Annotated in this window: 36 protein-coding genes and 1 pseudogene (1 of these 37 running past the window's edge); 15 read left to right on the top strand and 22 right to left on the bottom strand. The window is 61.7% G+C overall.

Going from position 1 to position 43,505, the window contains the following annotated elements:
* The 11 genes and pseudogenes from AC07OG_RS22260 to AC07OG_RS22210 form a co-directional block, all read right to left on the bottom strand.
* Nucleotides 1–464: pseudogene (locus AC07OG_RS22260) on the bottom strand (hypothetical protein); the annotation flags it as partial.
* Between the two features lie 210 nt (nt 465–674).
* A complete protein-coding gene (locus AC07OG_RS22255) occupies nt 675–3,077 on the bottom strand; it encodes a type VI secretion system Vgr family protein (protein ID WP_495068113.1) in 2,403 nt (800 codons plus the stop codon).
* Nucleotides 3,074–5,716 (bottom strand): type VI secretion system ATPase TssH, encoded by a 2,643-nt coding sequence (tssH, locus tag AC07OG_RS22250; RefSeq protein ID WP_495068112.1) that lies wholly within the window; start codon nt 5,714–5,716, stop codon nt 3,074–3,076. The genes AC07OG_RS22255 and tssH overlap by 4 nt, the downstream gene beginning before the upstream one ends.
* A 147-nt stretch (nt 5,717–5,863) precedes the next feature.
* A complete protein-coding gene (locus AC07OG_RS22245) occupies nt 5,864–6,355 on the bottom strand; it encodes an Hcp family type VI secretion system effector (RefSeq protein ID WP_060541691.1) in 492 nt (163 codons plus the stop codon).
* Between the two features lie 15 nt (nt 6,356–6,370).
* Nucleotides 6,371–8,110 carry an OmpA family protein gene (locus tag AC07OG_RS22240; RefSeq protein ID WP_495068111.1) on the bottom strand — a complete coding sequence of 580 codons (1,740 nt, stop codon included), beginning with the start codon at nt 8,108–8,110 and terminating at the stop codon, nt 6,371–6,373.
* Between the two features lie 10 nt (nt 8,111–8,120).
* Entirely contained in the window at nt 8,121–8,804 is a 684-nt protein-coding gene (gene tssL / locus AC07OG_RS22235; RefSeq protein WP_495068110.1) for a type VI secretion system protein TssL, short form, read from the bottom strand.
* Nucleotides 8,801–10,153, bottom strand: coding sequence for a type VI secretion system baseplate subunit TssK (gene tssK / locus AC07OG_RS22230; protein ID WP_060541694.1), 1,353 nt, complete (start codon nt 10,151–10,153; stop codon nt 8,801–8,803). The genes tssL and tssK overlap by 4 nt, the downstream gene beginning before the upstream one ends.
* Before the next feature lie 40 nt (nt 10,154–10,193).
* Nucleotides 10,194–11,732, bottom strand: coding sequence for a type VI secretion system contractile sheath large subunit (gene tssC, locus AC07OG_RS22225; RefSeq protein WP_495068109.1), 1,539 nt, complete (start codon nt 11,730–11,732; stop codon nt 10,194–10,196).
* A 33-nt stretch (nt 11,733–11,765) separates the two neighbouring features.
* Nucleotides 11,766–12,269: a type VI secretion system contractile sheath small subunit gene (gene tssB / locus AC07OG_RS22220; protein WP_060541696.1), complete on the bottom strand. Its 504-nt coding sequence runs from the start codon at nt 12,267–12,269 to the stop codon at nt 11,766–11,768.
* A 461-nt stretch (nt 12,270–12,730) separates the two neighbouring features.
* Nucleotides 12,731–13,549: a polyphosphate kinase 2 gene (gene ppk2 / locus AC07OG_RS22215; protein WP_060541697.1), complete on the bottom strand. Its 819-nt coding sequence runs from the start codon at nt 13,547–13,549 to the stop codon at nt 12,731–12,733.
* Nucleotides 13,550–13,606: 57 nt separating this feature from the next.
* Nucleotides 13,607–15,328, bottom strand: a complete 1,722-nt coding sequence (locus AC07OG_RS22210; protein ID WP_495068108.1) for a SulP family inorganic anion transporter — start codon at nt 15,326–15,328, stop codon at nt 13,607–13,609.
* Nucleotides 15,329–15,922: 594 nt separating this feature from the next.
* On the opposite strand from AC07OG_RS22210, the gene AC07OG_RS22205 reads away from it, so the two are divergent.
* A complete protein-coding gene (locus AC07OG_RS22205; protein WP_495068107.1) occupies nt 15,923–16,918 on the top strand; it encodes a helix-turn-helix transcriptional regulator in 996 nt (331 codons plus the stop codon).
* Between the two features lie 201 nt (nt 16,919–17,119).
* On the opposite strand, the gene AC07OG_RS22200 is transcribed toward AC07OG_RS22205, so the two are convergent.
* On the bottom strand, nt 17,120–19,039 hold the full coding sequence (locus tag AC07OG_RS22200; RefSeq protein WP_495068106.1) for a tyrosine-protein phosphatase: 1,920 nt from the start codon (nt 19,037–19,039) through the stop codon (nt 17,120–17,122).
* Between the two features lie 286 nt (nt 19,040–19,325).
* Between AC07OG_RS22200 and AC07OG_RS22195 the strand changes: the two genes are divergently transcribed.
* Nucleotides 19,326–20,234, top strand: a complete 909-nt coding sequence (locus AC07OG_RS22195) for an alpha/beta fold hydrolase (protein WP_495068105.1) — start codon at nt 19,326–19,328, stop codon at nt 20,232–20,234.
* 76 nt (nt 20,235–20,310) lie between these two features.
* Nucleotides 20,311–20,526 carry a PLDc N-terminal domain-containing protein gene (locus AC07OG_RS22190; RefSeq protein ID WP_218423844.1) on the top strand — a complete coding sequence of 72 codons (216 nt, stop codon included), beginning with the start codon at nt 20,311–20,313 and terminating at the stop codon, nt 20,524–20,526.
* A gap of 152 nt (nt 20,527–20,678) precedes the next feature.
* Here AC07OG_RS22190 and AC07OG_RS22185 read toward each other — a convergent pair whose 3' ends face one another.
* The 5 genes from AC07OG_RS22185 to AC07OG_RS22165 form a co-directional block, all read right to left on the bottom strand.
* Nucleotides 20,679–20,960 carry a hypothetical protein gene (locus AC07OG_RS22185; RefSeq protein ID WP_495068104.1) on the bottom strand — a complete coding sequence of 94 codons (282 nt, stop codon included), beginning with the start codon at nt 20,958–20,960 and terminating at the stop codon, nt 20,679–20,681.
* A gap of 93 nt (nt 20,961–21,053) precedes the next feature.
* Nucleotides 21,054–21,602 carry a cupin domain-containing protein gene (locus tag AC07OG_RS22180; protein WP_495068103.1) on the bottom strand — a complete coding sequence of 183 codons (549 nt, stop codon included), beginning with the start codon at nt 21,600–21,602 and terminating at the stop codon, nt 21,054–21,056.
* A 344-nt stretch (nt 21,603–21,946) separates the two neighbouring features.
* A complete protein-coding gene (locus AC07OG_RS22175; RefSeq protein ID WP_218423843.1) occupies nt 21,947–23,230 on the bottom strand; it encodes an NAD(P)/FAD-dependent oxidoreductase in 1,284 nt (427 codons plus the stop codon).
* A 53-nt stretch (nt 23,231–23,283) separates the two neighbouring features.
* Nucleotides 23,284–24,774: an aldehyde dehydrogenase gene (locus AC07OG_RS22170; protein ID WP_495068102.1), complete on the bottom strand. Its 1,491-nt coding sequence runs from the start codon at nt 24,772–24,774 to the stop codon at nt 23,284–23,286.
* Nucleotides 24,775–25,168: 394 nt separating this feature from the next.
* Nucleotides 25,169–26,545 (bottom strand): glutamine synthetase family protein, encoded by a 1,377-nt coding sequence (locus tag AC07OG_RS22165; protein WP_060541706.1) that lies wholly within the window; start codon nt 26,543–26,545, stop codon nt 25,169–25,171.
* Nucleotides 26,546–26,828: 283 nt separating this feature from the next.
* Between AC07OG_RS22165 and AC07OG_RS22160 the strand changes: the two genes are divergently transcribed.
* The 5 genes from AC07OG_RS22160 (at nt 26,829) to AC07OG_RS22140 (ending at nt 32,246) form a co-directional block, all read left to right on the top strand.
* Complete coding sequence (locus AC07OG_RS22160) at nt 26,829–27,590, top strand: gamma-glutamyl-gamma-aminobutyrate hydrolase family protein (protein WP_495068101.1); 762 nt, start codon at nt 26,829–26,831, stop codon at nt 27,588–27,590.
* A 346-nt stretch (nt 27,591–27,936) separates the two neighbouring features.
* The gene (locus AC07OG_RS22155) at nt 27,937–29,079 is read left to right on the top strand and encodes an ABC transporter ATP-binding protein (RefSeq protein WP_218423840.1); all 1,143 of its coding nucleotides are present in this window, start codon (nt 27,937–27,939) and stop codon (nt 29,077–29,079) included.
* Entirely contained in the window at nt 29,076–29,990 is a 915-nt protein-coding gene (locus AC07OG_RS22150; protein ID WP_060541709.1) for an ABC transporter permease subunit, read from the top strand. Before AC07OG_RS22155 ends, AC07OG_RS22150 begins: the two co-directional genes overlap by 4 nt.
* Nucleotides 29,987–30,871, top strand: a complete 885-nt coding sequence (locus AC07OG_RS22145) for an ABC transporter permease subunit (RefSeq protein WP_060541710.1) — start codon at nt 29,987–29,989, stop codon at nt 30,869–30,871. Before AC07OG_RS22150 ends, AC07OG_RS22145 begins: the two co-directional genes overlap by 4 nt.
* A gap of 277 nt (nt 30,872–31,148) precedes the next feature.
* The gene (locus tag AC07OG_RS22140; RefSeq protein ID WP_060541711.1) at nt 31,149–32,246 is read left to right on the top strand and encodes a polyamine ABC transporter substrate-binding protein; all 1,098 of its coding nucleotides are present in this window, start codon (nt 31,149–31,151) and stop codon (nt 32,244–32,246) included.
* 411 nt (nt 32,247–32,657) lie between these two features.
* Here AC07OG_RS22140 and thpR read toward each other — a convergent pair whose 3' ends face one another.
* Entirely contained in the window at nt 32,658–33,197 is a 540-nt protein-coding gene (thpR, locus tag AC07OG_RS22135) for an RNA 2',3'-cyclic phosphodiesterase (RefSeq protein WP_495068100.1), read from the bottom strand.
* Between the two features lie 121 nt (nt 33,198–33,318).
* Here thpR and AC07OG_RS22130 point away from each other — a divergent pair, with 121 nt between their 5' ends.
* Nucleotides 33,319–33,513 (top strand): hypothetical protein, encoded by a 195-nt coding sequence (locus tag AC07OG_RS22130; protein WP_495068099.1) that lies wholly within the window; start codon nt 33,319–33,321, stop codon nt 33,511–33,513.
* 12 nt (nt 33,514–33,525) lie between these two features.
* Here the strand turns inward: AC07OG_RS22130 and AC07OG_RS22125 are convergent, their stop codons facing one another.
* The 3 genes from AC07OG_RS22125 to AC07OG_RS22115 form a co-directional block, all read right to left on the bottom strand.
* A complete protein-coding gene (locus tag AC07OG_RS22125; protein ID WP_060541714.1) occupies nt 33,526–33,879 on the bottom strand; it encodes a DUF1428 domain-containing protein in 354 nt (117 codons plus the stop codon).
* Between the two features lie 16 nt (nt 33,880–33,895).
* The gene (locus AC07OG_RS22120) at nt 33,896–34,963 is read right to left on the bottom strand and encodes a hypothetical protein (protein WP_218423836.1); all 1,068 of its coding nucleotides are present in this window, start codon (nt 34,961–34,963) and stop codon (nt 33,896–33,898) included.
* Nucleotides 34,964–35,146: 183 nt separating this feature from the next.
* On the bottom strand, nt 35,147–35,383 hold the full coding sequence (locus AC07OG_RS22115) for a hypothetical protein (RefSeq protein ID WP_060541716.1): 237 nt from the start codon (nt 35,381–35,383) through the stop codon (nt 35,147–35,149).
* Nucleotides 35,384–35,562: 179 nt separating this feature from the next.
* On the opposite strand from AC07OG_RS22115, the gene AC07OG_RS22110 reads away from it, so the two are divergent.
* The 6 genes from AC07OG_RS22110 to yghX all read left to right on the top strand — a co-directional run bounded on the left by AC07OG_RS22110 (nt 35,563) and on the right by yghX (nt 42,825).
* Nucleotides 35,563–37,326 carry an L-lactate permease gene (locus AC07OG_RS22110; RefSeq protein ID WP_495068098.1) on the top strand — a complete coding sequence of 588 codons (1,764 nt, stop codon included), beginning with the start codon at nt 35,563–35,565 and terminating at the stop codon, nt 37,324–37,326.
* A 167-nt stretch (nt 37,327–37,493) separates the two neighbouring features.
* Nucleotides 37,494–38,993: a glycolate oxidase subunit GlcD gene (glcD, locus tag AC07OG_RS22105; protein ID WP_495068097.1), complete on the top strand. Its 1,500-nt coding sequence runs from the start codon at nt 37,494–37,496 to the stop codon at nt 38,991–38,993.
* Entirely contained in the window at nt 38,993–40,057 is a 1,065-nt protein-coding gene (glcE, locus tag AC07OG_RS22100) for a glycolate oxidase subunit GlcE (RefSeq protein WP_495068096.1), read from the top strand. The genes glcD and glcE overlap by 1 nt, the downstream gene beginning before the upstream one ends.
* Before the next feature lie 3 nt (nt 40,058–40,060).
* Nucleotides 40,061–41,299, top strand: coding sequence for a glycolate oxidase subunit GlcF (gene glcF, locus AC07OG_RS22095; RefSeq protein WP_495068095.1), 1,239 nt, complete (start codon nt 40,061–40,063; stop codon nt 41,297–41,299).
* On the top strand, nt 41,299–41,700 hold the full coding sequence (locus AC07OG_RS22090) for a heme-binding protein (protein WP_060541721.1): 402 nt from the start codon (nt 41,299–41,301) through the stop codon (nt 41,698–41,700). Before glcF ends, AC07OG_RS22090 begins: the two co-directional genes overlap by 1 nt.
* 237 nt (nt 41,701–41,937) lie before the next feature.
* A complete protein-coding gene (gene yghX / locus AC07OG_RS22085; RefSeq protein WP_495068094.1) occupies nt 41,938–42,825 on the top strand; it encodes a YghX family hydrolase in 888 nt (295 codons plus the stop codon).
* 103 nt (nt 42,826–42,928) lie between these two features.
* Here the strand turns inward: yghX and AC07OG_RS22080 are convergent, their stop codons facing one another.
* Nucleotides 42,929–43,505: the 3' portion of a peroxiredoxin gene (locus AC07OG_RS22080; RefSeq protein WP_060541723.1), read on the bottom strand. The gene runs 77 nt beyond the window's last position; the window shows 577 of its 654 coding nt (coding positions 78–654); its start codon lies off the right edge, out of view; its stop codon occupies nt 42,929–42,931.

Here is a 43,505-nt window from a genome sequence, read left to right as displayed (position 1 = left end):
CGCACGTTCAGGCCGCGCTGTTCCAGCGGACCGGGGCGAACATCTTTGGCGGTTTGTGGTACCCGCAGGGTCGGACTCGCGGGCCAGAATCCCGGGCGCTCAATGGCATCATTTTGTTCGTACTTCGCCCAATCCTGCAGGTGCATGTACAGGCTGTAGAAGGTCAGGCTGGGCGGTATGTCCGCGCTGCCAATGATACTGGGCGGCTGCAGGCGATGGCGCACCAGGACGAAGTTGCGCGAGAACGGCTTGTCGATGGTCAGCTCGCCGATGAAGTAGCGCGTGGTCGGCGCGTGCGTGTCGATGCGGTACGCCACCACTTCGCCGTCGGCCAGGCATCGGACGCTGGATTGATCGAGGGTGCCGGCGGTGCCTGCGTCGAAATGGATGCCGCCGTGGAACAGGCCACTGCGACCGATCGGGTAGTAGCCGCCGGCGGCCTTGGCCAAGTGGGTCAGCTGCATCAGTGGGTTCAAGTTGCTCTTGAACGGATGGCACCAGTTTTTCAGTGGGGCCGGGCTCGCGGGCTGCGCGATGAGCCGGGTAACAGGTGTCGGCAGAATCGGTGCGCGGGGGGCCGCAGGCGTTACAGGCGGGGGCGGTTCGTGTAAGCCAAACAGTCGGGCAAGCAAACTGGCCATGTTGTATGTCGCTCCTTGTCATGCAAAAGAGAATCAGGCGGAAAAATCCGAAAGGTCCGAGGAGGTGGTTGGGTGTTCGCCCACTCGTGATTGCACCGGCATTTCAAGTGCTTGCGTGGCTGCACCGCTGTGTTTGAAATGCGCCGCCTTGACCTTGTGATCGCCCGCCGTGCCGGACTCGATGCTGCATTCGTCCAGGCTCAGGTAACTGCCGCCTCCATTGAGGACGATTTTCTTTTTTGCGGTGATGTGGATTTCGTCCTCGGTGCTGGTGATGGTCAGACCATGCCGGGCGATCAGCTCCAGTCGGCCGTTCTGTGCCTGCACGCTCACCGGGCCCTGGTTGGCGATGAGCTTGATACCGAGCTTGCGCACGAACAGGCTCACCCCCTGCCCGACGCCGATGAACAGGCGCTTGATCACGCTGAGGTCGGCTTCGCCACCGGCGTTGAGCATCAGGTTGTCCCTGGCCGCCAGTTGCAGGTGTTTTCCGCTGGTCAAGGCGATGCCTTGCGGGGCGCTGAGCAGCAGGACCTGGGATTTGAGCTGTTCCAGATCCTGACGCAGCAGGTTTATCTGCGCGGCCACGTCCGCCGGTTCGGCTTTGGCGGTCTGCGCATCTGTGGAGAGCTGTTGCAGCTGTTCGCCGGCCTGTTGCAGGCGGGCCACGGCGTCGTCCATGTCGAGCACCTGACCTTGCGCCTTGGCCTGCGCATCGGCGCTGATGAACACGCCCTTGCCCGCGCGCAAACTGCCCCAATCATCCGTACGAAGCTCAAACCCTTCCCCCCGCTTCTTCCGCTGCCCATCCACCAGATGCCCCAGATTGAGCTGGCTCTTGCCCCCATACTCAGTACTGAGCTTGATGTGCTCCTGCCCCCGCGTATCGTCCAGCCGCAACTTGTTGTTGGCCGGTGTACGCAACACATTGCGGTGGTCGTTGCGCTGGGTCACCAGGTCCGGGTGCTGGTCGTCATGCAAGGCGTGGGCGATGTAGGGTCTATCCGGGTCGCCCTGTTCGAAGGCGATCGCCACTTCGGTGCCGGCGATCAGCGGCAGGTGCAGGCCGTAGGTGTCGCCGGCGTAGGCGCGGGCCTGGCGCAGCCATTTGCTTTCGCGGCCGGCGGGCCAGGTGTCGCGGTCGAAGAGGAACTTGACCCGGTAGCGGCCTTGCTGGTCGATTTCGGTGTACAGGGGGTTGCTCTGGGGGTGGGTGATGCGTGCCGGGAGGGTGCCGGCGATTTGTGGTTTGGGTGGTATTTCGGGGCGGAAGCACAGGCGCAAGGCATAGGGCATGGCTTCGAAATCGCAGGTCAGGCTGCGGTCGCGGGCGGCGCGGATGGCGATCTTTTTAATCACCACGCGGGGGGCGAAGGCCTTGGGGGTGTCGCCGCTGATGGTCAGGACCTGGCCGGGGGCCAGGGTGGCGCTACTGCTGGTACCGCTGAGGTGGGTCTGGTTGTTGAGGTAGCGTTCATGGCGCAGGCGTGCGTAGAAAAAGCCGCTTTCGCTTTGCAGGTCTTCGTCGCGCAGGTGGGCCTTGCCGAGCACGCGGTAGGGTTCGGCGTAGTGGTAGGCCTCGCCGTAGGTGTTGTCGGCGCTGGGGCGTTCGACTTTGCCGTGGGCGGCCGGCTCGCCCTGGGTCTGGTCGACTTCGCCATCGAGGTAGGCGCGGCTGTCTTCGGGGTGGTAGGCGCGCACGTTGACCTGCTGCTCTACCACCTGGTGGCGGGTTTGCAGGGCCCAGACGCTGTCCTCGTCGCTGTTGCTGAAGCCTGAGGGCGAGCGCAGCGGCAATTCGACGTCGAACTGGTAGCAGCGCTGGTCGTCGCAAAACTCGACCATGTCGAAGTGGAGTTTTTCGTGTTGGGTGCAGCGGTACCAGATGCCGACTTCGGCGAGGATCCGGCTGATGAAGGCCAGGTCGCTTTCCTGGTACTGCATGACCTGTTCGCGGGACGGGTAGTCGCGCTTGAGGGTGAAGCGAAAATGCCCGGTGTCCAGACCGTGGCGGCTGCGCAGGATGCTTTTGACGATGTCCGGCACGGACTGGTGCTGGTAGATGCGCGTTTGCTGGCCGCGATCGAGCAAGGCCAGGCGCGGTTGCAGGGTGACTTCGTAGCGGGCTTCGTCGACCGACCCGGACAGGCGCTGGCAGCCGGTGATGCGGCCGTACAGGGTGCGCAGGGGTTTGGGTGGCTTGGGTTCGTCCCAGGACATCACCGGCCGCGTCGACGGGTGGGCGTACAGGCTGAACTCGGCGTATTGGCCGATGAGTTTTTCCGCGCCGATGTCGAGGTCGCTGGCGGTGAATTCGATGCGGTAGAGGTAGGGTTGGCTGAGGTACTCATGGCCTTCGAAGGCGAGGACGTCGAGGTGGGTGTCGAGTTGGTCGATCTTGAGTTTGTGGCGGCTGTGGTCGAAGAAGGTACTCATGCCTGGCCCTCCATCGCAACGGCTGAGGGCGCGTCGCTGAATTGCAGGGTGATGCCCTCCTCGTCGCTGTAGCCCAGGTTCACGCCAAGGGTTTTATGCCGGGCGGCCTGACGCTGCAGCAGCTGCTGGCTGAGGACCGGTAGAATCTGCTGGTTGAGCAGGCTGTCGATGTTGCGGGCGCCGCTGTCGGGCAGCAGGCAGGCGGCGACCAGTGCGTCGTGCAGGCCGTCGTCGATTTGGCAGGTCAGGCCGTAATGGCGGTGCAGGCGCTTGGCGACCTTGGCCAGTTTGAGCACGACGATGCGCTTGAGCGCGTCGGCCTGCAGCGGGCGGTAGATCAGGGTCTGGAAGCGGGCGAGCAAGGCGGGCTGGAAGTGCTCGCGCAGCAGCGGTCGCAGCCATTCGTGCAGCTCGCTGTCGCTGGCCTCGGGCTGGTCGCGCAGGCCGTTTTGCAGCGCATCGCTGCCGAGGTTGGAGGTCATCAGGATGACGGTGTTGCGGAAGTCGATTTCGCGCCCTTCGCCATCGCGCATGAAGCCGCGGTCGAACACCTGGTAAAACAGGTTGAGCACGTCGCGGTGGGCCTTCTCCACCTCATCCAGCAACACCACGCTGTAGGGCCGCTGGCGCACCGCTTCGGTGAGCACGCCGCCTTGGCCGTAACCGACGTAGCCCGGTGGCGAGCCCTTGAGCTGGCTGACGGTGTGGGCTTCCTGGTACTCGGAGAGGTTGAGGGTGATCAGCGATTTTTCGCCGCCGAACAGGCAGTCCGCCAGCGCCAGGGCGGTTTGTGTCTTGCCGACGCCGCTGGTGCCGACCAGCAGGAATACCCCCAGCGGCGCCTGTTCTTCGGTCAGGCCGGTCTTGGCCGCGCGCAGGCGCTGGGCCAGGGCGCCGAGGGCAGCATCCTGGCCAATCACCCGCTCGCCCAGTTGCTGTTCCAGGGCCAGCAGGCTGGCTTGTTCGTCCTTGAGCAAACTGCCCAGAGGCACGCCGGTCCAGTCGGCGATGACTTCGGCGACGCTGCGGGCATCGACGTCGAGGGACAGCATCGGCTGGCTACCCTGGGCGCGCTGCAGCTGCTCCTGCAGTTTCGCGCAGAGGTCGCTGCGGGCGGGTTCGGCCTGGCGCGCATCGAGCAATTGCCGGGTCAGGTCCAGCTCGTAGTGGTACTGGCGCAGCAGGTCGTCCTGCTGTTGCTGCAGCTCGACCTGTTGCCCGGCGATCAGGCTCAAACGCTCGCCCAAGTCGCTGCCGTTGAGTTGCACATCCTGCTCCAGCGCACGCCGCTCCAGCTCCAGCGCGGCATGCCGGGCCTTGAGCCGCACCAGTGCCTGGGGCTCGCAGTCGAGGCTCATGCGCACCCGCGCGCTGGCGGTGTCGAGCAGGTCGACGGCCTTGTCCGGCAGCTGCCGGCCCGTGAGGTAGCGCCGCGACAGGCTGACCGCCGCCTGCACCGCCGCGTCCTGGATGTGCACCCCGTGATGGCTGGCGTAACGCGCCTTGAGGCCGCGCAGCATCAAGCAGGCGCTGGCATCGTCCGGCTCGTCGACCTTGACCATCTGGAAGCGCCGCTCCAGTGCGGCATCGCGCTCGAAGTACTGCTTGTATTCGCTCCAGGTGGTCGCGGCGATGGTGCGCAATTCGCCACGGGCCAGGGCCGGCTTGAGCAGGTTTGCCGCATCCGCCCCGCCCGCCTGGTTGCCGGCACCGATCAGGGTGTGGGCTTCGTCGATGAACAGCAACACCGGGTTGGGCGACTGCTGCACCGCGTCGATGACGTTTTTCAGGCGTTGCTCGAACTCGCCCTTGACCCCGGCGCCTGCTTGCAGCAGGCCCAGATCCAGGGTGCGCACGCTGACCGCCTTGAGGCTGTCCGGCACGTTGCCGTCGGCAATGCGCAGGGCCAGGCCTTCGACCAGCGCGGTCTTGCCGACGCCGGGTTCGCCGACCAGGATCGGGTTGTTCTTGCGCCGGCGGCTGAGGATGTCGATGACCTGACGGATTTCATCGTCACGCCCGAACACCGGGTCGATCTGCCCGCCCCGCGCCTTGGCGGTGATGTCCTGGGTAAATTTGTCCAGTACTGCTTGCAAGGCATCGTGCACGGCAGCACCGGGGATGGGCAAAGCCGCGGGCTGGTCCAGTGCACTTTGCTGTTGGACCTGAGGGCGTTCCTCAGAGTGTTGATCGAGCAGCGTCGACAGCTGCTGCAGGTGCACTTCACCAAGGCTCAGCATGGGCCAGGCCGCATCGCAAGCCAGCAGCTGCGGACTGTCCTGCAACGCGCCCATCAGGTGCACCGAACGCAGGCTGTCATGCCCTTCCAGCGACGCGCGCAACCAGGCGCTCTCGATCAGTTTGTGCAACTTGCCGCACAACTGCGGCTTGCCTTGCACGCTGCGCGGCAGCGTATCGAGATGGTCAAGCAGACCGCGCCAAAGTGCGTCCATGTCCCATTCGTGACGACGGGCGATCAGGGTCAGGTCGCCCTCCCCCTGCTCCAGCAACTTGAGCAGCCAGTGTTCGATGCTGATCAACCCATGAGCTCGGCTTTGGCACAAGGAAGCCGCTGCACTGAGCGCCTGGGCGCAGTAGGGATTGAGTCGGCGAAGCAGGCGCGTGGAGTTATGGGGCATGGCGTTACGTCCTTGTGCTGAGGGCTCAGGGGGTGGTCGGTGGGGGCGATGGAAGTGGCGGGATGGGCTGGGTTGAACGTCCGCGAGCAGACGCTCAACCCAGCACACCGAACCGGCAGGCAAGCGCTGCCTGCCGGTTTTCCCGGGTTATGCGCTCGAGCGCTGGTTCCAGGAGTCGTCGTGCATGAGGTTGCCGTCCAGGTAGAGCCAGGTGATCTTCTCGTAGCGCAACTCAATCTCTTCCATGTGGTTGTGTTTGGACTTGGTCGGGTCCTTGATGTCATGCATTTCCGAAGCGACTCTCACTACCTTGACGTTTTCAAGGGTGGCGTTGAAATACTCGACCTCCTGGCCGTTGTTGTCGATGCGATACCATTTGAACTCGGCACTGGTGAGCGTCTGGCCGGTGGTTGCAGCCTGATAGAGGTATGGGCTGGCGGCATCGACCTCCTTGGTAAACACGTACGGGGCATGAGTCCGGGTACCGGTCAATTTTCCGGTGTTGTCGTCGGTGGCGATGTAAACGCTATGGGAGTGAGCGACCACCTCGATACTGCCTTCGCGCCCTACTACGTTCACTGAACCTTTGACGTCGTTTCCAGCGTCATTTTTCAGCCACAGGTAAATGGGAATTGCCATGTGATGCTCCTTTTCTCAGTACACAAATGCCGCGTTTGCGACAGGGGATTGAACGTCGGCCCCGGCCGTGGGTAGCGCGCAGGCCCCCACTTCCGGGACCAGACGGATATCGACGCGACGGTTGGCCTGGCGCCCCGCCTCGGTGTCATTGCTGGCGATCGGCTGGCTCTTGCCAAAGCCCTGCACCGCGAAACAGCTGTCGGGGATGCCGCCCATGCGCTGCATCCAGTCACGCACCGCGGCCGCACGGGCGCGGGACAACTGCAGATTGTGTTCGTCGCTGCCCACTGCATCGGTATGCCCGGCGATGACGATCAGCCAGCCCGGCTGGGCCTTGATGCCGACCAGGGCGTCGATCAGCACCCTGGTCGATTCAGGCTTGAGTTGTGCGCTGGCACTGCTGAACAGCGACAGGCTGTCCAGGCGTACGGTTCGCGCGGTGCGTGCCGGCAGCGGGCGGGTCACCGGTTGCCTGTGCTCGGCGATGGTGGTCAACAGCCGCTCACGCAGTCGCTCGCCGTGATACAGGCCAAGGCCCAGTGCCAGGGGCGCGCCCAGGCGGTAGTAACTGTCCAGGCGCACCGCGTCCTCGCGCAGCACGTTCAACGCATCCTCGCGCCGGGCGTATTCGGGTTGCTCGGGACGCGCGGTCGGTGCAATGGATGTGTAACGGCGCAGGTCGTCACTGACCTGGCGCAGCAGCAAGGTGTTCTGCCAGGCCGAGCTGGTCAGGGCGACGACGGCGGCGCCAGCGAACAGCCACACCGCGATCACCATGGCGCCACGCCGTGGCGAAGGTTGTGCCTGTCGGGGCAGCAGCGTCAGCAAAGGATCAGGGAACGGCAGCGACTCCCCCGGTACTTGCACAGCGACATCGGCGTCCAGCAACGCGGTCTTGTCACGCTGCCATTGCCGCCACAGGTTGCCGGGAACATATCCGGGCAGTGCCGGTACCAGTGTGCAGGCCCACACCAGCGGCAGGCCGACAGGCTGGCGACCTTCACGGCAGGTGAAGTGCGCCAGGACCTGCTCGTCCAGCCACGCGGCGGCGCCGTTGAGCTGGATGCCCGCCTGCAATCGTTGCGTGTGGACTGCACTCGGCGCGGATTGCCGATACCAGTCCTCAGGGCTGAAGCTGGCCCCGGCCTGCAGAATGTTGCATTGGCCCTGCCCGGCGCCCCAGCTGAACCAGGCCCCTTTGGCTGCCGGGGACTGCTGATAGCTGACCAGCAGCAACGGCAAGCTAAAGCCACGCTTGCGCGTCAGTGCGACCTGATGAATGAAGGTACGAACCTGCCCGGCCAACGCCGCGGCATTGATGTGCTCGCCCGGGTTGACGATCAACATCACACTGAGCTGCCCGCCCCACTGCGGGCGCAAGGTCATGACGCTGTCGACCAGCCCGGGCAGCTGCTGCACACGGGCGACCCGCAGGTAACATCCCTGCTCGGTCAACCGCTGCGCGGGATGCTCGCAGGCATCGAAACCAAACAGGCTGGACAGGCCGTCGCCACAGACCAGCACCACGGGATGTCCGTAGCTCGCCGGGGGCAGCGCGAATTCATCGAGGGAACCGGGCAGTTCCCGTTGCTGCGCTGCCTGACGCGCCGCCCGCACCCTCGCCAACGCAACACTGCCGACAACGATCAAGACGCCAACCCCGCGCGTCCATCCGTCAAGCGGGATGATCGCCAGCAGCATCAGGGCCAGTGCACCGGTCCATAGCCAGAGCCCTTGTTTGAGTTTGAGCGTCATGGACCCCACCTCAGACGTCTGCTGATAACAGCGTCGCCACCAGGCCACCCAGCCACTGATCGAGCGCGTACCAGACACCGACCAGCAACAGGCCGGCGGCCACGGCATTGACCAGGGGTGAGCGCAGTTGCGGCAGCCGCGTCATGCCCTGCCCGCCGCTCAACGTAGCGGTCGAGCGTCGATGCAATGGCAAGGGCGCGACCCGATCATTCAGGGCGGCCAGCAGTTGCTCGCGCTCGGGGTCATTGATATCGGCGTAACGACCCTTGAAGCCCAGGGTCAATACCCGGTGAAAAGCCGTCAGCACCAGCGGGTCCGCCGCCGGCTCGCGCAGCACCTCGCGCATGTCCTCGTAGAGGAACACCCCGGCCTGATGGCGGTTGAAGAACCTGGTTTGCAAGGGTTCGCTGGCCCAGCGCGAATGGGCATCGTCGTGGGTGAGATTGAGCATGGTTTCATCGAGCAACGCGCATTGCGCATGGCTGATATGGTCGATGCTGCGTTGCGCCAGGCCGGCCTCTTCGAGCGACTGGCGAACACGCTCGACCTGCTGCACGCAAAGCGCTTTGACTTCATCGCTGTTTTGCGCCGAAGCCCCCTGCCGCAACTCGACCACCAGCAGGTAGCTGTCCTGCAACAAGGCGTCGATGTCCACCGCGATGACGCTGTGTTGTTTCGTTTCGATCAGGTTCATGCGCGTAGTACCGCGAACAGTTCAAGTTTGACGTCGGCCAGGGTGCTCGGGACGTAGAAGGCACAGATGCCCTGAGCCAGGATGGCTTGCCCCTTGGCATGGTTGAGGTCGAGGGCGAAGTACTGGTTTTCCAGGCGCAGGGGGATGGCCGCCGGCACGTGGCTGAGGGACTGCAACGGCACGCCGTCGAGGGCGGCGTTGACCAGTTGATCGACTTCGTCCGGCGTGCCGATCTTGCACAGGCGCGGGAACTGGCTCTGCAGTTGCACGGCCGGCAGGCGGCAACGCACCGACAGATAGAAATCGGCACTGTCCGGCTCCCGCAGCCGAGGGTCGTCGAGCCGCACCTGCCAGCGGTTGGCTGAACGCTCTTCAAGGTCCAGGGCGATGACCCGCGAAGGCAGGCTGGCCTCCAGCAACGTGGAAATCATGCGCAACAGCGGCGGCAACACGCTTTCCAGGTGATCGTGGCGGTAAGGCGGAATCTGCTCGACATCGTGTTCCAGGGAAAAGGTCAGCAGGCTGCCGGCCAGTTTGGTCAGCTCCAAGTAGACCTGCTCGGGAGGCCTGGCAGGCCAGGCCTTGAGATCGGCCAACACCGGCTGGTAGGTGTTCAAGGCATTGAGCAGCCAGAACAGCGACACGTCGGCCACGGCGAAGTCGGCCATGCGCTGGTTGCTTTCGCGGCGCATGCCCATCAGTCGCTGCCGCTTGGAGGACAGTTGGGTCAACAGGTTGTCCAGTTGCGTCAGCAGCCCCGGGTGCGCGGCGAAACTGAGCAAGGGCGGGATGTAGTCGGGGTCAAGGCTCCAGGCGCCCTGCCCGTCGCGTACCATCCGCGCAATCGGGCAGGTCAGGTAATCGCCGTTCTCGTCGTGCTCCAGGCGCAGGCTCAGCACCTGTTCGAGCACGCCGACCGATTGCACCTCATCGGCGTAGATGTCCTGCACCTGACGCCAGTCCTGGCGATAACGGGTGGGTCGGTCCCCCTCGCCATCAAACAGGCAGTTGTTGCCATTGGCCTGCTCCAGCGGCAGGGCCAGCAGCAAAGTCGCGGCCTGGCTATCACCCGGTAACAGGTGCGACAACTCAAGGCCCGGGGGCAGCCGATCGACATGATCGGTGTCGATCAAGGTACCGTCGGGCATGCGCAGGTTCAGCCGGGTAGCCTTGAGCGTGCCCAGGCGCAGGGCTTCGAGGTCGAAGGCGACGCTGCGAACGCCCCAGGGGTGCACCAGGCACAGACGAGCCAGGCACTCGTTGGCCCAGGCTTCCCAGCGTGCCTGCTGCTGGAATTGCTGCGGGGACAGCAATGCCCCCGCGGCCCACAAGGGGCGGTCGATCTTCATGAGGTCGTATCCCTACGAATTGGCTTGGGATTGATCAGATTCAGGCTTTCGCCTTTGGCATCTGCGAAACCAGCGACAAGTTGACGTCCATGCCTTCCACCTGGAAATGCGGCACGGCATACAACTTGACGCGGAAGAAACCCGGGTTGTCTTCGATATCTTCGACCGTCACCCTGCCAGCTCGCAGCGGGTGCGACGCTTGCAGGTCATCACCCGGATCGTTCATTTCGGTGACCAGCCCGCCGACCCACTTGTTCAGCTCCAGCTCGAGCACACGGCGGTCCTTGGTGGTGCCGATGTTTTCGCGCTGGATCAGCTTCAGGTAATGGGCAATCCGTGACAGCAGGAAGATGTATGGCAGGCGCGCATTGATCCGGCTGTTGGCGGTGGCGTCCGCGGTGTCGTACAGCGCCGGTTTCTGCGTCGAGTTGGCCGAGAAGAAGCAGGCGTAGTCGCGGTTCTTGTAGTAGGACAGCGGGATGAAACCGAGGTTGGCGAACTCGAACTCGCGGGTTTCCGGGATCATCACCTCCGAGGGAATCTTCACCTGATTGCCAGTGCCCAGATCGTACAGATGGATCGGCAGGTCGGTGACCGCGCCGCCCGCCTGCGGGCCACGGATCTGCACACACCAGCCGTTGGCGATGAAGCTCTTGACCATGTTGGCCGCGAAGGCATAGGACGCATTGGTCCACAGGTACTTGTCGTGGTCCGGCCCCTTGACGCTCTCGATGTAGTTGAAGCTGCGCACGGGAACGGTGTCGGGGCCATACGGCAGGCGCCCGAGCACGCGAGGCATGAGCAAGCCGATGTAACGGGCGTCGTCGCTCTCGCGGAAGGCTTTCCACTTGAGGTATTCGGCGCGGTCAAAATAGTTGCCGATGTCCTTGATGGCCGCCACCTCTTCCATCGAGCGCTTGCCGAAGAAGGCCGGCCCGACCGAGCCAATGAATGGCATGTGCGCAGCGGCCGCGACTTTGGAAATGTTGCGCAGCAAGGCGATGTCCTGGGGGCTGCGATCGAATTCGAAGTTGGAGATGGCCGCGGCGATCGGCTCCCCGCCCGGGGTGTCGTATTCCTGGATGTAGGTCTGCACATACAGGCCGCTTTGCGCGATCTCCGGGGCATCTTCGAAATCCTGGACCAGGTGGTCCTTGCTGATGTCCAGCAGTTCGACGCGCACGTTCTGACGGAAGTCGGTCTGGTCGATCAGCGACTTCACACCGCGCCAGGTGGACTCCACACGCTGGAAGTCCTCGTGATGCATCACGGCATCCAGTTGCCGGCTGATCTGCGCATCCAGTGAGGCAATGTGTTCGTCGAGCAGCGTGCGGTCCAGACGCTGGACCTTGTGGGAAGATTGCTTGATCAAGTTGAGAAAAACGCTGACTGCGGCGGTCACGCGCTCATCAGCTGAAACATCGGAAAGTGCTTCGGCGTCTTGAAAGACTTCAATTTCGCCCAGCACTTTTACCGGACTCAGATTGATCTTGCCAAACAGCGCGCCATACACGCCCTGGTTTTCTTCGGACAGCACCGTAGCGCCGCGCGATTGCACGCTGGATTGTTCAGTAGACATATTGAAACTTCCTTTTAAACAAACCGAGTTGAATTAACCAACTTGTTGCGCAGTGAGGGCAGCCAACTCGCCCCGCAGTTCATCGCTCAGCGACTCGTCCATGAGGATGCGCTCCAGTTCCTGACGGAACGTGGCATTGTCCAGAAGGTTCGACTTGAGGTCGCGCAGCAGGTTACGCATGGCCAGCAGCGCGCGCAGCTGTGGAATTTGCCGGGCCACCTGCTCCGGCTCGAAATCCTTCATCCTGCCAAAGCTCAACTCCACCGGGATTTCGCCAGCCTCGTCGGCCAGGGTGTTGGACGCCACCAGCTTGACCTCGGGCGCGTACTCGGCCAGCACGCTGTCGAAATTGTTGCGGTCGATGCCGACTTTGGCTCGCTCCGATAACGGACGCTGTTCCCGGCCGTTACTGTAGTCGCCCATCACCATCAACTTGAGCGGCAGCTCGATTTTTTTCTGCGCGCCACCGGTATGTAAATCGAGCTTTATATTCACCCGAGCCTTGGGCACTTCGTTTTGAAAACTACCAGAAGCCATAAATCCTCCATGAGCATTTGTAACGATTTACACCGTTACAAAAAATCAATTACAAATTCCAACCCACTATGCCCGCCGGCATTATGAAGTCACATTACCGACCACAGCATGCAAGCTGTTAGAGCAACAAAAATAGACCATAGACAGGGTAAGTACAGCTGCCGAAACAAACACTCAAACACTTACCAGGAGGAATGTTGAACTAACTTACGCAGGCTTACCATCCTGTAACTAATATTTAGATAAAGGCTACGTTGAACTCAGAACTTGCCCGCATTCGAAACAGCAACTTCCTACATGGTTAGAGAAATTGCCTACAAGCAATCTATTGACTCGCTGCAATAGCAACGCGGCACAGCCGTCATGAAATCAGAAGACAAGGAATACCCGATCTCTGATATCACCACAGCTGTGCTCGAAAGCACTCAGGACTGAGCGCAGGCTGGGCGGTCTGCAAGACCTCAGAATTGCTCGGTGATATAGCGGTACGGATAATCCGGCTCGCGGTAATCACCCTGCGCCTGCCGCTTAGGCAGTTTCACTTTGGCGCGCTTCACATCCTCATAGGGAATGCTGGCGAGAAGATCGCTGATGATATTGAGACGGGCCCGGCGCTTGTCGTTCGAGTTGGCGACACGCCAAGGGGCGAACTCGGTATCGGTGGCTTTGAACATGTCGTCCCGGGCACGGGAGTAGTCGTACCAGCGGTTGTAGGACTTGAGGTCCATCGGCGACAGCTTCCAGATCTTGCGGCCGTCGGTGATACGTCCCTTGAGCCGACGGGTCTGCTCCTCTTCGCTGACTTCCAGCCAGTACTTGATCAGGATGATGCCCGATTCGACCAGTGCCTGCTCGACCCGCGGCGCCACCGTGAGAAAGGTCTCGAGCTGCTCGTCCGTGCAGAACCCCATCACCCGCTCCACGCCGGCGCGGTTGTACCAGCTGCGATCGAAGATCACCACTTCACCGGCCGCCGGCATGTGTGGCAGATAGCGTTGCAGGTACATCTGGCTCTTTTCCCGATCGGTCGGTGCCGGTAGTGCCACGACGCGGAACACCCGCGGGCTGACCCGTTCGGTGAGGGCCTTGATCGTCCCGCCCTTGCCGGCGCCATCGCGCCCTTCAAAGATCACGCAAACCTTGATGCCCTTCTCTTTCACCCACTCCTGCAACTTGACCAGTTCAACGTGCAGCCGGGCCAGTTCATTGAGATAGACCTTGTTCTTGAGCTTGCCGCTGTCATCAGGTTGGCTTTTCACTGCTGCCTTTTTCTTTGCCATGGTGCAAACCTCGCTAGATACTCCGAACAGTGTCAGGAAGCGCCCGACAGCTGCCATTCACAGTCGACTGAGCCGATAGTGCTCAACCGCCAATTCCAGGTTATGGAAGATGCGCGCCTCGCCCAGCGTGCGCCCCAACGGTGCCTTGATGACCATAGCCGAAACGCTGGGGCTCATTCCCACCAGCCACAGCGAAACGCCTTTTTCGCGCAAGCGTTGTTCAGCGCCGGTGAGCATCTTCAAGGCGGTGTACTCCAGATCGAACACACTGCGCAGGTCGAGGACGACGACCCTCGGTTCGTGTGTCTCGATCAACAGCCGTATCTTCATGCCGATACGCTCGGCATTGGCGAAGAAGATGCGACCTTCGGGCCGAAGCAATAGCAGCCCGTCAAAGTGTTCGTCATTGAGGTTCGTCGGGGACTGTGGACGGAACACGTTGGTGCCGGGCTTGCGACCCAGGATGTGCACCGGTGGATCGGAAACCTGATAGGCCAGGGCGAGCAGCGACACGACAATGGCGACGACAATCCCTTGCAGGGTGCCCAGCAGCATGACGCCGACCATGGCGACGATGGCCCAGACCAGCTCGGTCTTGCGAACTGACAGGATCTCGCGGAATTCCCTGGGCTCGATCAGGCCCACCGAGTACACAATCACTACGGCGGCAAGCGTGGCATTGGGCATCATGCCAATGAACGGCGCCAGCAGCAGGCAGGTACCCAGCGCCAGTGCTGCGGTGATCAACCCCGCCAATTGCGAGCGAGCCCCGGCCAGACGATTGACCGCCGTCTGGGTGGTGCCGCCGCCAGCGACCATGGCGCCGAGAAACGCCCCGCCGATATTGGCCATGCCGGTGGCGACCAATTCGCGATTGGGCTGCAGCGTGGGTTCGTCGTTGCGAGCGAAGGCGCGCGCAGCGGCGATGGATTCGGTAAAGCTCATCAACGCGATGCCCATCGCAGACGGCCAGAGATCAGCGGCCAACGACCAGATCGGCAATACCGGTGCGGGCAGTCCAATCGGCACCACGCCGACCGCCGACACGCCGAAACGCTCCAGGCTAAACAGGCTCATGGCGATAATGCCGAGCGCTACCGCAATCAGCGGCGCCGGCAATCGAGGGGTAAAATGTTTCATGCCGACCAGCACCGCCAGCATGCAAACGCCGACCGCCACGGTCGGCAGCGAGACATGTCCGAGCCCCTGGAAAATCGCCACCAGGTTGTGCAGGAAACTGCCTTTGTCGATGTGAATGCCCAGCAGCTTGGGCAACTGGTCGAGAACGATGACCACACCGATGCCCGCCTTGAAGCCCACCAGTACCGGTTCGGAAATGAAGTTGGCAACGAAACCCAGGCGCAGCACCCCGGCCATGATCAGGATCGCGCCCACCATCAAGGCCAAGGTGGCCGAGGCCGCCAACAGTAACGCCGGATCACCGGACGGGCTGGCCTGGGCGAGCGCGGAGCCGGCGAGAATCGCCAGGGTGGTGGTGGTACTGACACTGAGCGGGCGCGAGGTGCCGAGCACGGCATAGATCACCATCGGCACCAATACGGTATACAGTCCGACCTGCACCGGCAGGCCGGCAATGGTGGCATACGCCAGCGCCTTGGGAATGACCACGGCCGCCGCCGTCAGCCCGGCGATGACATCGCCCCTGAACCAGTCCGGCCTGTAGTTGTTCAGCCACTCGGGTATCAGCAGGCCACGCAAGGTGCCCTGGTGTCGGGTACCGGGAACCCGCGGCTGCGGATGGCTGCCCTGCTCACTCATGTATCACTCCCTGTCGGAATCGGTCTTATAAAGTTTTGCGTGTGCCCGGTTCACCGGGTCTGATCTGTTCATCTGGTCTTTGCACATACGCCATTCACCTGTCCCCACAGGCAATCGGCTCAAGGTCGCAAAACCCAGGCGCCGGGGCATGAAAAACCGGGGTTGAATCTACCGGCAAGGGCCGATATGGCCGGACTCGGTCAATGGCGCCGGCCAGTGGATTTGCGCAAAGGCCTGACCATCTAAGAACAACGTCGGGTATGGGACATCTGGTGCGTTATCGTGGACTTCCCGCTGCGGCCCTGGTGGCAGGAAGTCCCTCTAAATCTGATGTTTGACGATAGTACGACCCAGGCAGTCCCACAAGGACAGCCTCTGCGAGTTTGAGCCATGGCGCAGCAGGTATCGGCCAAAAGGCACTGATAAGCCTTTGCGTCACGGCGCTGCACGCAACGCCTCAGGGCAAACCCCGTCACGATCCTGTCATTAAAGCCTGATAGCGTCAGCGCGCTTGCCCTGGCCGAGGCGCTCGACCTGCGATCGACTGCGCCCTGCAGCAGGGTCCCCGCTCCTCCGCCCAAGGTGCCACTTCCGGTGTACTCAAGCACGACGCGCAAGAACATCATCCTCAGATCCAGCGACCTGAACTGCGACGACTTTGGCGCGCTGTTCTCGAAGATGTTCGGCAATCTCTATGCCGACTCGCGACCGCCGCCCAAAGACATCATCATCGGCGGGGTGTATGGCAGGCACGACGGTGTCAGCTTTCGCCGCATGCACTACCTGGGGGATTTCACCGTCGACTTTCCCGAGCCACTGGACGAGATCACCTTCGTCATCCCCAGCGCCGGGAAGATCCTCTACAACCATGCCACCGTGGGCGGTAGCCAGGTCGGCCTGGCCATCGACAAGGCTGATATCCGCTCGATGCGCTTCATGGACAACCATGCCCAGCACGGAATTTCGATCCGGCGCGCACTGTTTACCGAGCGCCTGTCGACCCTGCTGGGCAAGCCGATTCTGGAAAAGCTGTATTTCGAGCCCGTAGTGGATCTGAATGTCCCGGCCTTCCAGGTCATCCGCACGTTAGTGGAGATGGCCACGGGCAACGAGTTCGATCTGCTGATCAATGCGGGCGCGCTACTGCCTTCGCGCCTGCGCGAGATGCTGGTTGATGCGGTACTTCAAGCCTGGCCGCACAACTTCACGCAAGCGCTGCGACGCCCTGCCCCGACGATTGCGCCGCGACATGTCAAGTTGGCGGTCGAGTACATCCAGGAACATCCCGATGATCTGGTCAGCGGAACGGACCTGGCCCGGTTGAGCAATGTCAGCCTGCGCGCGCTGCAGGATGGATTTCAGCGGTTCATGGGGATGTCGATCGTGGCTTATCAGCGGCAAGTACGGCTGGAGCGTGCCTATGCCGAACTTGCCGGTGAGACCGCGCCTTCGGTGACCGAGGTGGCGTTGCATTACGGGTTCAGCAATGTCGGGAGGTTTTGCCAGTATTTTCAGAAGGCGTATGGGGTGAGTCCGGCAGAGGTGAAGAATGGCCGGCGGGAGGGACGTTTGGGGTTCGCGATGGTTTGATTGTTCACCCTGCCGGGGCGTGTCAGTCAGCATCTGTATTGGCTGTGCCGGCCCCATCGCCAGCAGGCTGGCTCCCACAATTGATCCGGGCGATCAAAAATTTCCTGGTCGCATCAATCCCTGTGGGAGCTAGCCTGCTGGCGATGAGGCCGGCACAGGTATCATCAATAGCGGCAGATGCGCTACCGCCATGACATCCCGTCAGAACAGATAACTGGCCTTCAACCCGCCATTGAAGCCATGGCTGTCACCACCGCCACTGGCACCCATTTGCGCCCCGACACTCACCGCACCCAAATGCGCCATGACGTTCACTCCGGCGGTGAACTGGTCGCGATTGTCGAAGGCGGCCTGTTGCTCCACGTCCAGGCCCAGCAGGTGCCCTTGACTGTCAATCTCGTTATCGCCCAGCACATGTTCATAGCCGACCTGCACACCCGGCACCAGCTGCCACGCGCCCATGCCGACCGGGGCAAAGGCCACGTTGAGGTTGGCCACGGCGCTGTGGCGGGTTTCATTGATGCTGTCGACGTCGAGGGCCAGTTCGCTGCCCGTCTCCTGGAAACCGTCCAGGTTCACGTGACTGACCCGCACGCCGAGACTCGGTTCGAGGATCACATCGCTCACCGGCACGCGGTAACCCAGCGCCAGCGTCAGGCCATAAAGGTTGCCGTGGCTGTCGCCCTTGGCTGTACCCAGGCCGCCGCCAAGTTCGCGCTTGCTGTCGTAGTCGAGGTAGCCGGCGCTGGCATCGGCGTCGACAAACAGGCCGCGTTCCAGGCCGTTCGGGGCGAATCGCGCACCCGCTGAGAGGAAGGTGTAATCGGTGTCCGCCTCGCCACCCGCCCCGCCGACGCTGCCACGGCTGTAGCCGATGCCGCCATGGGCGCTAAGGTTTTCCGAGAAGCGTTGGGTCAGGCCGACCATCAGCCCCTGGCTGTGCTCGTTGCTGCTGGACGCCTGGGACGAACCATCGGTGCCCAGGTAACCGGCCAGGGCGGTGCTCCACAAGCGGTATTGCCCGGCCTTCAGATCGATGCCACTGGTGAAGGGCGCGGCGGCCTGTTCGATCATCGCGCCCTGGCGCAGCAGGTAGCTGGCGGCGTCGGCGTGCACCTGACCACCGACCGTGGATTCGACACCCGCGAGGTTGCCGGCGTCGATGGCCGATTGCAGGTAATAGTTGTAGTCACTGTAGGAGCCCGAAAGGCTGGTGTTCTGCAGTTGCTGCAACAGTTGCGCACCTGCGGCGGCGTTGCCGGCCAGGCCTTGCTGACCGGGCAAGCTGTTGAAATAGACCATCTTGCCGCGCAGCACGTAGATGGTTTCCTGGGACAGGCCCAGGCCCTGTTTGAGGTAGTTGTCCATGCTGCCGTACTGCGCGGTGACCTGATCCAGGCCAGCCTGCAGGAAGCTCGCTTCCACGCCGAGCAGCGGCGCATAAACGGCGGCCATGCTCGGCGGCAGTGCGGCCAGGGTCGCCTGCACGCGCGCGGCGGTGTAGTCGTTGGTGGCCAGATAGTTGCTCATGATCGTCGCGTCATCGAGCCCGGCGATACTCTGCAGCACGGCGGCGGTCCAGCCGGTGCGGTCCTTGCCGGCGGTACAATGGAACAGCGCAGCACCGTCGACCCCGGCCAGTTCGTTGAACAGCCTGCTGATCTGGCCGCGCATTCCGGCGTCGCTGACGAACGCGCGGTTGGTCTCTTGCATCATCGCAACAGCATCGGCGGCACTGTGAAAAGCGATGCTGGTGATGTTCGAGCCGGACGTGGTGCTGCCGATGATGTCGATGTTGCTGTAGGTCGCCCCCGTCGGCAGGGTATCAGGCGTGCCTGCAATCTCGCTGGGCGTGCGCAGGTCGTAGACCGATCTGATGCCCAGGCTGTTCAACGTCGCCAGGTCCGCGGCCGACGGGGTCAGGGCATTGGAGCGATAGAACACGCCGGCGCGCATGGTGCCATCGTGCGCAGTGGAATACGCCGTGGTGAGGCCGGCAACATCGCGCAAGTTGTCGATGCTTTTCAGGCGTGGCGTATTCAGGGGCACAGGGTCGGCGGCCTGGGCGGCGGCGATGGACAGGCTCAGGACGGACAGCGAACACACAAGACGTTGAAACACGGTACAGCCTCATTGACTACTCGTTGGGCTGCCTACTATCTGTGGCTAAGTGATACTGAATATTACAGTTTGCCTTTCGCAGAAAATGCCTGCGCGATCTGTCCGCGAGGTGCGTTATCTGTCCGCACCTGCGTAGTTGGGGGATGAACGCAAAAAAACGTCTTCAGCGTCCCGGGACCTGTCTACGCTCACTGCATTGCCAGCCTGCCTGCCAACGAACGGCTCGATTGTCCGGGACTGAGGCCGTGCATCCGCCCTTCCCCTGTATGCGTCTGGAGCCACCGACATGATGCGCCCTCTGCTGACCCTTGTTTCCCTCCTGACCCTGAGCCTTGCGGCCCATGCCGATGTCACACCCTACCCCGACGCCTTCAAGGTCCAGGACATCGCGCTCGATGGCGTGACAATGCACGTCCGTGTCGGCGGCAAGGGGCCGGCGGTGGTGTTGCTGCATGGTTTTGGCGATACCGGCGACATGTGGGCACCTCTGGCCGCCGACCTGATGCGCGACCATACGGTTGTCGTCCCGGACCTGCGCGGCATGGGCTTGTCTTCGATCCCGGCCGGCGGCTACGACAAGAAGACCCAGGCCGCTGATATCCGCGGCGTGTTGAACGTGTTGAAGATCGAGCATTCGGTGATCATCGGTCACGACATCGGCACCATGGTTGCCTTCGCCTATGCCTCGCGCTACCCACAGTACACGGACCGTCTGGTGGTGATGGATGCGCCGGTGCCCGGCATTCCCCCCTGGAACGACATCGTGCGCTCACCGATGCTGTGGCACTTCGATTTTGGCGGGCCGGACATGGAGCACCTGGTTGCCGGACGGGAACGCCTCTACCTTGACCGCTTCTGGAACGAGTTCGCCGGTGACCCGGCCAAGGTGGACGAAGGCACCCGCCAGCATTACGCCAGACTCTACGCCCGTCCCGGCGCCATGCATGCCGCCTTTGCCCAGTTCCGCAGCATTCGCCAGGACGCCACCGACAATGAGGCATCGATGGCGACGAAACTGAAAATGCCGGTGCTGGCAATCGGCGGCGAAAAATCTTTCGGCGCCAACGAAGCGATCGTGATGCGCAATGCCGCAGACAGCGTCACCGAGGTGGTCGTTGCCAACGCCGGGCATTGGCTGATGGAAGAAGCACCGGGGCCGACCATTGCGGCGATTCGCGAATTTATCGCGAAGTGAAGCGATGCCGGGCGAAAATTTAATGAACGCAAAGGGCCCGCGTCAACCTAACTGAAGGACCATCAGGAGGTGACGCATGCAAAACCCGACAATGTGGATCGTATTGGCTGCAGTGCTTTTGCTTATCGAACTCTGGGCGATCAACCGGGTGCGCAAAAGCGCCGGTAAAGCGAGTACCAAGGGGGTGTGGATGGTGGTGATCGTGTTTGTGCCGCTGCTCGGGCTGGCGTTGTGGGCGCTGGCGGGGCCCAAGCACGTAGCGCACTCGCCTACGCCGCAATCCGGACATTAACAGATCCTGGTTTCCTGTAGGAGCGAGCATGCTCGCGAAAAAACGCAATGACACCGCGGTAAACCTGTTGCCCGCGTTATCGTTGACGTTTTTCGCGAGCATGCTCGCTCCTACAGGTACCAGGTATCAGATCCAGATCGGGTGCGCTTGAATCAGCTGCCGCCACCGCTGCTGCCACCGCCCACCTGGCCAGGGGCAGCAGGCTTGGAACCCGCAGGGACCGGGCCGTTGTCAGTCTTGCCGCTGTCGGCGCCCTGGGGCAGTGAAGCGGCATCAGGGTCGGCATTGGTCGGTTTTGGACCGGTATCCTTGGTTTGGCTGGTGCCGTCTGCCTCGGTGGAACTGGTGTAGGGTTTCTCGGCGGCGATGCTCACCAGCGAGGTGCCAGTGAGGATGGCGGCAAGTGTCAGGACAACAAACTTTTGATTGAGCATGACGGTTCTTCCTTTGCGTGGCTGATAAAGCTTGGAAGAACCGTTATCAAGAAGGTGCGACGCAGTGGACGAGCGGTCACACCGCCTTGGTGATCAGAAGTTCGCCGGCGTGTTGGCGCTGATGATCTCTGCCTCATCCTGGCCGATATTGCGAAACCGGTGCGGCAGCGTCGTCGGGAAGTAATAGCCGTCCCCGGCATTGAGCACGCTCACCTGGCCGTCCACGGTCAGTTCCACGGTGCCACGGGTGACCAGGCCGCATTCCTCACCTTCAGCGTGCACAATCGGCTCTTCACCTGAGCTGGCACCCGGCGCGTACTGCTCGCGCAGCAGACGCATTTGCCGGCTGGGCACAGACGCACCGATCAGCAGCAGACGCAGGCCGTGACGGCCGAGATCCGGCTGTTCGCTTGCGCGGAAGACGTATTGGTGTTCGCGTGGCGGCTGATCGAAGGTGAAAAAGTCCGCCAGTGACATGGGAATGCCTTCGAGCAGTTTCTTCAGGGAACTGACGGAAGGACTGACGCGATTCTGTTCGATCAGAGAAATGGTGGCATTGGTGACGCCGCTACGCCGGGCCAGCTCGCGCTGGGACAGTTTGTAGCTTTCGCGTACTAATTTGAGTCGTGAGCCCGTGTCCATGACAGCCTTATGTGCGTACTACTCAAGGATAATGGGTGTGGAGAGCTGGCGCGATTCACGCCGTTTCCGGACCCGCAAACGTGAAAGGCGGCTATTAAATCACGTTTGTCAGAGTTGCTCAGCAGGTTCGATAAACGGTGGGGGAAAATGACTGTGAACATCAATCTTCAATCAACCGTGGCCCCTGTGGGAGCGGGCTTGCTCGCGAAGGCGGTGTATGAGGCGCCATCAATTGCGCCTGATATGGCCTCTTCGCGAGCAAGCCCGCTCCCACAGGGAAAGCGATGTTTGAGCGGCTAAAAAAACCGGCGGCACTTTTGGGGATGCCGCCGGTGAGGTAAAGCTTAGATCCCGAACCGGTCGCGCAGCGAGTAGTACACGGCACCAAGAGCGGTCAACGGTGCCGAGAAGGTGCGCCCGCCGATCATCGGCATGTGCGGCAAGGAGGCGAAGGCGTCGAAACGCTCGGCATCGCCACGGATCATTTCCGAGATCAGTTTGCCGGCCAGGTGCGAACAGGTGACGCCATGGCCGCTGTAGCCCTGCATGTAGTAGGCGTTTTTCTCGATACGGCCGAATTGCGGCATGCGCGACATGGTCAACAGGAAGTTGCCGGTCCAGCGGTAGTCGATCTTCACGTCCTTGAGTTGCGGGAAGGTCTTGAGGATCTTCGGCCGGATCAGTTGCTCGATATCGTCCGGCTCACGCGCGCCGTAGACCACGCCGCCGCCGTAGAGCAAGCGGTTGTCGGCCGTCAGGCGGTAGTAGTCGAGCAGGTAGTTGCAGTCTTCAACGCAGTAGTTGTTGCTGATCAGGCTCTTGGCCTGCTGCTTCGACAACGGCTCGGTGACGACGATTTGCGACCCGCACGGCATGCTTTTGCTGGTCACGCGATTGTCGAGGCCCTGGGGCAGGTAGGCGTTACCGGCGATCAGCAGGTACTTGGCCTTCACCAGGCCTTTGGCAGTGCGCACGGTGATTGGCTCGCCGTAGGTGATTTCCACTGCCGCCGATTGCTCGTAGATCTTGCCGCCCAGGCCAATGATCGCCGAGGCCTCACCAAGGGCCAGGTTCAGCGGGTGAATGTGCCCGCCCTGCATGTCCAGCAAACCACCGACGTAGGCGTCGGAGCCAACTTCGCGCCTGATGTCTGCACTGTCGAGCATTTTCAGGTTCTTGTTGCCGTAGCGCTCCCAGCTTTTCTTCTGCTCGGCCAGGCCTTTGAGCTGCTTCTTGTTCATCGCCGCGAAGATGCCGCCAGGACGGTAATCGCACTGGATGTCGTAGTGCTGTATGCGCTGACGGATGATGTCGGCGCCTTCGAAAATCATGCTGCCGAGGACTTCGGCGGTCTTGTCGCCATAGCGCTCTTCGATGACATCGACGTCGCGGCTGTAGGAGTTGACCAGTTGACCGCCGTTGCGACCGCTGGCGCCGAAGCCGACTTTGGCGGCTTCGAGCACGGTCACGCTGTAGCCCGCTTCGGCGAGGAACAGGGCCGAGGACAGGCCGGTGTAGCCGGCACCGATCACGCAGACGTCGCAGTCCACAGCGCCTTCGAGCACCGGGAAGTCGCCGGTGAAGTTGCGGGTGGCGGCGTAGTAGCTGTTTACATGTGTCTGTTTCATAAATTTCTCCGATGGTCGCCGCAGGTTTCCGGCGACCGCCGCTTATAAAGGTGTCAGAGCTTGATCCAGGTCGCTTTGAGTTCGGTGTACTTATCGAACGCGTGCAGCGACTTGTCGCGACCGTTGCCCGATTGCTTGAACCCGCCGAACGGCGCGGTCATGTCGCCGCCGTCGTACTGGTTGACCCAGACGCTGCCAGCGCGCAAGCCACGGGCGAAGGTGTGGGCCTTGCTCAGGTTGCTGGTCCATACGCCGGCGGCCAAACCGTAGATGCTGTCGTTGGCGATTTGCAGCGCTTGTTGCTCGCTGTCGAAGGTGATCACCGATAACACCGGGCCGAAGATTTCTTCCTGGGCGATGGTCATGGCGTTGGTCACGCCGTCGAAAATCGCCGGTTCCACGTACAGGCCGCCGGTGTCTTCGAGGGTGCGGCTGCCGCCGGCGATCAGTTGACCGCCCTGCTGCTTGCCGACTTCGATGTAGCGCAATACGTTTTCCAGTTGACGCTGGTCGACGACCGCGCCGACGGTGGTCGCAGGATCAAGGGCGTGGCCCGGTTTCCAGGCTTGCAGGGCCTCTACCAGCAATGGAATGAACTGCTCGCGAATCGAGCGCTCCACCAACAACCGCGAGCCGGCGGTGCAGACCTCACCCTGGTTGAAGGCAATGGCGCCGGCGGCGGCCTGCGCTGCGGCGCGCAAGTCCGGCGCATCGGCGAACACCACGTTGGCGCTCTTGCCACCGGCTTCAGCCCAGACGCGCTTCATGTTGCTTTGCCCGGCGTAGATCATCAGCTGCTTGGCAATCGCCGTGGAGCCGGTGAAGGCCAGCACGTCGACGTCCATGTGCAGCGCCAAAGCCTTGCCGACGGTGTGACCGAAACCCGGCAAAACGTTGAACACACCTTTGGGAATACCGGCGTCGAGTGCCAGCTGCGCGATGCGGATCGCAGTCAGCGGCGACTTTTCCGAAGGCTTGAGGACGAACGAGTTGCCCATCGCCAGGGCCGGGGCGAATTTCCAGCTGGCCATGATCAGCGGGAAGTTCCACGGCACGATGGCCGCTACTACGCCAGCCGCTTCGCGAGTCACCAGGCCAAGCTGATCGTGGGGCGTGGCGGCGACTTCGTCGTAGATCTTGTCGATGGCCTCGGCGGTCCAGCGGATCGCATTGGCGGTAGCCGGGATGTCGATGCCCATGGAGTCGCTGATCGGCTTGCCCATGTCGAGGGTTTCGAGCAGCGCCAGTTCTTCCCGGTTGGCCAGGATCAGGTCGGCGAAGCGGATCAGGATGCGCTTGCGCTCGGCTGGGGCCAGTTGGGACCACACGCCGGATTCGAAGGTGCGGCGCGCCACCGCGACCGCGGCGTTGGCGTCGGCTTCGTCGGTGCTGGCGACGTTCGCCAGGAATCGCCCGTCCACCGGGCTCATGCATTCGAACGTCGCGCCGCTGGCGGCTGCGCAGTATTGGCCGTCGATGAATGCCCGACCTTCAATGGATAAGGACTGGAAGCGTTGCTCCCAGTCGCTGCGAGTGTTTGTCATTGTTTTGACTCGACGCAGGGGAAAATTGGGGTGTGTCTGGTTCATTTGTTCGGCTTGGGATCCGGCCCTCACCCTAGCCCTCCCGAAACGTCGGACCGCCCATAGGGAGAGGGGACTGACCGAGGGGTCTTGGGATCTGCTGCGACCTGAGCGACCGAGTCGATTATGGATTCGGTAGAACAGCTTCACGTCGCGGGATTTCACGAGCATCACGGTTCCCCTCTTCCCTTGGCGGAAGGGACTGACCGAGCTGCCTCAAGGCATGCTGCGACCTGATCCACCGAGTCGACTATGGATTCGGCACAAAAGGTTCAGGTCGCAGGATTTCCCGAGCATCCCCGGATCAGTCCCCTCTCCCCCGGGGAGAGGGTTAGGGTGAGGGGCTTTTCAAATATCAAACGGTATGCAAATACCAGTTGTACTCAAGATCCGAGATGGAGTTCTCGAACTCGGCCAGCTCGCTTTCCTTGCACGCCACGAACACATCGATGTACATCGGGTCGATGTATTTGGCCATGACTTCGCTGTCGTCCAGCTCACGCAAAGCATCGCGCAGGTTGTTGGGCAGGCTCTGCTCGTTCTGCTCGTAGCTGTTGCCTTCCACCGGAGCGCCCGGCTCGATCTTGTTGGTGAGGCCGTGGTGCACACCGGCCAATACCGAAGCCATCAGCAAGTACGGGTTGGCATCGGCACCGGCCACGCGGTGCTCAATGCGCACGGCGTCCGGCGAGCCGGTCGGCACACGTACCGCCACGGTACGGTTGTCGATGCCCCAGCTCGGCGAGTTCGGCACGTAGAACTGTGCGCCGAAACGACGGTAGGAGTTGACGTTCGGGCAGAGGAACGCCATCTGCGCCGGCAGGGTCTCGAGCACACCGCCGATCGCGTGTCGCAGCGCGGCGTTCTGCTCGGGATCCTCGCTGGCAAAGATGTTGTTGCCTTCCTTGTCGAGAATCGAAATGTGCACGTGCAGACCATTACCTGCCTGGCCCGGGTACGGCTTGGCCATGAAGGTGGTGTCCATCTCGTGGTCGTAGGCGATGTTCTTCACCAGACGCTTGAGCAGGACTGCATAGTCGCAAGCCTTTATAGGGTCGGATACGTGGTGCAGGTTGACTTCGAACTGCGCCGGGGCGCTTTCCTTGACGATGGCGTCAGCAGGAATGCCCTGCTCTTTCGCGCCTTCGAGAATGTCTTGCAGGCAATCGACGTATTCGTCGAGGTCGTCGATGAGGTACACCTGGGTCGACATCGGACGCTTGCCGGACACCGGCGAACGTGGCGACTGCGGACGACCGTTCACGTTGTCCTGGTCGATCAGGTAGAACTCCAGCTCGAACGCGGCGCAGATGGTCAGGCCCAGATCGTCGAACTTGCGCACGACATTGGCCAGCACTTCACGCGGGTCGGCGAAGAACGGCTGGCCTTCGATTTCGTGCATGGTCATCAGCAGTTGCGCGGTTGGGCGCTTCTGCCAAGGCTCGATGCTCAGGGTGCCGGGGATCGGATAGCAGATCCGGTCGGCATCGCCGATGTCCAGGCCCAAGCCGGTGCTTTCCACGGTGGAGCCATTGATGTCCAGCGCAAACAGCGACGCCGGCAGGTTGATGCCTTTCTCGTAAACCTTATGAAGACTGGTGCGTTCGATGCGCTTGCCGCGCACCACACCGTTCATATCCGCAATCAGAAGGTCGACGTACAAAACCTCAGGATATTTCTTAAGGAATGCGTTTGCTTCGTTGAGTTGAACGGTACGCAGAGGGACCGACATGATGCACCTATTTTTTACTGTTAATTATTATGTTCACCGCCCTTTCACGCAGCCAGTCAATCCGAAAGGCAAAGTGAAGTCAATAGCGAACACTTGGCCTTTCAACGTTTATTTTAGGGCCTCCCAGAGACACTAGAGTGTCAGATCATCCCTGGAACACAGGTAAATCCTCAGCTTCAGCCGTTCGCCGTTTAGAATTTTTTACATGAGAGTTGTTAATTAAAATCAACAAGGCTAAGCTCCGGAAAAGCTCGTTCAAGTGTGAAACTTCGAGGTGATAAAAATGGCACTCAAGCCATTGATCGGCGTTACTGCATGCGTCAAACAGATTGGCCTGCACCCCTACCATGTCAGCGGCGACAAGTATTTGCGTGCTGTCAGCGTTGCGGCACTGGGGCTGCCAGTCGTCATTCCTTCCCTGGCTGAACTGACCGAAATCGAGGACCTGCTGCCGCAGTTCGATGGTCTGTTGCTGACCGGCTCGCCGTCGAACGTGGAACCCTTCCACTATCAAGGCCCCGCCAGTGCCCCCGGCACGGATCACGATCCGGCGCGGGATGCCACCACCCTGCCCCTGATCCGCGCCGCGATTGCTGCTGGCGTTCCAGTACTCGGCATCTGTCGTGGCTTTCAGGAAATGAACGTGGCGTTCGGTGGCAGCCTGCATCAGAAAGTCCACGAAGTGCCGGGCTACCTCGATCACCGCGAGGCCGACCACCCGGAGCTGGCGGTGCAATACGCACCGGCGCATGCGGTCAACGTGCAGCCCGGTGGCGTGTTCGAAGCGCTGGACCTGCCGGCGGTGTTCCAGGTGAACTCGATTCACAGCCAGGGTATCGACCGCCTCGCTCCCGGCCTGCGCGCCGAAGCGGTCGCGCCCGATGGCTTGATCGAAGCGATTTCGGTGGAGCAAAGCAAGGCTTTCGCCCTAGGCGTGCAGTGGCACCCGGAATGGCAGGTGCTGGACAACCCTGCTTACCTGCAGATTTTCCAGGCGTTTGGTGAAGCATGCCGACAACGGGCGGCCCTGCGGCACTCGCGCTGACGACCCGGTAATCCCATTCAACGATTAACTGCCCCCGCGAGCGGGCAGGCGCCTTCGCGCGTCCCGCTCGCGGCAGCTACACCCTGCGATAACAACAAGCACTACCCGGCAGCCAGGACGGCGGCGCCGAATGAACCCGGGATGGGAAACGCAATTCCCTGTAGGAGCGAGCATGCTCGCGATGGATGTCCGAACACCGCGGGCATCCAGACTGCCAGCGTCATCGTTGGCGACCATCGCGAGCATGCTCGCTCCTACAGAAGAAGCAGCGTCGACTCCGGGTTTGCAATCAACTATTACGCCGGGCCGCGTTGGCCTGGCGACTGAAACCTGTTGGGAGTTTCACATGGCAAACGCCTCCAGCATTTACAGGAAGGCTCTTGAAGGTCACCAGGCACCGAAAAAGGTGCTGGTGAAAGTCGATCGCGTCACCAAGAAGTTCGACGAGACCACTGCGGTGGACGATGTCTCCCTGGAGATCCATCAGGGTGAAATCTTCGCCCTGCTCGGTGGTTCCGGCTCGGGCAAGTCGACTCTGCTGCGCATGCTCGCAGGCTTCGAGCGCCCGACCGAAGGGCGAATCCTGCTTGATGGTGTCGACATCACCGACATGCCGCCGTACGAACGACCGATCAACATGATGTTCCAGTCCTACGCACTGTTCCCTCACATGACGGTGGCGCAGAACATCGCGTTTGGCCTCAAGCAGGACCGTTTGCCTGCCAGCGAAATCGACGCCCGCGTCGACGAAATGCTGCGCCTGGTGCACATGACCCAATACGCCAAACGCAAACCCCATCAACTCTCCGGCGGTCAGCGCCAGCGTGTGGCCCTGGCCCGCTCCCTGGCCAAGCGACCGAAGTTGTTGCTGCTCGACGAGCCAATGGGTGCGCTGGATAAAAAACTGCGCTCGCAAATGCAACTTGAGCTGGTCGAGATTATCGAGCGCGTCGGCGTGACCTGCGTGATGGTGACCCACGACCAGGAAGAAGCCATGACCATGGCGCAGCGCATCGCGATCATGCACCTGGGCTGGATCGCCCAGATCGGCAGCCCGGTGGACATTTATGAAGCGCCGGTCAGCCGCATGGTCTGCGAGTTCATCGGCAACGTGAACGCCTTCGACGGCACGGTGATCGAGGACCTGGAAGGTCACGCGATCATCCACAGCAAGGACCTGGAACAGAAGATCTACGTCGGCCACGGCGTCAGTACTTCGGTGCAGGACAAGTCGATCACCTATGCCATCCGCCCGGAAAAACTGCTGGTCAGCACCGTCAAGCCGGAGCAACGCTACAACTGGTCCAGCGGCAAGGTGCATGACATTGCCTACCTCGGCGGCCACTCGGTGTTCTACGTCGAACTGCCCGGCGGCAAGATCGTCCAGTCGTTCATGGCCAACGCCGAACGCCGTGGTGCACGTCCGACCTGGGACGACCAGGTCTACGTGTGGTGGGAAGACGACAGTGGCGTGGTACTGCGCGCATGAAAACCTTCAATCAGCAATTCCTCAGGCTGGTCCCCAGCGGGCGCAAGTTCGTCATCGGTATTCCGTTCCTGTGGCTGTGCCTGTTCTTCCTGTTGCCGTTCTTCCTGGTGATGAAGATCAGCTTCTCGGAAGCGGCCCTGGCCATTCCGCCCTACTCGGAGATCTACACCTACGCCGAGCAGAAATTCCAGCTGCTGCTCAACATCGGCAACTACACCTTGCTCGGCGAAGATGAACTGTATCTCTCCGCCTACCTGGGTTCGTTGAAGGTTGCGCTGTTCAGTACGTTGATGTGCCTGGTGCTCGGCTTTCCGATGGCCTACGCCATTACCAAGGCCAGCAAGGAAGCGCAGAACGTGCTGATGCTGCTGATCATGATGCCGACCTGGACCGCGATCCTGATCCGCGTCTACGCGTGGATGGGCATCCTCAGCAACAACGGGCTGCTCAACGGCTTCCTGATGTGGACCGGGCTGACGTCGCACCCGATCGAGATCCTCAACACCAACACCGCCGTCTATATAGGCGTGGTGTATGCCTACCTGCCGTTCATGGTGCTGCCGCTGTACGCCAACCTGGTCAAGCATGACCAAAGCCTGCTGGAGGCTGCGTCGGATCTGGGTTCGAGCACTTTCAACAGCTTCTGGAAAATCACCGTGCCGCTGGCCAAGAACGGCATCATCGCCGGTTGCATGCTGGTGTTCATCCCGGTGGTCGGTGAGTTCGTGATTCCGGAACTGCTGGGCGGCCCGGAAACCCTGATGATCGGCCGCGTGCTGTGGCAAGAGTTCTTCAACAACCGCGACTGGCCGGTGGCGTCCGCCCTTGCAGTGGTGATGCTGTTGATCCTGATTGTGCCGATTCTGCTGTTCAACCGCAGCCAGGCCAAAGAAATGGAGGCACGGGGATGAAACGTTTCGGGTTCTCAAAATTGATGCTGGTGCTCGGCCTGTCGTTTATCTACCTGCCGATGCTGATCCTGGTGATCTACTCGTTCAACGCCTCGAAGCTGGTGACGGTGTGGGGTGGCTGGTCGTTCAAGTGGTACGCCGGCCTGCTCGACAACACACAACTGATGGGCTCGGTGCTGCGCTCGCTGGAAATCGCCTGCTACACCGCGATTGCCGCCGTCGCACTGGGGACGCTGGCCGCGTTCGTCCTGACCCGCGTCACGCGCTTCAAGGGCCGCACGCTGTTCGGTGGCCTGGTCACCGCGCCGCTGGTGATGCCCGAGGTGATCACCGGTCTGTCGCTATTGCTGCTGTTCGTGGCCATGGCGCAGTTGATCGGCTGGCCGATGGAGCGTGGCATCGTCACCATCTGGATCGCCCACACCACGTTTTGTGCCGCCTATGTTGCGGTGGTAGTCTCGGCCCGCCTTCGCGAGCTGGACCTGTCCATCGAAGAAGCGGCCATGGACTTGGGTGCGAAGCCATTCAAGGTGTTTTTCCTGATCACCATTCCGATGATCGCGCCGTCACTGGCGGCCGGCGGCATGATGTCCTTCGCCCTGTCGCTGGATGACCTGGTGCTGGCCAGCTTCGTGTCCGGCCCGGGTTCCACGACCCTGCCGATGGAAGTGTTCTCGGCAGTGCGCCTGGGTGTGAAGCCGGAGATCAATGCCGTGGCCAGCCTGATTCTGTTGGCCGTATCGATCGTGACCTTCATGGTCTGGTACTTCAGCCGCCGCGCCGAAGCCAACCGTAAACGGGCGATCCAGGAAGCCATGGAGCAGACGGCCAGTGAATCCTGGCAACAACCGAAAAAGCAGATGCAGGAAGCGACGGCCTGAGGTAACTGTGGATAAGGGGGGGGCTTGCCTGTGGCGAGGGGGCTTGTCGGACCGCCGCACCGCCCCGTTGGGCTGCGAAGCGGCCCCAAAGCGGTGTTCCATTGACACCGCACTCAGTGGTTTTTACGACTGCTGCGCAGCCGAACGGGGGCAAGCCCCCTCGCCACAAAAGCCCCCTCACCACAGGCAAGCCCCCTCGCCACAAAAGTCCGCGCTCGCCACAAGTGTTGTGTTCACTGTTGTGTTTTTTGAATAAAAAAGAAATGGAGTTGTACCGATGAAAATGTTTGGCAGGACTCTGCTGACACTGTCCTTATTGGGCGCGATTACCACCGGCGCCCAGGCCAATGACAAGGTTCTGCGCGTCTACAACTGGTCGGACTACATCGCCCCGGACACCGTCAAAAAGTTCGAGGACGAGACGGGCATCCAGGTGACCTACGATGTCTTCGACAGCAACGAAACCCTCGAGGCTCGCCTGCTGGCGGGCAAATCCGGCTACGACATCGTCGTGCCGTCCAACAGCTTCCTGGCCAAGCAGATCAAGGCCGGTGTCTATCAGGAACTGGACAAGTCGAAGCTGTCGAACTGGAAAAACCTCAACCCGGTCCTGCTGAAAAACGCATCGGCCAGCGACCCGGACAATGCCCACGCGATCCCGTACATGTGGGGTTCGATCGGCATCGGCTTCAATCCGCAGAAGGTCAAGGAAGTGCTCGGCGCCGACGCCCCGACCAACTCATGGGACCTGTTGTTCAAGCCGCAGAACGCCGAGAAGCTCAAAGCCTGCGGCATCAGTTTCCTCGATTCTCCGACCGAAATGATCCCGACAGCCCTGCACTACCTGGGCTACCCGGTGAACGACCAGGACAAACAGCATATCGCCGAAGCCGAGGCGCTGTTCATGAAGATTCGTCCGAACGTGGCGTACTTCCATTCCTCGAAATACATCTCGGACCTTGCCAACGGCAACATCTGCGTGGCCGTCGGTTACTCCGGCGACGTGCTGCAGGCCAAGGCTCGCGCCCAGGAAGCCGGGGACAAGGTGAAGATCGACTACAGCATCCCCAAAGAAGGTGCCGCCAGCTTCTACGACATGCTCGCCATCCCGCGCGATGCCGCCAACGTCGACAACGCCTACCTGTTCATGAACTTCCTGATGCGCCCCGACGTGATTGCCGACATCACCAACAATATCGGCTACAGCAACGCCAACGCGGCGGCGACCCCTCTGGTTGACGAAGCGATCCGCAACGATCCGGGCTCTTACCCGCCGCAGGCGGTGATGGCCACGCTCTATGCCGTGCCGGACCAGCCGATTGCCATCCAGCGCATCATGACCCGGGGCTGGACCAAGGTGAAGCTGGGCAAGTAATTCGCACAATAATTGCGCGGTACCTGACGCCCCGATCGCGAGCAGGCTCGCTCCACAGTTTGATCTTCAGTGATCACAAAAAATCATGGCAGGCAAACAATCCCTGTGGGGGCTGGCCTGCCGGCGATGGCGGTGTGTCAGTCACCCTTGATGCTGGATGTGCCGGCCTAATCGCCAGCAGGCTAGCTCCCACATCGACCTGCGGTGGAACGCAGAGTGGGGAGCGATGCCGATCCCTTGTGGGAGCGAGCCTGCTCGCGAAGAGGCCATCACATACAACAGATACTCGCCCTACCGTTTTCCGTTCCCGCAGCGCCTTACCACCGCTGCCTCTCCTGCAGAAGAACGGCCTCACCTGGCTCCCTCGGTCAAGGTGAAGTTTGGCGCCCTCGGGCGCCTTTTTTATGGCTATCAGGTACAACCAAGCGGCCATTCGGCCAGCGCCCGATAGCGACCCTTGTGGGATTCGAACAGGCTGAAGCGGTCAGCACGCAGGAAGAACTCCGGCGGCTCCGAGGATTCCGGCAGCGGCGCGCGAAAGTCACGCATCAGGGTCAGATGCGGCCGATACTCTCGCGGTGTTTCTTCCAGTGCAAACGGCAACATCGCCTGTTCCAGGTCATACACCAGCCGCAGCAATGAAGGTGGCGCCTGTCCGGGCGCCAGCACCAATGCCCCTGCCTTGCGCCAGACATCCAGCCGATCAAGCAACACAGTCAGCGACTCCCCCGGCGTGCGAACCTTTGCCGCGGCAGCGCAGATGTCGGCGATCTGCGCCACGCCGACCGAACCCAGAAATTTCAGGGTCAGGTGAAAGTTCTCCACCGGCACCGGTCGTCCATCGCGCAGATGCAACTCGCCGCGCCATTGAGCGATTGCCCGGCGTTGGCCTGGTGCGCAGTTCAACGCAAAAAACAGGCGTTTAAACGGCTCACGGGATTCCTCGGTCATACCGGTCACCTCCTGGAAAGACACTTGAGTGTACAAAATACATCCGCATCGACAAGCGCATTTCTGGCGCCACCGGGCATGGGCGTTATAGTTCAAAGGTGCCGATAAACTGGAGGGGGCAATGCGACAGATCATCAGCAAAGAGCCATGGTGGGCCAAGCCGCCCGAACCCGGCCAGGACGAACTCAAGCTGGACTGGGGCTGGCTGGTGCATTACAGCGAAGGTGAACCGCGCTTCGAATTCATCCGCGAGCGACCGACGGACGACGAAATCCAACAGCGCAAGAGTTGCAGGATCACCCCGGCGCCGGAGTGATCCCAATCAGCCTCAGGCCTGGAGCAGAATGTTGAAACCACCGTACACCATCCGCTGGCCATCGAACGGCATTGGATTGACGTCCGCCTGCATGCGCGGGTCTTCCATCATTTTGTTCATCCCGGCGTCACGGGTGGCCTTGTCCGGCCAGATCAGCCAGCCAAAGGCCACGGTTTCGTCCGCCTTGAGTTTCACCGCCAAGGGAAACGACGTCACCTTGCCATCAGGCACATCGTCACCCCAGCATTCGACGACGCTGAGTGCGCCGTTTTCCTTGAATATCTCGGCGGCAATTGTGGCGTGTTTGAGGTATTGCTCGCGATTGGCGGTAGGTACGGCTGCGATAAAACCATCAACGTAGGACATGAGTGTTCTCCTTGGGTCATGGGGTGTTCTGCTGGTTAGTCGATACGGGTGGACTCCAATCGACAGTACCTGCGTTCAACCCGACCGGCGGTTCGCTACGATCCGCCAGGTTGCCTTCGATCTGCGCCGCCAAATACAACGTGCCGGCCATAACCCCACTGGTCGGGTTTTTCACCAACTTCATCCAGGCCTTGTCGAACGTGTTGCCCAGGCTGCTGCGGATCAGCGCCTCGCTGTCCGGCCGATCGTTGGCCCGGATAATCGCGCGAATGGCCGCGACCCCTACCGTGATCAAGCCTCCGGCCAGTTTGCCGGCCGCCGCCGCCACAGCGCTGGCTGCCCCGCGCGGGGCCATTTCGGCCTCTATGCGCTGGCTGGCGCGCTTGGCCACGGGGGCCATGGCGGTGTCGGTGGAATCGACCCCTCTATCGCCACCGGCCTTATGGACCTTGTCGACCAGCGCCGCATAGGCCGGCAACGTGCTCAACGGTTCGGTGCGCACCACCTGATACAACGACGCATCCCGCGCCGGGGGCGGCCCGAGGGCGATAGCGGGGACTTTCTGCAGGCGACCATTTAGCTGGGCCATCGGCACGCCGTGGCGCCGGGAGATTTTTCCCATTTCCTCTTTGAGAATGTCGACATAGAACTCCATCGACTTATTGAGAATCGCGTCGGGGTCGATCTCCAGCGCCGCGGGTGCCAGCACCTTCTCCTGATACGCCTCCAGCAGGTACGCCGCCAGTCGCTTGGCCGACGCATCCTGTTCGCCCTGGGAGCTGATGGAGTACCAACTGACCTTCATCGACAGCCATTCCTGGGTCCAGTAACTGCTGAACCAGGGAATGAAATTCTCTTCGGTGAGCTCATAGACCCGAGTGCGCCAGTAGTCCATGGAGCCGCGCGCATAGATGGTTGTCTGCTCGGTGGCCAATTGCGACGCCGCGACAATTTCCCGGTCCACCTGCTGCCACGTACTGGGCGAAACCACAACCGGCGGCGGTGCCAGCACCTGCGCACGTTCAGGCGTGGCGCAGCCCGCCAATACCACCAACACGGCGACGATCAGCGAACGCAGGTTCAAGATCGTGGTTTCCTGCAGTCTTCACCGCACGGTATGTTCGGTGATCAGAATCTTCTGTTTCAGTATAGGCGCCGGCTTACCGGGCAACGAGCCAGCCGGGACTCCACCCGCGCCCTGGTTTCATCAGCGGCGCGCATTGAGCCCGGGGTGTGCTCCCGTCTGGGCAGCGGTCCGCCGATTGGCTTATAACGTCCTCTGGCTATTGCCGATACCTTTGGCAATATCGACCCCCCAATCCAGCGCGGCCTCCATGTCCAGCATGTGGGGCTTGGGGTCGTGGTTCTCTTCGATGACCTTGCCGCCCGGCCCGTAGACCCCGATAAACATCCCCAATGACCCGTCGCGCAGGATCTCGGCCTTGACCTCGATCTTGCATCCGTTGGACAACGTCTCCCTGTGGACCAGATGGCGTTCAGTCATCGCTGCATTCCTCCCGTTGCTGGATTCAAAAGCCTATCCGCCATGCTAGCTCAGCCCCCCGAAACGCGCCGATGCGCTGGACCGGAGGGCTTTTCTTGCACAAACGCAATGCCACCTATACTCAGAACCACTTCCCCCATGGGGCCTGCATTTCCAACAATAAAAAGCAGAGGTGGAACATGGTCTGGCAGCAAGTCTACGATCCATTCGGCAACCCGGTGCTTTCAACCCTCATGGCGGCTGTGCCGGTGGTGGTGATGCTGGCAGCCCTGGCTTTCTTTCACGTCAAGGCGCACCTGGCGGCATTGATGGCCCTGGCGTCAGCCCTGCTGATCGCGATCTTCGCTTTCGGCATGCCGGCGGACATGGCCGGCTCTGCGGCGCTGTACGGTGCGGCCAATGGCTTGCTGCCCATCGGCTGGATTGTCTTGAACATCATTTTCCTGCACCGCCTGACCACCGAAAACGGTTCGTTCAAGGTGCTGCAGGATTCCCTGGCACGCATCACCGATGACCGTCGATTGCAGTTGCTGCTGATCGCCTTCTGTTTTGGCGCCTTTTTCGAAGGCGCGGCGGGGTTCGGCACCCCGGTGGCGGTGACCGGAGCCATTCTGATCGGGCTGGGCTTTTCACCGCTGGCCGCGTCGGGCCTGGCATTGATCGCCAATACCGCGCCTGTTGCATTCGGTGCGCTGGGCACGCCGATCATTACCCTGGCCAAGGTCACCGGGCTCGATGAAATGGAATTGTCGATGATGGTGGGTCGACAACTGCCGTTCTTCTCGGTGCTGGTGCCGTTCTGGTTGATCTGGGCCTTCGCCGGCTGGCGCAAGATGCTGGAAATCTGGCCGGCCATCCTGGTCGCCGGGGTCAGCTTCGCCATCCCGCAGTTCCTCGTATCCAACTATCACGGGCCGATGCTGGTGGACGTGATTGCTGCGCTGATTTCCATGGCCTGCCTGACCGGTTTTCTCAGGGTCTGGAAGCCCGCCACGGTGCACACCTCAGCGGCGCTTAGCGGGCGAGTCGACAACTCGAAAATCGACGACGAACACGATGAGAAACCCGTAGCCAGTGCAACCTTCGCCAGCGATGCCAAACCGGCGGTGATGCGCGCGTGGATGCCGTGGATCATCCTCACGATCTTCGTATTCATCTGGGGCACCCAGGGTTTCAAGAATAATTTCGACACTCGCCCGGCGATTGACCCACAGACAAGCGCCGCCAAGCTAGATCCTCAGGGCAAGCCCCTGCGCGAAGCGAACCCGATTTTCGCGCCGTTGGTGACCTTCACCACCATTCACCAGCAAATCGAAAAAGTTCCGCCAGTGGTGCCGGCAGCGAAAACTGAAGAAGCGATTTACAAATTCACCTGGTTCACCGCCACCGGCAGCGGCATCCTGCTGGCGGCGATCGTCGGTGGATTGCTGATGGGCTACTCCATCCCGCAACTGATTCACCAATACTTGCGAACCCTGTGGGTGGTGCGTTTTTCCTTGATCACCATTGTCGCGATGCTTGCCCTGGGCTTTCTCACCCGTTACTCGGGCCTGGACGCCACCATGGGCCTGGCCTTCGCCGCGACGGGGGTCTTCTATCCCATGTTCGGCACCCTGCTCGGCTGGCTCGGCGTGGCCCTGACCGGTTCGGACACGGCCTCCAATGTGCTGTTCGGCGGTTTGCAACGGGTGACGGCCGAACAACTGGGCATCAGCCCTGTCCTGATGGCCGCCGCCAACAGCTCCGGCGGGGTCATGGGCAAGATGGTCGATGCCCAGTCCATCGTGGTCGCCTCCACGGCCACCCGCTGGTACGGCCATGAAGGGGAAATCCTGCGCTACGTGTTCTTCCACTCCATTGTGCTGGCGATCCTGGTCGGTGGCCTGGTGACGTTGCAGGCCTACGTCGCACCGTTCAGCCACATGGTGGTAGGCGGGCATTGAGCCTGATTGCGCCACTTTCCACGCCCGGGCCGAATCGCCCGGGCGTGGCATTTTCAGAACGCAATTATTGAATGTTCCCACGCTCGGGCTGACAAATTAGCCATGGACAGCGAAGCATCCCGGACCAATGATTAACCTCAGTGACATCCTGTGAGTGTCGTGACCAGATGAACATTCTCTACGATGAACGCGTTGACGGCGCACTGCCCGACGTCGACAAAAATGAGCTGTTGCAGGCCCTGCGAACCCGCTTGCCGGACCTGGAAATCCTGCACCAGCAGGAAGAGCTCAAACCGTACGAATGCGACGGACTGTCCGCTTACCGCACCACGCCCTTGCTGGTGGTGCTGCCCCGGCACCTCGATGAGGTACAGGGCATATTGCGCGTCTGCCATGAGCTGCAGGTGCCCGTGGTCGCCCGGGGTGCTGGTACCGGCTTGTCCGGCGGCGCATTGCCATTGGACAAAGGCGTGCTGCTGGTGATGGCGCGCTTCAATAACATCCTGCACATCGACTCCGCCGCCCGCACTGCGCGGGTCCAGCCGGGGGTGCGCAACCTGGCGATTTCCCAGGCCGCCGCGCCGTTCGGCCTGTATTACGCACCGGACCCTTCCTCACAGATCGCCTGTTCCATCGGCGGCAACGTGGCGGAAAATGCCGGCGGCGTGCATTGCCTGAAATACGGCCTGACCGTGCACAACGTGCTGAAGGTCGACATCCTCACCGTCGAGGGCGAGTACCTGAGCCTGGGCTCCAACGCCCTGGATTCCCCCGGTTTCGATCTGCTGGCGCTGTTCACCGGATCCGAAGGCCTGCTCGGGGTGATTACCGAAGTCACGGTCAAGTTGCTGCCCAAACCCCAGACCGCCAAAGTGCTGCTGGCGGCATTCGACTCCGTGGAAAAAGCTGGCCGTGCGGTCGGCGACATCATTGCCGCGGGTATCATTCCCGGCGGCCTGGAAATGATGGACAACCTGGCCATTCGCGCCGCCGAAGACTTCATCCACGCCGGTTATCCGGTCGACGCCCAGGCCATTCTGCTGTGCGAACTCGACGGCGTTGAAGCTGACGTCCACGACGACTGCGATCGGGTGCGCCAGGTGCTGCAACAGGCGGGCGCCATCGAGGTCCGCCAGGCCAGGGATGAGGCCGAGCGGGTGCGGTTCTGGGCCGGGCGCAAGAATGCCTTCCCGGCAGTGGGCCGCCTTTCTCCGGATTACTACTGCATGGACGGCACCATTCCCCGTCGCGAACTGCCCGGCGTGCTGCAGGCCATTGCCCAACTGTCGGAGCAATACGGCCTGCGGGTGGCCAACGTGTTCCATGCCGGGGACGGCAACATGCACCCGCTGATTCTGTTCGACGCCAATCAACCGGGTGAGCTTGATCGCGCCGAAGCCCTGGGCGGCAAGATACTGGAACTGTGCGTGAAGGTCGGCGGCAGCATCACCGGCGAACATGGGGTGGGCCGGGAAAAGATCAATCAGATGTGCGCCCAGTTCAACAGCGATGAGTTGACGGTATTCCATTCGATCAAGGACGCTTTCGATCCCGGCGGCTTGCTCAACCCCGGCAAGAACATCCCGACTTTGCACCGCTGCGCCGAATTTGGCGCCATGCACGTGCATGCCGGGCAACTGCCCTTCCCTGAGCTGGAGCGTTTCTAATGCGCGGCGCGGACGATGTCGACAACAGCCTCGTGCTGCTGGAGCAGGTCAATCAGGCGCTGGAAAACGCCACGCCGCTGCGCATTCAGGGCTCCAACAGCAAGGCCTTTCTCGGACGCACCACGGCCGGCGAGATACTCGACACCCGCTCGCACCGTGGCATCGTCAGTTATGACCCGACCGAGTTGGTGATCACCGCCCGCTGCGGCACACCGCTGACGGAACTGGCCGAAGTGCTGGATGCCGCGCAACAGATGCTGCCCTGCGAACCGCCGTCCTTTGGCGACAATGCCACGGTCGGCGGCATGATTGCCTGCGGGCTGTCAGGGCCACGCAGGCCCTGGTCAGGTTCGGTCAGGGACTTCGTCCTCGGCACCCGGGTTATCAGTGGTCAGGGCAAATTATTGCGCCTGGGCGGCGAGGTCATGAAAAACGTCGCCGGCTATGACCTGTCACGCCTGATGGCGGGCAGTTACGGCTGCCTCGGGGTCATCACCGAAGTCTCGCTGAAAGTCCTGCCAAAACCTCGACAGTGCCTGAGCATCAGCCTGGAGATGAACAGTGAGCGTGCCTTGCTGCAGCTGGCGCAATGGGGCCAGCAGCCGCTGCCGATCAGCGCCGCCTGCCACGACGGAGAGCGCCTGCACTTGCGCCTGGAAGGCGGTGAAGGTTCGGTAAAGGCGGCCCATGAACGCCTCGGGGGTCAATGGCTGGAGGATTCGTACTGGGGCGATCTCAACGAGCATCGCTTGAATTTCTTCGATGAAGACCAGCCCCTCTGGCGCCTGTCCCTGCCGCACAACACCCCGCGTCTGTCACTGCCGGGCCGCCAGTTGGTTGACTGGGGTGGCGCCCAGCGCTGGTTGAAATCCGATGCCGAAGCGGCGTTCATTCGCCAGGTGGTCGACGAGGTCGGCGGCCATGTCACCTGCTTCAGCCATGGCCTGTGCGACACCCCGTTTCAGCCGCTACCCCCAACCCTGCTGCGCTATCACCGCAACCTGAAACAGCAACTCGACCCCCGGGGCATTTTCAACCACGGGCGCCTGTACGCGGAGCTTTGAACCATGCAGACGACCTTGAGTGAACGCGCCAGCCACCTGCCCCGTGCCGCCGAGGCTGAAAGCATCCTGCGCTCCTGCGTGCACTGCGGGTTCTGCAATGCCACTTGCCCGACCTATCAACTGCTGGGTGATGAGCTGGACGGGCCACGGGGGCGAATCTATCTGATCAAGCAGGTGCTCGAAGGCAACGAAGTCACCCATAAGACCCAACAGCACCTGGACCGCTGCCTGTCGTGCCGCAATTGCGAAACCACCTGCCCGTCGGGCGTCGATTACCACAACCTGCTGGATATAGGCCGGGCCGTGGTCGATGCCGCCGTGCCGCGTCCGCTCGGGCAACGCCTGTTGCGTGAGGGATTGCGCCGCACCGTGCCCCATCCGCAGCTGTTCAAGGGGCTGGTCAGCAGTGGCCAGGTGTTCCGGGCATTGCTGCCCGATGCCCTGCAAAGCAAACTGCCGCGTCATACCTATGCAGCCAAGCCACGCCCGGTGACCCACCGTGAACGACAGGTGTTGATGCTCGAGGGTTGCGTGCAACCGGGGCTGTCGCCCAATACCAACGCGGCTGCCGCACGGGTGCTGGATCGCCTTGGGATCGGCGTGACCGCCACTGGCGAAGCCGGTTGCTGCGGCGCCGTGGATTATCACCTCGACGCCCAGGCCACAGGCCTGGATCGTGCTCGCCGCAACATCGACGCCTGGTGGCCGGCCCTTGAAAAAGGTGCCGAGGCGATCGTGCAGACCGCCAGCGGTTGTGGTGCCTTCATCAAGGATTACGGTCATCTGCTGCGTAGCGATCCGGTGTATGCCGACAAGGCCAAAAAAGTCAGTGCACTGACCAAGGACCTGGTGGAAGTGCTGCGCGACGAGCCGCTGGAGCAACTCGGCATCCACGCCAGCCAGCGCCTGGCGTTTCATTGCCCGTGCACCTTGCAGCATGGGCAGAAACTCGGTGGCGTGGTAGAGGCTTTGCTAAGCCAGTTGGGCTTCAACCTTACGGCCGTTCCCGACGGTCATCTGTGCTGCGGTTCGGCCGGCACCTATTCGCTGACCCAGCCCGAGCTGTCCCGGCAGCTGCGCGACAACAAGCTCAACGCCCTGGAAAGCGGACATCCCGAGGTCATTGTCACGGCCAATATCGGCTGTCAGTCGCACCTTGACGGTGCCGGCCGCACTCCTGTGCGGCACTGGATCGAGCTGGTCGAAGCGGCCATGGCGCAAACCAACCCCGGAGAATCCTGATGAACAGCAAAGCGGTGCTCTGCCAGAGCGAAGTCAGGCGGATCCTCGCCGCGGCCCGTGCCGAGGCGCAAAACAATCAATGGCCTGTGACCATTGTGGTGGTCGACGATGGCGGTCACCCACTGGCCCTCGAACGCCTCGACGGCGCCGCGCCCAGCAGCGCCTATATCGCCACTGAAAAGGCCCGCACTGCGGCTCTCGGGCGGCGTGAATCCAAGGGTTATGAAGATATGATCAACGGGGGGCGCTACGCTTTTCTGTCAGCGCCGTTGCTGACTTCGCTGGAAGGTGGCGTGCCGGTTGTCTTCGACGGCCAGGTGATCGGCGCGGTCGGAGTTTCCGGGGTCAAGGCTGAACAGGATGCGCAGGTGGCCAAGGCGGGAGCCCAGTGCCTGAATTGAATAGCCCGCAAATTTGAGCATTCACCACACATCCCTGTGGGAGTCCTGTGGCGATTTTTTTTCGGAATACCGCATCGCCCCGTTGGGCTGCGAAGCAGCCCCGACATCTGCGAAGCGCTAAAGCTCTTGTGAGAACGGGGGCGAGCCCCCTCGCCACAAGGGCTGCTCCAACAGGAGTTGTATTGCTCAGTGGACCCGCTGACAAGCTATCAACCAGCCGAATAAGGAACCGCAAAGATGACCCGTCTCACTGCGAAAGACTTTGCCCCGCAACTGCTGGAACTCTATGACTACTACGCCCACGGCAAGATAAACCGACGCGAGTTTCTCGATCGCGCGGCGTTGTTCACCCTGGGTGGATTGACCGCCAGCGCGCTGCTGGCGGCATTGAGCCCCAACTATGCGCTGGCCGAACAGGTCGAGTTCACCGATCCAGACATCATTGCCGAATACATCACCTACCCCTCGCCCAAGGGCCACGGCCAGGTTCGCGGTTATCTGGTGCGTCCGGCCAAGACCACCGGAAAAGTGCCGGCGGTGGTGGTCGTGCATGAAAACCGAGGGCTCAACCCGTACATCGAAGATGTCGCCCGGCGGGTGGCCAAGGCCGGGTTAATCGCCCTTGCCCCGGACGGCCTGACGTCGGTCGGCGGTTATCCCGGCAACGATGACAAGGGCCGCGAGCTGCAAGCCAAGGTCGATCCGGAAAAGCTCATGAATGACTTTTTCGGCGCCGTCGAGTGGCTGATGAAACACCCGGCCGGCAACAGCAAAGTCGGCATCACCGGCTTCTGCTACGGCGGTGGTGTGGCCAACGCGGCAGCCGTGGCCTACCCGGAACTGGGCGCCGCCGTGTCGTTTTATGGCCGCCAGCCGACGACAGAGGAAGTCGCCCGGATCAAGGCGCCGGTGATGCTGCACTTTGGCGAACTGGATACGCGCATCAACGAAGGTTGGCCGGCGTATGAACAGGCGCTGAAGGCTGGCGGCAAGACTTATGAGGCCTACATCTACCCTGGATGCAACCACGGTTTTCACAATGATTCGACACCCCGGTATGACGAGGCGGCAGCGAAACTGGCGTGGGAGCGGACGTTGGGGTGGTTCAGAAAGTATCTGGCTTGACCGGATGTCAGGTGGTGGGCAGACCTGCAGGAGCCGGCTTGCTGGCGATGGCGCTTGAGTACGCCATCGCCAGCAAGCCGGCTCCTACGGATGTGGGCAATGGTTACTTCGGCTGCGCGACTGTGCGCAGATAGGGCTTGAGGGTCTTGAAGCCATCGGGATATTTCTTTTTCGCATCTTCATCCGACACCGAAGTGGGGATGATCACATCTTCACCCGGCCGCCAGTTCACTGGCGTAGCCACGGTGTGCTTGGCGTTCAGTTGCAGCGAATCGAGCAAACGCAGCACTTCATCGAAGTTGCGCCCGGCGCTCATCGGATAGATCAGCATGGCCTTGATCTTCTTGTCCGGGCCGACGATGAACACCGAACGCACCGTGGCGTTGTCCACCGCCGTGCGCGAGCCACCACTGGCGTTGGGGTGGATCATGTCGTAGAGCTTGGCCACCACCAGGTTTTCGTCGCCGATCAGCGGATAGTTGACCGCACTGCCCTGGGTTTCCTCGATATCACCGACCCATTTGTTGTGGTCGCTGACCGGGTCGATACTGAGCCCGAGTACTTTGGTGTTGCGCTGGTCGAATTGCGGCTTGAGCTTGGCCAGGTAGCCCAGCTCCGTGGTGCACACCGGGGTGAAGTCCTTCGGATGGGAGAACAGGATGACCCACTTGTCGCCGATC

The organism is Pseudomonas sp. GW821-FHT09H03, assembly GCF_059415945.1.
The sequence above is the reverse complement of the archived record's forward strand: the minus strand, read 5'-3'. Positions and strand labels throughout refer to the sequence as shown.

What these genes read in the sequence shown, in the direction of transcription:
- glcD (WP_495068097.1), top strand. Translation starts at nt 37,494, where the DNA reads ATGAACATTCTCTACGATGAACGCGTTGACGGCGCACTGCCCGACGTC.
- tssB (WP_060541696.1), bottom strand. Translation starts at nt 12,269, where the DNA reads ATGGCTTCTGGTAGTTTTCAAAACGAAGTGCCCAAGGCTCGGGTGAAT.
- AC07OG_RS22185 (WP_495068104.1), bottom strand. Translation starts at nt 20,960, where the DNA reads ATGCTCAATCAAAAGTTTGTTGTCCTGACACTTGCCGCCATCCTCACT.
- yghX (WP_495068094.1), top strand. Translation starts at nt 41,938, where the DNA reads ATGACCCGTCTCACTGCGAAAGACTTTGCCCCGCAACTGCTGGAACTC.
- AC07OG_RS22210 (WP_495068108.1), bottom strand. Translation starts at nt 15,328, where the DNA reads ATGAGTGAGCAGGGCAGCCATCCGCAGCCGCGGGTTCCCGGTACCCGA.
- AC07OG_RS22130 (WP_495068099.1), top strand. Translation starts at nt 33,319, where the DNA reads ATGCGACAGATCATCAGCAAAGAGCCATGGTGGGCCAAGCCGCCCGAA.
- tssL (WP_495068110.1), bottom strand. Translation starts at nt 8,804, where the DNA reads ATGAACCTGATCGAAACGAAACAACACAGCGTCATCGCGGTGGACATC.
- AC07OG_RS22190 (WP_218423844.1), top strand. Translation starts at nt 20,311, where the DNA reads ATGCAAAACCCGACAATGTGGATCGTATTGGCTGCAGTGCTTTTGCTT.
- AC07OG_RS22160 (WP_495068101.1), top strand. Translation starts at nt 26,829, where the DNA reads ATGGCACTCAAGCCATTGATCGGCGTTACTGCATGCGTCAAACAGATT.
- AC07OG_RS22245 (WP_060541691.1), bottom strand. Translation starts at nt 6,355, where the DNA reads ATGGCAATTCCCATTTACCTGTGGCTGAAAAATGACGCTGGAAACGAC.
- AC07OG_RS22150 (WP_060541709.1), top strand. Translation starts at nt 29,076, where the DNA reads ATGAAAACCTTCAATCAGCAATTCCTCAGGCTGGTCCCCAGCGGGCGC.
- AC07OG_RS22145 (WP_060541710.1), top strand. Translation starts at nt 29,987, where the DNA reads ATGAAACGTTTCGGGTTCTCAAAATTGATGCTGGTGCTCGGCCTGTCG.
- AC07OG_RS22155 (WP_218423840.1), top strand. Translation starts at nt 27,937, where the DNA reads ATGGCAAACGCCTCCAGCATTTACAGGAAGGCTCTTGAAGGTCACCAG.
- tssC (WP_495068109.1), bottom strand. Translation starts at nt 11,732, where the DNA reads ATGTCTACTGAACAATCCAGCGTGCAATCGCGCGGCGCTACGGTGCTG.
- AC07OG_RS22195 (WP_495068105.1), top strand. Translation starts at nt 19,326, where the DNA reads ATGATGCGCCCTCTGCTGACCCTTGTTTCCCTCCTGACCCTGAGCCTT.
- tssK (WP_060541694.1), bottom strand. Translation starts at nt 10,153, where the DNA reads ATGAAGATCGACCGCCCCTTGTGGGCCGCGGGGGCATTGCTGTCCCCG.
- AC07OG_RS22240 (WP_495068111.1), bottom strand. Translation starts at nt 8,110, where the DNA reads ATGACGCTCAAACTCAAACAAGGGCTCTGGCTATGGACCGGTGCACTG.
- glcE (WP_495068096.1), top strand. Translation starts at nt 38,993, where the DNA reads ATGCGCGGCGCGGACGATGTCGACAACAGCCTCGTGCTGCTGGAGCAG.
- AC07OG_RS22165 (WP_060541706.1), bottom strand. Translation starts at nt 26,545, where the DNA reads ATGTCGGTCCCTCTGCGTACCGTTCAACTCAACGAAGCAAACGCATTC.
- AC07OG_RS22115 (WP_060541716.1), bottom strand. Translation starts at nt 35,383, where the DNA reads ATGACTGAACGCCATCTGGTCCACAGGGAGACGTTGTCCAACGGATGC.
- AC07OG_RS22180 (WP_495068103.1), bottom strand. Translation starts at nt 21,602, where the DNA reads ATGGACACGGGCTCACGACTCAAATTAGTACGCGAAAGCTACAAACTG.
- AC07OG_RS22125 (WP_060541714.1), bottom strand. Translation starts at nt 33,879, where the DNA reads ATGTCCTACGTTGATGGTTTTATCGCAGCCGTACCTACCGCCAATCGC.
- tssH (WP_495068112.1), bottom strand. Translation starts at nt 5,716, where the DNA reads ATGCCCCATAACTCCACGCGCCTGCTTCGCCGACTCAATCCCTACTGC.
- AC07OG_RS22090 (WP_060541721.1), top strand. Translation starts at nt 41,299, where the DNA reads ATGAACAGCAAAGCGGTGCTCTGCCAGAGCGAAGTCAGGCGGATCCTC.
- AC07OG_RS22170 (WP_495068102.1), bottom strand. Translation starts at nt 24,774, where the DNA reads ATGACAAACACTCGCAGCGACTGGGAGCAACGCTTCCAGTCCTTATCC.
- ppk2 (WP_060541697.1), bottom strand. Translation starts at nt 13,549, where the DNA reads ATGGCAAAGAAAAAGGCAGCAGTGAAAAGCCAACCTGATGACAGCGGC.
- AC07OG_RS22110 (WP_495068098.1), top strand. Translation starts at nt 35,563, where the DNA reads ATGGTCTGGCAGCAAGTCTACGATCCATTCGGCAACCCGGTGCTTTCA.
- AC07OG_RS22255 (WP_495068113.1), bottom strand. Translation starts at nt 3,077, where the DNA reads ATGAGTACCTTCTTCGACCACAGCCGCCACAAACTCAAGATCGACCAA.
- thpR (WP_495068100.1), bottom strand. Translation starts at nt 33,197, where the DNA reads ATGACCGAGGAATCCCGTGAGCCGTTTAAACGCCTGTTTTTTGCGTTG.
- glcF (WP_495068095.1), top strand. Translation starts at nt 40,061, where the DNA reads ATGCAGACGACCTTGAGTGAACGCGCCAGCCACCTGCCCCGTGCCGCC.
- AC07OG_RS22140 (WP_060541711.1), top strand. Translation starts at nt 31,149, where the DNA reads ATGAAAATGTTTGGCAGGACTCTGCTGACACTGTCCTTATTGGGCGCG.
- AC07OG_RS22175 (WP_218423843.1), bottom strand. Translation starts at nt 23,230, where the DNA reads ATGAAACAGACACATGTAAACAGCTACTACGCCGCCACCCGCAACTTC.